This window comes from Agrobacterium sp. CFBP2214, assembly GCF_030209895.1.
In the GTDB taxonomy this organism is placed as follows: domain Bacteria; phylum Pseudomonadota; class Alphaproteobacteria; order Rhizobiales; family Rhizobiaceae; genus Agrobacterium; species Agrobacterium radiobacter.
This window is the reverse complement of the sequence record NZ_JARVRC010000011.1, coordinates 1-57,671: the sequence shown is the minus strand read 5'-3', so window position 1 is coordinate 57,671 and position 57,671 is coordinate 1. Positions and strand designations below refer to the sequence as shown.

The following is a 57,671-nucleotide window of genomic DNA, read 5'->3' as shown; positions in this document are numbered from 1 at the left end:
CGCGGGCTTCGTGCCCGGCGACCTGACTGCCGAATATTACGCCCAGCGCATCGTTTCCGAGGCCACCCAGATTTCGCAGCAGGGACAAGGCTACCAGGACACGCCAGGCATTTATACCCAGGCGCAGATCGATGGCTGGAAAAAGGTGACCGCTGCCTTGCACGAAGGTTGAACGAGCGCAAGATGAACCGTGACAAGGGGCCTACACCGCGTGCGTTCATGCGCCAGCTCAGCGCCATCAAGGCCTGGGGGTGTCGGGCACCGCAGAATCTGGGACGCATACGCATTCCCGTTCTCGTAGCCAGCGGAGACAATGATATCATGGTGTTGACATCCAACAGCCGCGATCTGGCTCAGCGTATCCCCAAGGCCGACTGTTGATCTACGCAGATGCTGGCCATGGCGGCATCTTCTAATACCATGCTGAATTCGTGCCGAAAGCCTTGGCTTTCCTGGCTGCCTGACATGATCATCGTTTCACACTGGAGACCCTCGTGAAAGCCTTCGTCGTAGACAAATACAAGAAAAAGGCCCCGCTGCGTCTGGCCGATATGCCCGATCCCGTCATCGGCGCCAATGATGTGCTGGTTCGCATTGAGGCCACCGCGATCAATCTTTTGGATTCCAAGGTGCGCGACGGCGAATTCAAGTTGTTCCTGCCCTATCGTCCACCCTTCCTTCTCGGTCACGATCTGGCCGGAACGGTCATCCACGTCGGCGCCAATGTGCGGCAGTTCAAATCCGGCGACGAAATTTACGCCCGCCCGCGCGACGGTCGCATCGGCACATTTGCGGAGATGATTGCGGTTGACGCCTCAGATCTCGCGCTGAAACCGAAAAGCCTCTCCATGGAGCAGGCTGCGTCGATCCCGCTGGTCGGGCTAACCGCCTGGCAGGCGCTCGTCGAGGTGGGCAAGGTCAAGCCCGGCCAGAAGGTGTTCATTCAGGCCGGTTCCGGCGGCGTCGGCACATTCGCCATCCAGCTCGCCAAACATCTCGGCGCGACAGTTGCCACCACGACAAGTACGGCGAATATCGAGCTTGTGAAAAGCCTGGGCGCTGATGTGGTGATCGACTACAAAAGGCAGGACTTCGAGCAGGTACTGTCTGGGTGCGATCTCGCGCTCAACAGCCAGGATGCCAAGACGCTGGCAAAGTCGGTGAACGTGCTGAAACCGGGTGGCAAGCTCATCTCGATCTCTGGTCCGCCGGACGTCCCTTTCGCGAAGTCCCTGCGGCTGAGCCTTATACTGCGCCTTGTCACGCGGATGCTGAGCCGAGGCATTCTGAAGAGGGCAAAGAGCCGGGGCGTCGACTATTCCTTCCTCTTCATGCGGGCGGAAGGCCAGCAACTGCGAGAGATTGCCAAGCTGATCGATAATGGCGCCATCCGTCCTGTCGTGGACAAGGTATTTCCCTTCGCGCGGACGGCAGACGCCTTGGCTTATGTCGAGACAGGGCGCGCCAAGGGAAAGGTTGTCGTTGCCGTTTAGCAATGACCGTCTCGTCAACAGGAGGGTTGCTTTTTTGACGTATGACGTCCGCTTCCATGGCTCATGAGACTGGAGAGGCATTCTTCTGGCGGCCCCAAAACGGTCTGATGCCCACGTGAAGAACCGCCCGACTAAATCAACAATATCCGCCAATAGCGGACATTGCCGACTTCGCCCCCTATTCTGAACGGAATTATCGTCGGCAGGGTGGCAGGGTGCTTGTCAATCAATCAAATTCAAAACCGCTCGCGATGTATTAGATGGCTTTATCGAATGCGTCTGCCTCATCTTCCGTCGTAAAGGTGAATGTGACCAGTTCACTGTCATCTTCCTGACGGATGCCTACTGCAGTCACAATCAACCGAGCAATCTCATCCTGTGCTTCACTTCCTGACCGAGACGAATTCACTGTTCTCTCGATGGCTGGGGCGAATACTTCGCTGATTACACCGAGGCGCATATTGTATTTCATGATGATATCTCGATCCTCGATGATAGCGGACTGTTCAGCTTTCGTGATTCCGGCATTGTCCATTGCGGTTATTGTGGCATTCGTCGCGAGCTTGATTGGACCCTCCTCAAGCCACCTATCAACCATCTGATGGAACTGGCGCATACGCGCAGCGGGGATTGTTTTCTGTACAGTGATCGACATCTGCGTTCCTTTGTCGGCTTCCATGCATACTAATGCGCGCTCCCTAAATAAGGGACCGGCTATCGCAATCATCATGAACTTGCGAGCAGCGTGTAAGTGGTCCAGCCACAAGCTTCAATGCATTTGTTTTGAAGGTCAGCCCGCCGAGGAACCTGGCTTGGCGTCGAAGTCGACGACTCCCTCGGAATTGCGGAGCAGATTGAGTTATAGGTTAAAGGCTCATGGCTATCGGCAATAGCCGACGGTCTCCCTCGCGCCAACAGACGACATTGCAGTGGTATGAAAATTGACTAATTTTGTAACGTCGACAGACAGGAAGTACGATGAGGTGGCAATGAATGAAACCGGCAGGGATGAGACATTTCCGACCCCGAATGACGAAGGAGCAGTCAGGCATTTACTTGGGATGGAGTTGCCTGGTATTGGTTTGGACTCGACGGATGGCACGACTGTCGATCTCCGTGGGCCGGGGTTATCTGTAGTCTATGCTTACCCTCGGACAAGCGCGCCCGAAGGCAAAGCGATTGACGGATGGGATGCATACCCGACGCAAGGGGATGTACACCTCAGTCCTGTGCCTTCCGTGATCATTTCGCTGAACTGAAGGGATTAGGAGCAAGGCGTCTGTTTGGCCTTTCTACGCAGACCACAGAGTATCAGCGACAGGCAGCAGCACGGCTTCACCGGCCGTTTCCACTGCTCGCTGACCATTAACTCCTTCTAACGTCAGCCCTTCGCCTGCCAACGTTCCAGGCTGGAGGCGTGGCATTGCTAAAGAGGCTCACGATGATTATCGAAACGGGCGTTATCAAGCATGTCTTTTATCCCGTCCATCCGCCAGAGACGCAGATGCCGTCATCGTTGGCTGAGGGCAGTTACAATTCCTGAACGGGTCGATTGCCGCAATGGGCTAACTTCAGCATTGGCGCAAAACGCCAATGGTGATCATTGTATGTGCTGGATCATCGACATACGGTCAACCGGTTCGCGCAATTGGTAGGGAAGGTGCCATGAAAACAGACTGGAATGTGATCAGGGGCATGATGAATGCGGCAATCAACGCCTGCGAGCGCATAGAGACATCAGGGTATGCTGAGACTGATCGAGATGCCACGATTAATGTTGGAGGCCAACAGGTCAGCGTCCATGATATGCTCGTCAGCGCGTGGACTTATCCTGAGAACCTTCGTTATCAGATTATACGCCAACGCCACGAAAAAGGGGTCGATCTGCCTTACGTGCCAGAAACCGCCCGTATCCTGTTGGCAATGTCCCAAGCTGCCGCTGAACTGGTGAACACGGGTGACGTCACGCCTGCACAGGAAATGATTCAGGAAATGATCGTCTGGTTCGACAACCACCTGGTTTCAGGTGTCGAGACTGCAAAGGCTACTCGCCGAAAGCCATGACAGTCCCGGATTAAGAGTCGTCCTGGCTGCTTCGCGCCTTCTTGTCGGTCATAGCGATCCTCGCCACGCCTGCCTCTGAAGCGGACACCATCGTCACCTTGCTTCAGAATAAACGCCTTCTGAGCGTCTGAAAACTGCGATGCGTTCATCGTCTTCCGTTCCTTTTCCAACCAGGAAAATGCACCGGAAAACTCTAACCCAAAATGGTCCAGTTTAAAGGATTCAGGTCAACAGTCCTCCGCAAGGCGCTCATGGGTCTACCCAAAAAAGCCGCCCGTTGCTCCGTGGGAAAATCTGATTCTCTTTCACCTTCGCGTAAAGTTACATCGGTCCATCATTCCTCACGAAACGCCTTCATTACCTGATCTGTAAATGGCTTCGTTAGGTAAGACCACGCTGAGCGCTCAGCCGTGTGGACGAAAACCTCAATTGGCATGCCCGGCATAAGCTTGAGATCTCTAATGACTTCCTGTTGGTCAATCATATCAACTGTCGCCAAATAATAGGGTTGACCGGTCGTCTTATCTATCACGGTTGCTGCTGCGACGAATTCGACAATTCCGAAAACCTCTGGAGTCGTTGCGCTGTTAAACGCGGTCAGTCTCATTCTGGCGGCCTGTCCTGGTGCTACTCGATCAATATCTGCCGGCGCGATCCGGAATTCGACCTTCATGTCATCAGTCTTGGGAACGACCGACATTATAGTTGCGCCTGCGCCTATAACGCCATTGATCGTATGTATCTGCAGGTCATAGACAAACCCATCGACGGGCGCACGAACTTCCATGCGTGAAAGGCGGTCATATGCGGCGATTTCGCGCTCCCCCAGTTCGGCGAGCTTGGATTCGATTGAGACAATCTCTTTTTGAGTTTCGGATCGTGTTGTCTGGTCTATGGAGAGAAGCTTGATGCGCAACTCGCTGATCTCTCCTTCAGCCTCGGCCACGCGGGCTACCACTTCGCCGCTGGTCCCATCGATGCGGGCTACCTGCTTCTGGAGCTCGCGAAATTCCGATAACTTGATTAATCCGCCTTTGGCGAGCCTCTCGCTGACGCCGATTTCTTCGGTAATTATCTTCTTTTCAACGTCGTTTGCTTTCCGTTGCGAAATCAGCCCGTCAATCTGGTCTTCGAGTTGGGATATTTGCATTTCCAGCTGCTGTTTCTGGTTCAGGATCATACGGCGGTTTTCCTGAAACAGCTTCGTTTCGTTACGCGCAAGCTCGGGGACGATAGAGCCGTCGGAAAATGAAATGGTGTCCTTACCGTCACGTTCCGCCTCCAGCCGGATTTTCATCGCTCGCAACTGCGATAGCTGGCTTCGGATGATGGTCAATTCTACTCGAGTCTGAGTTTCATCAAAGCGCAGAAGCACGTCACCAGCCTTCACTGTGTCTCCATTGGCCACGGGAATGTCAGCGACAATCCCGCCGTCACGGTGCTGGATGGTTTTGACCTGATCTGGCACGACAAGCTGGCCCTGCGCGACAACCGCACCGGCAAGTTTGGCCTGAACCGCCCATCCGCCGACTCCGAACACGAGTAGAGCCGCCAGAACGCCTGAGACGACGATGCGTGGCGCGATGCCGAAGGATTGTGCTTCTGGCGTCAATTGTTTGCTTGTATTTTTTTGTTCGCGCACCATGTCCCTAAGCTCCCCTTATGTGGCTTTTCGCCTTATTCCAGTTACGTCCTTGCCAGGCCTGTGTCGTCATCACGAGCCGCGAGAATGAAATCATCTTCAGTCAACGCCTGGTGGCTGTAGATCAGTAACTCGAGATCGTCCTGTTCTCCCGCAAGATCGATGACGGCGCGAACAACGGCGGTCTCGCCGTCCGCAAACTCGCTGTAGAGTCGGATGCGCCGGACATCCTGCTGGTCATTGATCTCACCCATGATCCGGTCGAACATCAGCCCACCGATTTCATCTGCGAGATCAGACAAATCAATCCGATCGCCGATCTGGAAGTCGAGAATTTTGTCCCTTCCCTGGCCATCGTTGAAGACGGCCTCCACCGAGCGGAAAATGAAGACGTCGTTGCCTGCGCCGCCGGTCAGGAAATTAATGTCCGAATTGGCTACCAGCACGTCGTCGCCGAGCCCTGCGATGGCGACTTCGAAGCCCTCCAACTGATCAGTCCCGATTTCAACGCCTGTCGCCGTACCCCCTTCGAGATCGATTATAACTGCTGTGATCGTCGCTGAGGCGTCGTAGGTATCAACGCCTTCGCCACCTGAATATTGATCGTCGCCATCGTTTGACCCGCTGGTTGTGAAGAGAACGACGATGGTGTCATCGCCAGCGCCACCACTGACTGTATCGTCGCCGTTGCCAGCGATAAGGCGATCGTCCCCATCTCTTCCAATCAGGAGATTAGACCCGTCATCGCCGTTCAACGTGTCGTTTCCACTGCCGCCAATAGCTGCTTCAAATCCGTCGAGGTGGTCTGTTCCAATCTGCGAACCCGATGCAATTCCGGCTGCGAGGTCAATTTCAACAGCGTCTGAAGCAAAGCACGCGTCATATGTGTCGAAACCGTCACCGCCTGAATATGTGTCGTTCCCGTCGTTGACACCGAGAAGCTGTACCGATGCTCGCGCCTCCTCGGTTCCAGAACCTATGACGACGGTGTCGTTGCCCGCGCCTGCGATTACCGCATCGTGACCGAGGCCGCCCGCAAACACGTCGTTGCCGTCTCCTCCATCGAGGAGGTCATCGCCGGCATCGCCGGAAAGACGATCGTCGCCGGCCTCTCCAAACAAACGATCATTTCCCGCTCCACCACTGGCAATGTCATCACCGTCACCGCCGGCGACAACGTCGTCACCTTCCTCGCCATAAATCTTGTCGTTGCCTGCGCCACCAAAAATGACGTCGTTGCCGTCGCCACCGAAAATCCGGTCGTGGCCGCCCTCGCCATAGATCGTGTCGTTTCCACTTCCCCCCATCAGGGTGTCGTCGCCGTCGCCACCGTAAATAACGTCGTTGCTCTCGCGACCGTAGACGACGTCATTTCCGTCAAGTTCCGCTATCACGTCGTCCCCGGGCGTACCCAACAAGATGTCATCGTTATCGGTTCCTTCGACCGGATGCGGCGCTGCTTTAACGAGGTCCAGCATTGCCGTCGCCGACACGGAACCGATTCCGTCGCTGACGCCATAGGTGAAGGTGACTTCGCCGATGTACCCACGGTCGGGCGTGTAAAGCCAGATACCTTCGCCATAGGTCTGTATGACGCCGGAAGAAACCTGAAGGTTTCGAATTGACAAAGTGTCGCCGTCTGTGTCGGTTGCGGCCGAAGCCAGATTGTCGAGAAGGATGAGTGCTGAAAGGTTCATCAGCCCGCTTCCAAGAAACACCCGTCCAGCCACAACCGGCAATCGATTTGGACGTGCGTTGCCTGCCGGAGGAGTGCTTTCCGCGGCGGGCGGCCCGTCATGGTTTCTCGGATTTTCATTTGGATCTGCACGAGGCGCTTCAGGCTTGTTGGTGTTTTCGCTCCGCTGATCTTTCTCGTGCCAGATGATCGGAGTCTCGTTGCCAAGCGCGCCGAGTGGTGTCAGGGGTGCGAAATATCCGTTGATCCGATGGTTGTCGTTTGCGGACAGGGACTGCAGTAGCGACCGAAAGGAGTGATTATCAAGGTTCAGGTCGGCCCTTGCATGGAAGGAGGAGGGAAACGTAGTGGTTTCAGCCAAAAACCTTACCTTGCGTTCGGCATTGCCGGCTTCCTCGGCGACCTGGCGGAGATACGCGGCGACCTCTTCAATAATGTCGATGTTCGTAGAAGACTCGTCCGAACGCGTTTCCGTTTCGGTCACTGGACCTTGAACAAGGGGGGCATTTGGTCCGTCTACTTGCGTTTCGGAACGGAGCTTTCCAAAAAAAGCGCCGATCGCGGCAAGAGCGACGGCCGGGTTCACTATGCTCCAGTAGCGCGGGACCGGTTTGTCGTGAAGTTCAAAGCGGTTTTTTGGCGCTATGGAGGCTGCCACGTCAGGCAGTCCCAGAACAAGTTTATCTTCCATTGTCTGTTCTCCTCCTGTTGCTTCTGAGCGTTGCAAAGGAACAAGTCTATTCTGCTGCCAGAGTATTGCCGGACGATGCCTGCATGCGTGTGTGTTCCGAACGAAGCAGTTGCGGTTGTGGCCCTTTCACAATTTCGTCCTTCGGACCGAACGCCACGAGTTTTCCGCTCTGAACAACGCCGACCATGTCAACGGATTGCAGGGCGCTTGGGCGGTGGGCGACAACCACCACGATCCCGCCGCGACAGCGAACTGCGGCAATCGCTTTCATCAGTGCCTCTTCACCTTCAGCGTCAAGGTTGGAGTTGGGCTCGTCCAGTACCACCAGGAACGGGCTGCCATACAATGCCCGCGCAAGGCCGATGCGCTGGCGCTGACCAGCCGAGAGCGACATGCCATTTGGTCCCAGGTCTGTTTGGTAGCCGTTCGGCAGACGAACGATCATATCGTGGATGCCTGCCGCCCTTGCAGCCTGCAGAATCGTATGTGCCTCCGGTGTTTCGGCAAAACGTGAAATATTCTCGGCGATTGTTCCGTCCATCAAGCAGACATCCTGCGGCAGGTAGCCGACATGTTCGCAGAAGAAGCTTGAAGGCCATTGCTTGAGATCCGCGCCGTCGATACGCACTGAACCGCGTAGTGTCGGCCAGATGCCGAGAATGGATCGCGCAAGGGTCGTCTTCCCGCCGCCGCTCGGACCGATCAGGGCAAGTGCTTGGCCAGCCTTCAGCTCGAAGCTTACGTCACTCAAGAGGACTGCGCCGCTGTGTGGCGCGACCGTCGTAATACCTTCAACCGTGAGAGTTTCCTTCGGCGCAGGAAGATTCAAAAGTCCGGTCTTCTCGTCCAGAACGGCCAGCGTTTCCTTAAGACGAGCATGACTGCGCCGGGCCGAAACCATTCCCTTCCATTGCGCGATCGCTTGATCCACCGGTGCGAGGGCGCGTGCGGTCACGATTGAAGAGGCAATAATGGAGCCGGCCGACAATTCCCCGTTGATTGTAAGGTAGGCGCCAAGACCGAGAATCGCTGACTGCAACATCATCCGCAGAACCTTGGACAGGCCTGAGAACGTTCCGGAGATATCGGAGGTCCTGGTTTGCGTATCCAGGTGACGTCGGTTGGCACGCTCGAAACGGCTCACAGCACGATCGGCAATGCCCATTGAGTGCATGATATCGCTGTTTCGAGCATTGGAATCGATGACTGCATTTCGCAGTACAGTTGATTTCAGCATTTCTTTGGCGTGGCGCCGTGTCAGAAGTTCCGTGCAGAGCGTCAAAAGGCCAAGCACAACGGCCCCGCCAACGGTCAACATGCCCAGCATCGGGTGCAAGAGCCAAACGAATACCAGGTAGATTGGCATCCAGGGCAAATCGAAAAGCGCAATCAGGCCGGGACTTGCCAGGAAACCGCGGATCGTATCGACATCGCGGCCGCGCTCCGTCGCTTCAGACGTGGAATAACCATAACGCGGCATATCGATGACGACTTTGTGGGCCAGCGGGGCCAGTTGCGTATCGAGTCTCGCGCCAAGCCGAACCAGGATCTGTGAGCGCAGAATATCGAACAGGCCCTGGAAAAGATAAAGGCCGATTGCCAGGCCTGACAACGCGACAAGCGTCGACACGCTTCCGCTGGTCAGCGCACGATCATAGATCTGGAGCATGTAGAAGGCGCCGGTCAGGGCCAGAATATTGATGATGCCGGACAGACCAAAGACGAACATCATCAAGCCACCCATGCCATTTATCTGGTTTTCTTTTTTGTTGCAGGTGCCACTCATCTGAAAGTCCCCTTGGAAACTTTGCCGAGATTCGGCGTTAAGTCCGCGGCATGTCCGGAGTGATCGCGTTGACCCAAGACATCCCATTTCACTTGCAACGCCGGTGCCAGTACTCACCGGCGTTGGGATTTCGAAGCTAACGGGAGGCGCTGCCTCCGTTCGTTCGCGGTTGCTCAGGAAACCCCGGAGAAGTCACTGTTGGTCAGGTGGTGCTTTCCGGAAACGGCCAGTTCGAAGTCAGCATTCCCGTCTGCATCGGTGTGACCACGAATGACCGTGAAGTCCTCTCCGTCACGAACTTCGTGTGTAATCGCAATTCCCCCTGTCGCAGTCAGCGATGCTGGACTGTTGATCGTAAAGGTCTGCTTGCCCGAAGCACCCGTGTTGGCGTCGATTGCCGCGAAGTCGATCTTGTCGCCAGGCTGGAAACCGTAGATTGAGTCGCCATTGGCTGCACTTGTCGTTGTGAACCGGAAGGTGTCGTTGCCAAGACCGCCATCCATCACGTTCGCCGCATTCGAAGCAGTGATCACATCATGGCCGGAGCCGCCGACGAAGTTCTCGAAGCTGTAGAACGTGTCGTTTCCTGTCGTTGCGCTAATCACGGTGCCGTGTCCCATAAGGCCCGTGCCTAGATTTACGGTCAGATTTGACGTGGCAACTGAGTAATCGAGCGTATCCTTGCCGCCATCGCCCCAATACCGGTCGTTGCCGTCGCCGGCTGTTGCAAGAACGATATCATCCCCGTCGCCACCCCAGGCCTGGTCGTCACTCGCACCACCTTCGATGATGTCGTTGCCGGAATCTCCGAAGAGAAGATCCGCCCCGCTATTTCCGAAGAGCACATCGTGGCCGGCGCCGCCATGCAGTTCGTCATCGCCGCTGCCACCGCTCGCAACATCGTTGTCCGCCGCTGCGACGATGACGTCGTCACCGTCTTCGCCCCTCAGGATGTCGGAACCTGCATCCCCGGAAAGGATGTCCGAACCGCCACCCGCGAGGATCGTATCGTCGCCTCCCTGGCCGGCGAGCACTTCACCAGACGCTGTACCGATCAGCGCAACAGCTGCGATCGGGATCGAGACAATCGGTCCGTCGTCATCGTCGTCTTCGTGCGAGCAGGTGTCATCACCGTCCTCCTCGCCGTTGCCATCGTCGTCTTCGCCGTCGTCTTCGTCGCCGTCGCCGTCGCCGTCGTCGTCTTCGTCGTCGTTTTCCTCCTCGTTGTCTTCGACGCGTGGCGAGAAGATATCTTCTTCAAGATTCGTCAGGCCGGTGTTCCGGGCGATGATGTCGGCAAACTCCTCACCGTCGATGAAGTTTTCATAAAAATCGAAATCGTCGAAACGCTCCGTGTAGTAGAAGCGGTCAGCTTCCTGCAGGCGATCGAACTGCTCCTGCAATACGACCCAGAATGTCTGTCCGACCATGCCGCCATTGATGTGTTTCTCGGCAAGTCCTCCGACCCACAGATCGACACGGTCGATCCCCTTGATCACACCAGTCCCATTGGACTGCATTGCAATCTCGATATCAGGATTGATTTCGCGAAAAGCTGCGATTTCGCCGGCTTCCAGAACGAGGTCCGGATAAGCCTGCCGGAACTGGGCGATCACGGTATCGGAGAGGTCGTTGCGGCTCTGGAAGTCGTCCCAGGATGTGTAGGCCGTCATTGCTCCTGCATAACCCAGCGCTTCTGCAACATAAGGGTCGGTGGATGCTGCGAGGTCCATGCGAACCTGATTGAGCGTTCCAAGTCCGACGTCCCAGCCTCGGGCAACATTGAAGGCAAACAGGTCCGCGTTGATACGGACGAGGTCGTTTCGCACGGCATCGACAATGTTGAAATCGACCGCTTCAGCGGGTTGTGTCGCGATACCACCAAGGATCGCGCTCACACCGAGCTGTTCGTAGCCTTCCTGTGGAACATATCCGTACTGCGCAAGTGTGCTCAGCGGCAGCTTGAAGGCACTTGGATCGTTTGTGGGATTCAAGAAGGCATCGAACAATGCCACCTGGGTCGGGTTCCCATCCGCGTCGAGTACCGTCATGGTCTGGCCGATCAGCGAATGACCGACCCGATAGACCGCAGCGGCGAATTCATGACTGATCGCAGCCGTAGCATTCGGATTGTACTCAGAAAAACCGTGGTCGCCGTCTCCTCTTATGCCGCCGATCAGCTTGTCCGCAAATTCGGTGAAGACAACGCGCTGATATTCGGCTTCATTGATCATCTTGGCGGCCTGGAACAGTTCCTCGGCTGTTCCATCAAAACCGGCCGCCTCAAGGCCTGCCACATGAAAATTGTGGTTTCGGGCCCAGATGGTGTGCATTGAAGTAAGGGCAAAGTTCTCGTTTGCCCGGCCATCGCCTGCCACGTAGTGATCGAGCAGGCTGATATAAGGGTTGGTGTCGAGAAGCAGTGCGTGCGTGCTACCCATGAAGTCCGAAGCAAGCCCGGAAACCATGACTTCGTTGATCACTCCTGCCGCGACGAGACCCGGGAAATAGGACCGGAAGCTAGCCTGACCGCCTGCAAGCGTCGGTGAGTGAAAAACCGTGTCGTTTTCCCAGTGATGCAGGATAAGGTCACGCAATGTCGGCATCAGCTTGAAGGTGGGGTTGGAGGGATCCGCACCGCCTTGAAGCAAATGTGCCCCCAAACCACCTGATCCATTCCCTTCGCGCAGGAACTGCCCGACAAGATCATTGGAGCCGTAAGCCTGGTTCTGATCGACGAATGGCGATGTCTTGTTTATGTGCTGTGGAACGCCATCGTCGTAGTAGGCGACGGTCGCGCGTGTCAGATCAGCAGGATTGCCGGAGCCGGGGGCTCCGTTTCCGGGAGCGCCAATCTGGATCGTGCCATTTCCGCCTTTGCCAAGAAAATCCAGGCCATGGTCGAAATATTGTCCGAACGCCATGAAGAAGATGTTGGCATCGGCTTTAGGAAGGTTTGCTTCCTGTGCACCCAGAATGTTGCTGATGTTTCGCGGATCGAGTCCATCAAAGATCGGGTTGATCGCGGAATTTCCAAAGGCATCCGGTTCTCCGTAGTGCGACTGGGTGATGCGGATGAATGGTGTGTCCACCGCACCTGCGTCGGGATCTGCAGCATTATTTCCATGACCCGACAGGGTGCGGACACCTGTTGGGACAGGATCATCACCATCGTTGGGTGGAAGACCGTTCACGAGGGCTTTGAGACCAGCCAGATCACTTGGTGTGTATTCGAAGTGACCGGAAATGTCGTCACCGTCCTCGCCTGAGGTGGCTTCCTGGAACTGAGGCACGACGCTCCCTGTAAAGGTGATTGAATGTGTCCCGTTTGAGAATGACTTCGTTCCGTCACCGTTATCCACAAGGGCGTAGCTAGAGAGTTGCTGCCCCGGCGCCAGCTCGACCACGTCCTGAGGGCGCAGGGTTCCAACGATCGTATCGTCACCGCCATTGCTGCGGAACAGGATACGATGTGCTGACATCAACCCGGAAATGTTGACAGTCTCGTCGTCCGCTTCGCCGTTGATGGTGATCGTGTTGAAGCTGAGATTGGTCGGAGAAAAGTCGCCGATTGCCAAGACTGTATCGTTTCCCGCTCCGGTGTTGATGACGATTTCCTCGATGTCGGTCAGTTCTGCAATAATCGCGCCGTTGGTGCTGCCATTGCGCGTAATGACGATTTCCGTTGCCGTGGCGATCCCTGTCATTCCTGCGCTGACTGCTGCTGCGCGGGTATAGACACGATAGGTCTCGGCAAGTGCGGAGCCGTTGACAACGAAAGAGTCTCCGTCGAGGCCCTCAGCGCCGCCGTTCACGCTGTCCCGGCCATCGGGTAACAGCCCCAGGAGGCTCGCGCTCCAGTTAATAACGTCGTCACCGCCCAAGGAGTTGATCGTGTCATTCCCGCGGTTTCCGGTAATGATATCCGCGCCTGCGGTACCAGTGATGACGGTGCCGACGTTGCTGGCGCTAATGACGTCGCCGACCACTTCGGTAGCCGGAGAAACGACTTGCTCAGCAGAGCCGAACCCATCGGTGAAGCTGACGACCACGCGTACCTGTTGGCCAACCTGAGGCTGCTGGGGAGTAAAGTTTGCCGAGTTAGCCCCAACATTTGCCCAGGTCGTGCCGTTGGTCGATGTCTGCCACTGGAAACTGAATGTTCCAAGGCCGTTTTCATCGGCGATTCCGGAGGTATCCGCAGTCAATGTCTGTGTCTCGGTGGGCGATGTGTCGCTGATAACCGGTGCACCGGTCGCCGCCCTGTTCACAAGGGCGACCTCGACGCCGTCGGAAAATCGCGCGGCTTCAATGTTCCGCAGGGTATCGACACCGTCCGACACGAGATTTCGTTCGGTCAACGGATCCACAACATTGCTGACGGTGTTATGGGTGACCGTGAAACTGCCGTCAACATTTCTGACAATCGTGTAGTTTGCACGAACATCGTTGAACTCTGCGGTATCAGTACCGGCGAGGGGTGTTGTCGATGAGACAATCTCTCGCACGATATGCAATTGGCTTGGCACGATGGTACGGGAGATCATCAATTCAAAGAGCGACTTTCCAGCCCAGGCTGGATTCTCATCTTCGGTAAAGACATGTTTCAGGCTGTCCACCGTTGCAATCTGATTACCGTCCGAGTTTTCGGCGCCGACAGGTGTGATGCGAATACGAACGTTGAGCCATGCGTCGCCATCGAGGAAGTCATCTCCACCATTGCCCCGGAGCGAGTCACTTCCTGCTCCACCGAGGAGAATGTTGCCACGGTCGAAGGCAGTGATCGTTTCGGGATCAACATCAGCCGGAGCCGCTGCGATGAGGTTGCCAAGAAGCGCGCGCAGGCCCTCAATGCGATCTACGCCTGCCTGCGTCAAACCATCTTTGAAGAAGATGCCCTCTGTCGTGGCAACCGTATCGCCAGGCGCCAAGTCACCAAAGACCCGGTCGTCGCCAAGCAACGTGTCATTGTAATTCCAGCCGGAAAGTGCTTCTGTTTTGTCGAACCGGTTGCGAAGGATATCTTCCTGTTCTGTGGTGAAAATCGGGATACGCATATCTGCGTAGGCGTTCATCTCCACGTCCTTGAATATTGCCCAGTCGAAGCCGAACATGCCCTCATTGCGCATGACGCTTTCGCCTTGAACCATAATGTCGTCGCCGGATTCCGCGTCGAAATCGTGTTCTTCATTCCCGGCAAACATGACATCGTGACCGACGATAGACGAATTGAAGAAGAGCTCGGAGTTGTCGCCGGCTGTCGTGTCGAAGCCGCCGCCCGCCTCCATCCAGTCGTCGCCTTCATTGCCCATGAGAAGATCGACGCCGTCACCGCCAAGGATGAAGTCATCACCATCACCGCCGAACACTTCCGTGTCGTCGACGCCGACAAAGACGACGTCCTTGCCAGTTCCGCCCATGACGATATCCATGCCGTTCGAATTGGCGATTACGTCATCGCCTTCATCACCCTTCACAAAGTCGCCGGTATCGCCAGAGTCGGTGATGATATCGTTGCCTGCGCCGCCATTGACGAGATCGACCCCGGCGCCGCTTTCGATGCGGTCGTCGCCTGCGTCGCCCCAGATACCGTCGTCGCCGAAATCGGTAATGATGGTATCGTTGCCTATGGTGCCGCCGACCACGGTATGTTCACCACCAGTGAAGCGAAGATAGTGTCCTGTAGCACCGCTTTGATCGACGCTGGTGTCAGCGACACTTTCGTCAACATCGGCAGTGGTCAAATCGTCACGCTGGACCTTACCGAGACCAAGAGCGGCCATGATCGGATTGTCCCCGACTGGGTCGTCGCCGACCTGGTTCGCCTTGTTGATCTCGAGGACGAAATCGTAATCGGCAAAGACGTCGACGCCTAGGTGGCGGGCGATGACATCGTCGGCGGTGCCTCTGATGCCGTCGGCGCCAGGCTGGGCGATATCGGTGTTCGCCATGATCATCTTGGCGAACGAGTTCTGCTCCAGCATGTTGAGGAAATTCTGGCCCTGTGTACGGGTCAGATAATAGAACCTGTCGCCATCCTGCAGATTTTCGAGCTGCATTTCGAAGATCGCATTGAATGTCGATCCGAGCATGCCACCAAAGGGCATCTTCTTTTCCGCAAGGCCGCCAATCCAAAGATCGATCAGGTTGAGGCCCGTTTCCACGCCCGCCCATGTCCCTGTGCTCGTGAGATAGGAAACGCGGTCCGCAGGGGCACCGTCGCCGCCCATGACGAGCGCTGTCGCAGCCGCCCGCTTGCCGGCCAACGTGGTCTCGCCAGTAATCGTTCCATGTGTGCCATAGGCCGCGATGAAGTTGATGACGGAGGCCGAGTTCTTGAGATTGGCGGCGAAATCAACCCAGTTGTCGTAGGGCTTCAGGAATGTAGATCCGCTTGCCGCATACAATTGTGCTCGGGCGTCGTTGAGTGAAGGTACGCCGGTGTCGCGGCCGCGAGCAATGTTGATCGCGCCGAGATCAAGCGGCAGCCCGAGCAGGTTATTGCGCAGGGAGCTGACGATGAATTCGTCGATTTCATTGCCGTGCTCTACGACCATGCCTCGCACGATCGCTCCAGCAGCCTGATCTGCACTGATCGTGCTGTTGAGATCAAAGGCGACCGGATTGAGGAAGGCCTCGATAAGATCGAGCTCGGGTTCGGTCGCTGCTGTTTCCGTACCATCTGCATTCAGGAAAACGCGCGGCATCCCGTCGGTCAACATGGAATGCCCGAAGCGGTACACCGTATGGGCAAACTCAGCGAAGATCGACGGATTGACGTCTGTGACCGAATTGAAAACAAAGACGTCGATCGCGGGCTGAATCTTACGCGCGAACTCTTCGAAGACAAGGTGCTGATACTGCATTTCTGTGGCGAACCGGGCTGCCTGGAACATGCGCTCGCCGTCCCAGTTCAGTCCTTGCGCATAAGCGAGCTGATCAATCGCCGGAAGGTTTTCAAAGCCGGCTGGAAGGCCGCTGATATCCGTTGCCAGCCATTCGTTGATGAAGGCGACATCGCCGCTTTGCAGGATCGTCAGTTTCTGGGAATCGACCTGACGATTGTGCTCGGAGTGGAAAATGTGATGAACAGCAGTCAGTCCGATGTTCTCGTTACCGCGTCCATCACCCGTAATGAAATGACGCTCCAGCAACTCGTTGTCATAGACACCGGATGCAAGAGGCCCACTGTTGACAACATCATCTGTGTCCGCAGTTTTCAGCGCACCCGTTTGGCTGTTGAAGGGGTTGGCGTTGTGCGCGATGTCGTCCAGGAAGGCATGGCCGGTGCGCAGCGCCAGCGACGCGAATGTGTTGACAGGTGCCGAGGGTGTACCTGAAACGACGGCATCGTCGGCAGTGTTTGGAATACCGTCTGCACCGATACCCGTTACAACCTGCGCATAGCCCGTCAAAGGATGGGGAATGAAATTGCCATATTGGTCGGTGCGGATCAAAGGCAGGTTGACGACGTCAGCATCACTTAACTGGATGCCGAGGAATTGCAGGGCGTTGGCCTTGATGTCCGCCCATGTCGGAAGGCCACCATGTGTTCCGGCGGGAGAACCGGCTGGGGGCGGGCCATCAAGCAAACGGCCTGTCGCGACAGTGATGCCTCCGATCGTTGCGTATTCACGAAGGAAAACCTGATGGGATGGATGTGAGGTGTAGGTCTGGTTTTGGTCCACGAACGGAGTCGTGGTGTTGCGGGCTTCGTGATGTGTGTCATCAGCCGTTCCAAGTACACCGTCTGCACCGGGGCCATCAACAGGGTCTGCTCTGGTGATAACCATGAAGCGCAAGCTTGGGGGCAAGTCGTCGGCTGTTCCAGGAAGCCCGTCAGTGCCGAGCACCAATGGATCGTCGCTCTGTAGCGGGATGAATACCGAGCCGTTGTTGCCCTTGCTGATCAGGTCAAGACCATGGTCGAAGAACTGGCCAAAAAATGTCATCCACGCATTGAACGGGGCCGAGAGGCCTTCGTCAGGTGCAATGTTCGGGATTGAAGCAAGGTCGTTATTGGTGAGGTACACACCGTTAGTGCCAAGAGGTTGTCCGGGTGCCACGGGCACCATGCCGGGGTTGGCCTCTTCCCATGCCGCTACCGCCAGAGGATTGTTGAACCAGGCTGATACAGCAGCCGGGTTGTTGATACTCATATCGGAAATCAGGTTCGAGATGATGCGCGGGTCTGCGTCCGCGACGTTGCCTGTATGACCGCCATTTGATGGGGAAGGCGTGCCGACGACGCTGTAATCGGTGTTCGTCACGACAGCGGGGCCTCCAAGCGACATCGTGTCGCCATCGGCATCGTTGCGGAAATTCGGGTCAAGCGCGCGGGGCATGGCCTGATCGGCAGCCCCCCAGAGCTCGCGGCCCGCCACGATATTGTTGTAGGTGCCGTCAACGGTACGAAGGCCGACCGGCACATGCGGGTCGGGGATGGCCCGAGGCGTTGCCGGGTTGCCAAGGTAGACGCCTGTAACGACATCATATTGCGACCGGTCGGAAATCACTGTTCCATCAGGGTTGAGACGGATTTCAGTGAGCGGAACGCCAGAGGCATGGACTTCCGCGACCTTGATCTGATGAAGAACAAACGCCAGGTCAGCCTGGTTCAGTGTAAAAGCAGCCATTTTCCCCTCCGAAGCGCTTAAGCGCAAAACGCCGTTACATGGATGGAGGCTTCGAGCGTTCTTGATTGGTCACCAGGCACAATCGCAATCTCCACGTTTTCGCCCGAAAGGAGATTCCCTAGCCTTCATGATCTTAGGTTGCAGGAAACGCTTGCGTAAGAACACTTCACATGGTCCAGTTGTTTAAGGATCCTTGGTCGCAGCAGTTCATCAGACCTTGGTCTGACGGTCGTCAGCCCAAGGTTGATGTGGTCTTGCGGAATTGGAATTGGCAAATTAAATTGCTGAATTAATTGTATAATTGTATAAAAATATCCGCACCTGAATCTTGGTAAATATCAAATCCGGGATGCGGTTCTGTTTCTGATAAGTGCGAATTCGACGAGGTTTGTGCATAAAACATCAGCGGGTTGGGACATGAAACATTCACCGTTTGACGACACTGGTGTTGACGCAAAATCGCGCAATGGATCGCTCGGAAAATGGAGATCGTTCTTGCGACGTTTGACAGACTGGTTCCGGGATCTGCATCTTTCGACACAATTCATGATCCTGATGTCACCGATCGTGATTGTGTTGATGTCGTGCCTTACGTTCTGGGCTGCCGATCGGGTTGAACGCGCCATGCTCGCTGGAGCTGGCGGGGTTGGAGCTCTTTATCTCGAAACCTTTGTTTCTCCCCTTATCAAGGAGGCTGATCTCCACAAGGACACGATTGACCCTGTCCTGGTCTCGCACCTCGAAAACCTGCTCGGCACAGGGCCTATCGGTCAGCACGTTCGCACGATCAAACTTTGGCGGGCCGATGGCAGTATATTCTATGCGACAAACGATCAAAAAATCGACCATCCAAGAGTGTTCGATGAGTTGAGGTCGGCCTTGTCAGGTGAGATCGTTGTATCCCGTACGGAGGTGGAGAAACATGTTTATACCGGCGAGGAAAAGCAGAACCTTCTGTTAGAGGTCTACGCGCCCCTTCTTCGTGACGGGAATGGCAAGGTCATTCTCGTTGGAGAGTTTTACGAAGAACCGAATTATTTGATCGCTGAGCTTCGCTCTGCGCGGCGCGGAACATTCCTGATTGTGGCCGGCGTGGCTTTGCCAATGCTTGGATTGTTGTATCTCATGGCACTAACAGCAAGCCGGCTGATTGCCCGGCAAAAGCGAGCGATCGAGGCGAACCTCCTGAACGCCCTTGATCTGTGGGAGCAAAACGACAAGCTGAGGAAAGCAGCAGACTATGCCAGACTCGAAGCCGGCAAGCTGAATGAGAAGATACTCGACCAGATTGGCAACGATCTGCATGATGGCCCAGTGCAGGTTCTCACCCTTATAAGTCTTCGCCTGAGCGATATGATTGCAGAGCAGCGCTTAAGCGGAAGGAAGGTCAACCCTGATCTTGAAAAGCTGCTGAATTTCGTCTCAGGCGTTCTTGCGGATCTGCGGAAAATCTCGGCCGGCCTCTCATTGCCTGAACTTGACGAACTCAGCTTAAGTGAAACAATAAAGCTCGCCGTGGCGCGCTACAGGGATCTCACAGCGTTTCCCGTTGAAATGGACGGCCTGATACCGCACGAGATGTACAAACCCCACCTGAATGTCTGCGTCTATCGCTTTATTCAGGAAGGGTTGATGAATGCATTCCGACACGCAGCCAATAACAGGCAGAGGGTCCGATACCGCATCCACGACAACAAACTCATCATCGTGGTGGCTGATGTGGGGGAGCGTGTTGTGCGTCCAGACCAAAACGCTGCAGCCCGAGTGAAGCTTGGTTTGACCAGTCAGAAGCGGCGCGTAAGGTCATTTGGCGGGAAAATGCGGATATTCAGGCGCGCGGCGGGAACCATCATCGTCGCAGTTTTGCCCATCAATCAGCTTTCGTCGGACGAGATGATCTAGCGGCCGTCTGGCGCAGAAGCTGTGGAGATTTTGGACGTCATCCTAGTTGAAGAGATCGGGTGGCCCACCAATTTTTTGTGCGGCGAGAACGGCCTCGACACGATTTCGTACGTCGAGCTTCTGCATCAGGATCGTCATGTAATGTTTGACCGTTTTTTCGCTTATGTCGAGACTTCTGGCTATTTCACGATTTGTCTGCCCTCTCATGAGGTAGGAGACAATCTGTTCTTCGCGAACGCTTAAGCGTTTCTGCTGTATAGCTCTTTGTCTCGCCTCTGCCGCCTTCATCGACATGATGACCCTCGTTGCGAAGCCTGGCGTCATATATGTCTCGCCGTTGTGCGCGGCAATAATTGCGTCGTGAAGGTCTGTCGAACTGCTTCCTTTAAGGACGTAGCCGGAAACGCCACAATTGAGAGCCTTGATCGCTGTCTCGATACTGGAGGTCGCCGTGAAGATTACGACCTTGGTTCCCGGCATTGTCTGGACAATCACCTCAATCGCCGCCATCGAGTCGCCGGGCATGCTGAGATCAACGACGATGACGTCAGGCGAAAGTTGTTCAGTGATTTTGATTGCGTCTACAGCGTTGTGGCCCTGGCCAACAATTTTGAGATCTTTTTTGTTCGAGTAAAGACTTACAAGTCCTTCAAGAAGAATAGGGTGATCGTCCACAAACGCGACGGATACAGGTACGCTGACAGGTGATGACATTGATGCCGCCTCACACTTATTTTGACTGAGAAGATACCACAATAGAATCGGTGTAAACAACTCGCTATAAGTGAATATATTTACGTAAAAGCGAGGCTAAAGTATTACAGCAGGATTAATCATTTCGTGTTATTTGGTGGCTGCGGAATTACGTGTCAGCGCGCGCGACATTTCCTGATGGTGCGGTTTGGCGTGAAGTTCGAGAACCTGCTATATGAAGATCGAAGCGGTCTTCGCTTGGGCGCCGAGAAGCGGACGGAGAAGTGTGCGTCGTTGGCCGTGGCACGCCTGATTGCCGCAGCGCCGAAGGCGGCCATTCCTTACTCGGCGTAGCATTTTCCGGGGGGCGGCCGCCAGCAGTGCGGACTGAGCCGCTGTTCGTCTAATCGTCCAGACTCTTAAGAACTTGTTGGTAGAACGCGCCTTGTGCATTCTCAGCAGTAGACCTTACGACCCATTCCCAATCCAAATTCAGTTTTCCTGCCGGGACCATTTGCTGCGCGATTTCAGCCGGTGTAGTTTCGTTACTGATTCCGTTCTCCCAGTCGTGAAAGGCTGATGAGTATCGAACGACCGCTCCGCTGATCGGCAAATCGAGCAACCCTCCCTCGGCAAAAAAAATCAACCCGTCGCCCATTTCTTCGCCGATGATTTTGAGTCGACATCCCAAACGATGTTTGAGGATGGCTACAAATACTATCGCTGCGGAAAACGTGAATTTGTCGACAAGCACAACAACCTGCCTGCTTGCGTGTAAAGAGATGGCGTCGATCAAGGGCATCGTTTGAAGGAAGTCGCCACCGGTGTTTCCGCGAACGTCAATCAAGAGTTTTTTGTTCGGGCAGGTGCTTACACGCTCGGCTGCACCGGAGATGGCTTTCGGCAGAGCACTTTCACTTGGATCGAAGAAACTTGGCAATGATATTGAAAGCCCAAGCCCCTGCCAGTCCTTGATCTCCACAAATCTCTCGGGCCTCCAGGCCGGATCAGCCTTGCCATGCTCGTTTCTCGGATAGAGCATCGGTGCAGGAACCGTATGCCCATTCTCCACTTTCAAATCGGTTATCTGCCCATTCTCGTCTTTCACGCGATATTCAGTCGTATTCTCTTTCGAAGAAAACCCGAGGTGGGCCAATGCATACGGCCATGCCAGAAGAATCGGTCCAATGACCCGTTTCCTCTGGCGCGTTCCCGCCAGAAATTTCTCTGCGGCGGCTGCAATCTGGCCCAAAGGTGTGCCGTTGACTGCTATCAGCTCTCCTCTTGGCGCAGTTGTTTCCAGTGCGGTGTCAGTTAACTGCACCACCGTTCCGACATTCACAAACCTCAGCGGGAGCACTGAGATGGAATCGTTCGGGATCAGCCGTGTGTGTCCGTTGTCGGGAAGTGCGAGCAAGCGCATCGCGGAAAACAGAAAGGCCTCTTTGGAGCCCTCCAAAGCGTATCGTCGAGTGTCACGAATGCAGCTGTCTATCGTCGCCTGTTCGATCCGCCGAAAGCTGGGATCGGTTGGCAGGACAGTTTCCAGAATTTTCTCGAGGTCTTGCGTCAGGGACATGATTTACGGTGCGCATAGTTGCTCGTCGATGTCCAGATTGGGCCGCGAGGTGCCATCCGCTTAGCGCAAATTCAGTCCGTATTCCCGACCGTCAAAACAGTCGGCAGCCATCGAGGCATGGTTCTTCGGTCCCGTAATTATTTAGACAAGGCAGGTATTATGGTTCACGATTGACGGTTTACAATGTTCTGTCATTGCGGCTAAATCCCCCTATGAGTACGCGACACAACACCACTGTCAATAATAACGGCCCCTCCGGGGTCGTGGATGGTGCGCGCGCGGTTTAGCGTAGCTCATTAATCACCACAGCCCTGCCGGTTTCGGAAGGGCTGTAGGTTTGGCTTCTCCGTATCGGTTTTCCTGGAGAAAGTCATGTCTCACTCCTTCGTTTCGCACGAGTGCCCGATTTCAGAACTGCCCCTTAGCATTGGGCAGCGTGTCAAGCTGCACGGATTCGTCGACACAATTCGCGATCAAAAACACATGCGTTTCATCATCCTGCGTGATGGAACAGGCAAGGTTCAGCTTACTCAGAACAAGGACAATAAAGCTCTCGCCTCAGCACTCGATACTCTGACACCCGAAAGTGCACTCATGGCCACCGGCACGGTCGTTGCTGCCCCGGCAGTAAAACTCGGTGGCCTGGAAGTCATACTCGACGGCGCTGAGGTGTGCGGGCTGGCCGACAGCCTTATACCCATAGCGCGCGATTCCGGCCTCGAAAAATGGCTGGACCACCGGCAGGTAAGTTTGCGCTATCCGGAGCAACAACTGGTCTTTGCTGTACAGACGACCTTGGAAGAGGCGATGCGCGAGTTCTGGAAGCAGTACGGTTTCCGTGAGATTCACTCGCCCAAGCTGATGGGGACTGCAAGCGAGTCAGGAGCTGAAGTTTTCTCTGTCAAATACTTCGACATTACGGCCTTCCTCGCGCAGTCGCCGCAATTCTACAAGCAATTGGCTATCGCCGGCGGCATGGAGAAGGTATTTGAGATCGGTCCGGTCTTCCGTGCCGAACCCTCCTTCACATCGCGGCACGAAACCGAGTTCACCTCCATCGACATGGAGATCAGCTGGATTAAAGACCACCATGAACTGATGGACTTTGAACAACAATGGCTGGCTCATTCCATCCGGGCGGTCGCGGAGGTTCATGGGCCTGCTATCGAGGCTCATTTCGGCGTGAAGGTCGCTCCACCTACGTTACCGTTTCCACAGGTGACTTTTGCCCAAGCCCGCGAAATCCTCAGCCAGCTCGGTCACGTGCTGACGCGACAGGACGACCTTGATACTGAAGGTGAGCGAATCCTCTGCGAACATATTGCGGCACAAACGGGGCATGAGTTCTTGTTTATAACCGACTACCCGGCGAGCAGCCGGGCCTTCTATCATATGCGCCATGAGGGTTGCCCTGACATTACGAAGGGCTTCGATCTCCTCTGGCGTGGCCTTGAAATCACGACTGGTGCGCAACGGGAGCATCGCCGCGAGCGCCTTGTTGCGCAGGCAGAGCAACGCGGATTGAAGCTGGACGGCCTATCCGACTATTTTGATTTCTTTCGGTTTGGCTGCCCGCCCCACGGAGGTATGGGGGTGGGGCTTGGTCGCATCATGATGCGCCTTCTCAACGCCGCCAGCATAAGGGAGGTCAAATTGCTCAGCCGGACACCGAAGCGGCTGCGGCCCTGAGTGACCGCTACATGTACCAGACGGCGCGCGCTGATCGCGCGTCGTCTTCCGCTGCTTTACAACCCATAAGTCCGTTTTATGCAAATTACCGCCATCCGCTTCGCGCCCACAGGGGGCGTTCGCTTTAGCGGCCACGTCCGATACGGGGCCGGAAGCGGATTGTCCGGTTTATAGGCGCCATGTGGGAATAGCCGCCACAGTTTGGCGGCTCGCCTCGTCTAACAATTGACATTGGTTCTAACGTAGCAATCCCGAAACTTGCGGCCCTCCATCCAGAAAAACGAGCACTCGCTTCCCAGGTCATGAAGATGATGAACCATTGTCCCGCACGCGACTTCCATCACAGCGCTAACGGCAAGCCCGCGCTGTGATGAAAGACAGTGTCTCAAACCGCCGAGAACTTCTGAACGGCGGTGACGTCGAAATAGTCCCGCCACTCGACGATCTTGTCCCCTTCAAGCTCAAAAATTCCCATAATCATCACGCGCCCAATTTCACTGCCATCGGCACGCTCGAACCGGTCGAGCCTTTCCGTGAGAACGCGGGATCCATCGGCAGCAATCGCGAGCATATCGATATGGACCGTGGAGATTCCGATCGACGTCTCCAGCTCATCTATCATCGCAATGGCCTCGTCAGCGCCCGTCGTGACTGAAACGCCTTCATTGATCCAGCGCGTACTGGGTGTGAACCAGCGGCGGACGGCTGGCCTTCCGCCGTCTTCAACGAAAGCGGCGCAAAAAGTAGAAACGGTTTCGATTGGGGTGGGCATGCAAGTTTCTCCTGGACCATCAGACGCCTCAATGGCTCTGTCTTGGGACCGATGATAGGACTTGAACCCTAAGGCCACGATGCCGGAACTTCGGTCACTCTTGCCTGATCTTCCGGAATTCTTGATAGAACTGGGCAATCGGGTTAGGGTGGTTTGATGAGCGAACTCGACACAATCCGCGCCGTCGCAATGCGCCATGCTGGCCGTCCTAATCTTAAATTGACTGTTCGTTTACACTCTTGATCATACGACCGAGGTCGATCCGCTGATCTACGATCCTGCGGCATCGTTGGTGATCCAGGGCACGCAGCGCATGTTTATCGGCGACAAGATGTTCGAGTATGGACCCGGCCAAAGCTTGATTGTCGCGGCCGAGATTGCCGCGTTGGGTCAAGTTTGCGAAGCGTCGCCAGACAGACCGTTTGTCGCAATCGGCTTGTATCTGGACGCGCCATTGCTGTCTGACCTCGTTCTTGAGATGGCAGCGATACCAGAGCTGCCGATCGAATCGGGGTATGGCCTCAGCACCGCAAGTACGTCGCTTCTCGGTGCTTGGGGAAGATTGGTGGAGCTCCTTGATCGACCGACCGAAATTCCGGTCATGGCGCAGCCATTGGAGCACGCACTGATGTTTCGGCTGTTAATGGGGCCGCATGGCGGCCTGCTTCGGCAGATTGCCGGGGCTGACTCGCGCCTGATGCACATTCGAAAGGCCATGGCCTGGATACGCGACCATCACACCGAGCGTCTCGATTTCAGGGCGGTCGCGGCGCTTGGAGGCATGAGCGTATCCGTCTTTTACGACCGTTTCAAAGCCGTCGCAGCGGTCAGTCCGTTACAGTATCAAAAGTATATCCGGCTCCACGAAGCCCGGAGGCGCATGATCGCAGGGCAGATGCGTGCATCAGAGGTGGGATTTGCGGTCGGCTATGAAAGCGCTTCGCAATTCAGCCGTGAGTACAAGCGTCTCTTTGGAGCGCCGCCGGGTCAAGACAGCAATAGAGTGAAAGCGAGCCTCGCGAACAACCATCAGCCACAATCGTTTGGTGCTCGACCAGGTGTTTTGTGAGTATTGTGTATGAACACGAGGTCACCACCGACCGTTACGGCCATGCTCGTTCGCTCGCGAACGGACTTCTTCACAACCCTGGTGCATCAGGGCCACCCGTTCGCTTAGTGCTGGTCTCAGCGTGACGGCAAAAATTTACAAAATCCAGGAGGGTTCCGCTGACCGTCTGCTCCTCGCTGGCGCCTCGGCATCCCTGTCCGACAATGTCGTCAGGACCCGTTAATTGTGGACTTTGACAGAAATGCACATTTAGCATTCACGTCACCTGATCTGCGCAAGACAAACCTAACCAGCGATATCTTGGCCGATCGATTGTCTTAAATTACGGATATCGCGGACGGGCGGCGCTCCGAACTGACGCAAATACTCACGGCTGAATTGCGAAGCGCTTTCATAGCCGACCGCATAGGCGACGTCGGAGGCAGTACGGTCGCCGGCGAGTAGCAAATGACGCGCTTCCTGAAGCCGCAGTTGCTTGTGATACTGGATAGGGCTTAGCCCTGTCAGCGCGACAAAGTGGCGGTGCAAGCTGGCGCGGCTCATGCCAGCGGCTTCACACAGCGCCTCAATCCGGAACTGCGTATTGACGTGGTCGCGTATCCATTCAACTGCGCGGCGGATACGACCGAGCGCACCTTCTGGGCGGGCAATGCTACGCAACAGTCGTCCCTGCGGACCTTGCAAGAGACGATACAGCAATTCGCGCTCCGCCATCGGTGCTAGCGCGGGAATGTCTGCTGGTGTGTCGAGTAGCGCCAGCAGCCGATTAAGCGTGTCGCGCAGCGCAGGCGTCATTGGATTGATCGCGATGCCACTACCTGGCATTTCCGCTTCACGCGTGACCGGCATCGTCGAGGCGACCTCGGCGAGAAGCGCCGGATCAAGGACCAGTGAGATCGCCACATAAGGATTGCCGTCGTCAGCGTTATGGATCTGCCCGCTCAAGGGAAGATCAAGTGCACTGACCAGGTACCGAGATGAGTCGTAGCGGAGCAGGTCGTCGTGGATCGCGACGTCCTTCGAACCCTGCAAGATGAAGCAGATCATCGAGCGGTATAGGCACGGCGACGTACCGGAAGTCACCTGTCCAACACTGATTTCCAGGCGCGGGATTGGTGTCTGGGTGATGCCGACCCGCCCGTGGCGGAGTGCGAGATCGCGATGCGGCTGAAGATTATCGGTCATGCCCATGAGTATGACACGTCTCCTCACCTCTGCAAGAGCCTGAGACAATCAGGCAAGACTCTGAGAGCATCAGGCGGCGTTTGGACTGCAAAGTTCCGCTAGATGGTCTGCAGCGGAGGGTCCCTCACAGGCCAACCCTTCAGAAGATTAGGCCATAAGGAGCCAGAGCTATGTCTCAGAAGATCGTACTCATTACTGGAGCCAGCCGCGGTCTCGGCCGCAGCATGGCGCTGCATGTAGCTAAGCGTGGTGTGGGCGTGATCGGCACCTACAGGAACAGCACCGCCGAGGCTCATGCACTCGTCAGCGAGATCGAAGCAATGGGCGGCAACGCTGCAATGCTGGCGCTCGACATCACCGATGCCGCAAGCTTCGCGGCCTTTGCCGAGAACGTCGCCGACACCCTGAAGACGACGTTCGGAGCTGCGCGTTTGGACTACCTGGTGAACAACGCAGGCGAAGGCGTCTATACCATGGTTGCCGACGCGACCGAGGTGCAGTTCGACCAGATGGTCGACATGCACCTAAGGGGTCCAGTGTTCCTGACGCAGAAGCTGCTGCCGCTACTCAATGACGGCGGGCGCGTACTGAACGTCTCAACCGCATTTGTTCGCACGACGATGGCGGGTTATGGCCTCTATGCGGCTGCCAAGTCGGCGATGCAGACACTCACCAAATTCATGGCAGTTGAACTCGGCGCGCGCCAGATCCGCGTCAACGCCATCGCTCCCGGCGCAATCGCAACGGATTTCGGCGGAGGTGGGGTGCGTGATGACGCGTACATCAACGCCCATGTTGCTGGCACCATTGCACTAGGCCGCGTCGGCGAGTCCGGTGACATTGGCGCCGCGGTAGCTGCAATCCTGTCCGACGATCTGGGCTGGGCAAACGGCACGACGTTCGATGTGTCGGGCGGGCAATCGATCTGACGCAGCACTGAGCGGAGACCTGTCATGACAGACACAAACCTCACCCTTATCAGCCATCCCCTTTGCCCATTCGTCCAGCGCGCGGTGATCCTGCTGCTGGAGAAGGGGGTCGCCTTCGAGCGGATCGATGTTGCCCTGTCGGCAAAACCGCACTGGTTCCTGGCCCTATCGCCGACCGGCAAGGTGCCGGTACTGAAGATTAGACAGCGCAACGGCGAGGATGCAATCCTCTTCGAAAGCGTAGCGATCTGCGAATATCTAAACGAGACCCAAGGTGGCGCAGCTATGTATCCCGGCGGGGCGCTGTTGCGGGCGCGACACCGCGCATGGATCGAATTTGCCACGCAGGCCATGACGGAGGGCTGGCAGTTCCTACATGCCAAAGATGCGGCGACCGCAGATGCCAAACGCGTGGCATTCAGTGATCGCCTGGCAAAGCTTGAGGCGGAATTGGCTGACGGCCCCTATTTCGCTGGGGCAGACTTCGGGCTGGTAGATGCCGTTTACGCGCCACTATTCCGCTATTTCGAGATCATCGACCCGGCCGTATCAGATCCCATCTTCGACGGCTTGCCGCGGTTAACGGCGTGGCGTTCCGCACTCGCTGAACGACCAAGCGTCAGGAATGCCGTCGTCGAAACCTATCCCGAACTCTTCCGCGAACATTTGCGCCTGCAGGGCGCGATCATTGCGGCTTAATCCACATGCGACCGACAGGACCGATCTCATGACAGAACCATCCAAGAGGGCGCTCATTCTCATCGAATATGTCAACGACTGGCTGTCGCCGACCGGCGGCATCTATCCCTCATTCCAGGATCGCGAACAGGTCGATACAGCGATTGCCAATTCGAAGATCATCCTGGCGAAAGCCCGCAGTCGCGGCATGCATGTGATTCACGCCTCACTAAAATTCGAGCCGACCTTCAAAGTGCTCGGCGAAGGCAAGTACGGCCTGCGCAAGATGATGCGCGATTACGGCTCATTCCTGGGCGAGCAGGCAGAGTTCTTCCCGGGCTTCGAACCCGCCGAAGAGGAATTCGTCGTACGCGAGCGCGGCGGTGGCAGCAGCGTTTTCGTGGGCACAACGCTCGACAGCTATCTTCGCAACAACAGGATCTTCGAAATCTACCTCGCCGGCTTCTCGCAACGCCAATGTGTCGAATCCTCGATGCGCAACGCGCACGATCTTGGCTATCACACGAACGTCGTCTACGACGCTTCGGCTGGCTACACCTACACCCGCAAGCAGCAGGACGATTTTGTGACTGAGATTGCGCCCTTCTACGCCAATGCCATCACCACGCAGGACTTCGTGGCACAGGCGTAGCAGCCGAACAAACTTCGGAAGTTCAGCCAATTTCTCGACGTCAGCAATATCCCGCAAGTCGCGTGTCAGGATCGAGGTGAGATAAGATCGCGCCCAATCCTGGCACCGGCGCTCACTCTCGCGGCTAAGGGCTTCGGGGAACCCGCCGAGCAAAACCAACTGAACCAGATCGTCGCCAACAACTGCATTCGGCTGATTTTTCAGCTTTCCTTCAAACAATCCTTCAAGAAAGCTCGGGGAACTCCCGGCGATCTCGGCCCTCGCCAAAGGAAGCATTTGGATAGTTTCCATGCGTCCTGCCAAGCTATCAGCGACTTTCGGCAGCGTCAGCACATTGGCCGACCCGGTCAGGAGAAACCGACCGGGACGGTAGTCTTCATCAACAGACTTCTTGATAGCCAATAGAAGGTCCGGCGCTCGCTGCACCTCATCGATGATGGCTTGATCGAGACCTTGGATAAAACCGACTGGATCATTCCTGGCGGCATCCAGTACCGTCTGATTGTCGAGCGTTATGTAGGTGCGTTCCGAAGTGCCCATCTTCTTGACAAGCGTTGTTTGCCTGCCCGGCGTGGTCCAATTATCAAAACGACGGGCGTATCGGACAGCGCCTCATCTGCCCGCCGCTCTACAAACCGCCCAAACATTCAGCACTCCGAATCTCCGCTGATCGGGACCATCGTATTCGGCTATTTGGAAGTCAATATCCGGCAGATTGGAAGTTAAGTGGCCGATATTTGCGACGAGAAATGCAGGGGAGGACGGATCCACGATACGGAAATTCCGGAAAACATGCCGACAATACCCGTAGACGGCTTAGGCCGGCGCTTTTGCGCCGCCGGCCACTGTCCGCAATGCTCTTAAGCGTAAAAATTGGCACCGCCCGATGCGATCGCTTTTCGCACCGTATCCAAAACTTTATCTGCAGTGCAATCCGGGCTCAGCGTGCGACCTCGTGCCAGGTCCGCGATGGCGAGTTGACAAGTCTCTTTATCAATTCTCAATGTATGGAATGTCTCTTTCCATTCACCATAAACTTTCTCTGCCACATCCATTGCTGTAAGAATTCTTGTCATCAATATTTCTCGTAGGTTTAAAACTGCACAAGGTCTCATCTCGTCACCGCCTTGCGACCAAAGTGGCAACTTACAGTGAGTATACATCGGAGAACTATAAGATTTTCCCACGCGCGCCATTAGACTTTTAGCTTCAGGCGTCCGATCTCCAGAGCCTTCAAACCTGTTGCCCTACACCATAGGATTCCGATCCAGCTTCGCCCGATATACCGGATGACGGTGCGACACGATCGCGTCAACCAGTGCCGGCGGCTTCGAACCTGTCAGCAGCAGCATCTTGCCGGTCTTCATTTCCAGGATCTGATCGGCGGTCATGAGCTTCTGGCGCTGCTCAGCGGTTGAGGTCTTACGGGCCTCGCCGAACTTCGCGGTCGACTGCCTGGTGCGGGTCAGCACTGTCTGATCACCAAGAGCGTTCGCGGCCCAATTGGCGGTTTCGAACTCCGCTCTGCCGAGGCCGAAAATGCGGGTGGTGACGCAGGAGCCGAGAATGCTGGCGGTGTCGCCCTTGCCGTAGACGCTTTCGATCTGGCCCTTGTCCTGGGTAATGAACAGTGCCTCGATGCCGCAGCCGGCGGCGACGTTGGCGATGTTGATCAGCTTTTCCATTCTGCCGAGACGAACAAACTCGTCCAAGACCAGCAGCACGTTCCTTTTCGGCTTCTTCGCGCCTTCGAGGCGTACGGCCATGCCGAGAATGATGTTTGTCAGCAATCGGAGAAAGACGGCCTGGGCTTCTACCTGGTCGAGTGGCACGACCATGAAGAGGTCGGCGCGGCCCTCGAACAGGTTTCCAAGCGAGCATGTCGAGGTGCTGAGAAAGGCGCGCAATTCGTCGGAACGCGCCCAATCGAAAGCCTTCTTGATCGTCGTTTTGATCGCGCCGCGCTCGTTCTCGCCGGCTGCGAGGAAGGTGGCAGCGGCGGCAGCAGGGCGGGTGCCGAATGTCTCCGGCGCACTGGCCCATTCCGTCAGTGTCTTTTCAAAGCCGGCGGAAAACAGCAGGTCCATGACGGTGATGAGGTTGCGATCGGCCTCGGCGCGCCCGGTCATGACGACCTCGATCACGGCGGCAATCATCGATTTCGCCATTTCGGCAAAGTGTGCGCCGTTACCGCCTTCCGGTCGAACAAGCCCCTCGGCAATGACCTCGATGTCGCGGACCAGGTGCGCTTGCCTAATATAATCGAGCGGATTGAAGTGGTCTTTCGACGGCTCGATGACGCCGAAGGGATTGAGAACCACGACCTGACGGCCGAGCGACTGCCGATATCGGCGCGTCACGGCGAAGTTCTCGCCCTTGATGTCGAGGACCGCGACCGGCCCGTCATGGTCGATGATGGCGGGGATGACGACGGATACGCCCTTTCCGGCGCGGGTGCCGGCAATGGCGACATGGTGGCCGGCGCGCCATCCGGTTTTCGGGTTGGGACGGTAGCGCAGCATTGCGCCGCCGGATAGACCGAGTGGCAAGCCGCTGTTGTTGTGCCGGAGCTGGCGCAACTCCTGGCGGTTCATCCAACGGGCGCGCCATGGGCCTTGTTTTGAAATGCGGCTTGACGAAGCTGGGGCGGCAATCGAGATCGCTCGCAGAATGAGGAACAGCGGCACAGGCAGGCCAATGGCGAGGCTGGTTTGCACGCCAAGCTTTTGCGCCTCTGTGAAGCGATCCCAGGTCGAAACCACCCCTCGGACACTTTCGATTCCGGAATAGCCGGCATTTCGCCAAGCCTTGAAGCTGTCGAGCAGGACGCCGGCCGCAATGGTCGGGTCGGTAAGGGCGAGAGCAGACGCGGCAAGGAGGGCAGCCCCCACAGCCAAGCCCGACGCGCTGCGGACGCGGCCCTGGGTGTCTCCTGCCAAGGTCAGCAGCGCAAACCCAAGAAACATGACGAGGATCGCGGCGCGCGCGTTCTGGTAGATGGGTGGCCAGAACAAGGGCGTTGTTTCCATCAGCAGGAAACCTGCCGCAACCACGGCAATGGAAAGGGCATAGCGATAGGGCTGAATGATCAAATTCATGAATCGAAACTCCAGAAGGAAATAAGGGTCAGTTGCGACCGTGACCGGGCGCGATCGGTCGGCCTGTCACGTCTGCTGCGCGACCGCCTCCAGCATCGCTTCGGCTTGCTCCAGCAGGGCGAATGCTTCCATCAGCCCGGTTGAGGCCGTGCCGCTGGAAGGATTGCCGGAGGCGAGCCAGGCGTTCATGAAGGTAGCCTGTGACGCGATGAGCGATTTCAGCGATCCTTCCAAAGCCGCTTGCCGATTTTCGATCATGTCGGTCGAGCGTTTCTCCAGCGCCTCGAACTGCGCGGTTCCGTTCTGCAAGGCGTTCATCAACGTCTCGACGTAACCCAGCAATTCGCGTTCCAGCGGCGACAGGGTCTCGGGCATCGGTGGTCTGGTGGTTTCGGTCATCGGTCAATCTCCCTGGGCGATCTTCAGGCATGGGGTTTTGTCGGTCCCTGCCTGGCAGGTGATCAGTTGAAGGCGGTTGACGTCCCAGGTGAGGACTTTGCCGCTGCCGGTCTGGTTGATCTGCAAGCCCAATTGCCAAAGGCTGGCGCTCTGGGCGCGGTCGATCATCAGACCCGCCCAAAACCAGCTCGCGGTGAAGCTCAACAGGATGATCAGAAAGGCCACCGCGCCCATGGTCAGGAAGAACGGCTGCACCATCGACCGAAGCCGGTTCACGTCCGCCTCGGTCGTCGCCAGTGCCTCGCTCAAGTGCTGTCGGTTCGCGTCCGTGAAGCTGCGGATATCGGTCTCGATTGTAGCTTGCGCGCGCCTCAAGGCTTCGCTCCAGTCGGTCTCGAAGCTCATCGGGAGCGATGGCGTCGAGCCGGCTTCCGGAGCGGCTGGGCTCGCCAGACGATCTTTCAAGCGCTCGCTCAAGGGTATTCTCTCGGGTCCAGTCTTCACGGAACAGGTCTCCTTTCAGGCGCCAGCGCTCGTCCGTCTCCGGATCGCGCACGGTGATGTAGTTTTTTCCGGTGCGCGGCAGGTCGAACCCCGCCGCCGTCAAAGCCTCGGTCATGTTCGGGCGGTCACGGATGTCGCCGGTCTCGATGCGCTGGACGATCCAGTCATGGATCAACTCGCGGGCATCGCCGCGCCTGACGCTTTCGATGAGGCTGACGGTCTCGCGGGCGCGCTCTGGCGCCATCGGATCGTTCCAGCCGTGTTCCTTATTCAGAACATCGCGCAGGGCGTCGTAGTGCTTCTGGTAGCCGGGCGGCGCGATATTGAGGCTGCGCCCGCTCACCAGCTCCATGCGCGGCGTCACGAAATGCAACTCGACGCGGCCCTCATGGGTGTGGCGCACCCACAGCATATCGCGCTGGTCGGCTTCGAGGCCGGCAAAGGCAAGGTTCTCGAAGGTGTCCATCACCTGCCGTTGCTGGGCAGGGTTCGGCGCGTCCTCAGCCGTGAACGCGATGACTCCGGCCCGATAGGTCCACTGGTGCGGGCAGGTGTCGATCAGCGCGCGCATGCGGTCGGCATCGCCGCGCAGCACTTCGGGCAGAGGCTTGCGGGCGAACAGCATGACCCCGCCGCGCTCGTCGCGGATCGCGTTGCGGTTCTGATCGTAAGCGACGACGTCGCGCTCGACCAGATAGTCAACCGGTCCCGATCCGCCGCCCTGACCGTTTCGGAAGAACTTGATCAGCACGGCGCGCCATCCTTGGCGGTGAACTGCTCAAGCGTTTCCGATAGCGCCCGCTCGATGGCGACCAGGCGCGTGGCAACCGTGATTGCGTCGATGGCGGACACCTGGCCCTGAACCTGGGCCGCGTTCAGCCATCGCGCGATCTGGTTGAGGTTGCCGCCGATCCGGGCGACGGCGCGCACCAGCTCCGGGTCCACCTTCGGAACCGGACGGCGGCGGCGCGCCTCGGTGAGGCCGAGCGCTTCCCGCATCAGCGTGGCGAAGGGCAGACCGGCCCGCGCTGCGCGGGCGGTCAGCGCCTGCTTTTCCGATGCGGTGCAGCGGAAAACCACGACGGCATTGAGTTCGCCTTTGGGCGATCGCCGCGTGCTCTTGGTGGGGTTTGAAGGGGAGGTCTGCCTCCCCTCACAAGGCTCCCTGTCAGAAGGCTCGCCGTATGACAGGGGTTGCCTTGCTCCCTTCAAATCGCCGTCCGTCATGACGCCCTCCGAAGGTCGGTTTGTCGGGGAGTTTCGGTGGCAATGTGGTCAGGGCGGCGGCTGAAGAAAGCGATCCAGTCCAGCGCACCTGGGCTCGTCTCGTCCGGTGGCCAATATCCCGGCAAGGCATAACCTGGCTTGCCGGTTTTCACGGTTGGCAAGCCCAGGGTTTCGATAGATGGAAGCCCGTGACGGCGTAGCCAGGCGCACCACTGCTCGACCTGATCCGCCTTGGTCTCAGCCACGAAAACGAGCGGGACGGCTCGCCGGGTCTCGACGCGCAGCGGGGCGTCCTCGCGCGGGTTAGGTCTATTTATTTTTTCTTTCTCTGGGTTTGGTGGACATATTTGTCCCTCTTCGCCAGACACATCTGACCGCCTTTCCGGACGAATTTTACCGCCTTTGTCAGGGTAAAGGGTGACAACTTTGTCCGTCTTTTCGCGGGCGTCCGATGCGCGTAAAATCGATGCTGCTGGGGGACGATATTCTGTGTTGTGCCCGACGCCATTTCCGCGCTCGACCTCGAACCATCCTTTCACCTCAGGTTCATGGACGGCGCGCTGAATGGTCTTGACGCTCTTGCCGGTCGCGTCGGCAATCGTTTGACAGGACAGCCATGGGGCATCGATACCATCGGGAAGAATGATTTCCGTGTGGACGACACCCTGCTTTGCGGTAAAGTCATGGGTAATGCCGTCACGCTGGTTGAGGATTTTGCTGGCGGTGCGATAGGCGATGGCGGCGACGGCACTTTTGCCGGCACTGCGGCCGACCGGTTTTACACTGCAATGATAGATCGCCATGCCGGTCTCCCGATAAAACGCGCCGGCAGAAAAACCCGATTCCGGCCCGGTCCCGCCCGCGGGTGAGCGGAAACAACCGGACGTCAGCCCTTCGATGTCTGGCCTGTCGCCAGGGTGCCAACTCGTAAGTGCGCCCTTGTCGAATTCAGTCTAGCGGGACGGGGGATGGCTGGCTCTATGGTGAATTCACCAGAATGCGCTGCAAATCGATCCTCGTTACCCTTGCCTCGATAACGAAGAGAGCAATGGAGACGGTGATGGATGCAGGCAGGTTCGGGGAAACGAAACGGCGGTCAGGGACAAGGGGTGTCCGGCAAAACACCGGCATCGGAACGGACCGGGAAAGCCCAAGGCTGGCCGTGCTGATCGACGCTGACAATGTCTCGTCAAAAATCGTGGACGGGCTGTTCGGTGTGGTCGCAACGCTCGGCGACGCGACGGTCCGGCGTCTCTATGGCGACTGGACGCAGGCAAACATGAGGGGCTGGAAAAGCCGGCTTGCGGATCATGCCATCCGGCCGGTGCAGCAGTTTGCCAGCTGTCCGGGAAAGAACGCCACCGATGGCGCCATGATCATCGATGCGATGGATCTTTTGCACCGGAACCGCCTTGACGGTTTCTGCATCGTCTCGAGTGATGGCGACTTTACCCGGCTGGCGGTACGCATCCGCGAAGAGGGGATCGCCGTGCACGGATTTGGTGGCCGGCAGACACCGTCTTCCTTCATTGCCGCCTGCAGCAGCTTTACCCGTTTCGACAGGCTGCGGCCGTCCAAAGAGATGCGGTGGCTCTCCGCCACAACAGCAGACGCAACACAGACCGCCGGCAGGGAAACAGATCTCTCCGCCCATGTCGAGCAGCAGATGCTGGCGATGATCGAAGAGGCCGTGTCTGCCAGCAGGGAAGAAGATGGCTGGTCACCACTGGCAAAGGTCGGTCTGTGGCTTGCCCTGCATGAGCCGTCCTTCAATCCGCGCCACTTCGGTTTTGCCGGGCTTGGCGGTTTCGTTGAGGCCTGCCCTGCCATAAACGTCCGGCGCTGTGGCGAGGGCGGTCATCTGGTGAGGGTGAGGCTGGTGGAGAACAAGGTCCCCACAGCTTGCGAGGTAACCCGTGATGGTGCGTAAACCGGTTGCCCGTCGCATCGAGGAACTGGAGGCACGCAAGCGCTCGCTGATGGCACGGCTTGCCGCACGGGAACGGCGGCTTGAGGTACGGCGGAAAATGCTGCTGGGCACATGGATGGTCAGCGAACTTCGACAATCGGCAGAGGGGCCGGACGTGCGGATGTTGCGCGACTTGCTGCGGCGCCAGCTGCCGCAGATGACGCTGCGGGATGCCGATCGTCAACTGCTTGAGGATTTGCTCAATGGGGAAAACGCGGACGGGAACGGTTGACGTTTGCTGGCGGTCAGCCGAGCTGGCGTTCAATCGCGGCCTTGTCGATCACCGACCAGACCCTGCGGATTTTGTTGTGCCCGAACTCGTAGAAAACGTGCTCGCAGAACTGAACCTTCCTGCCATTGACCGGGAGACCCATGAAGGTGGCCTTGGGCGTGCAATCGAACGAAAGCCGGGCAGCAATCCTGTTCGCGTCGCTGACAAGGATATCTGCTTCAAACCGCAGGTCGGGAATGTCCGCAAAATCCTGGACCAGCATGTCGCGATAGCCCGACAGGCCGAATGGTCGGCCGTTGTGTTCGACTGTATCGTCGACGAAGGTGCCGAGTTCATCGAAGGCCTGACGGTTGAGGCAGTCGAGGTAAGCCAGATAGATGTCCTGAAGTTTCGGCATGGGTTTCTCCGTGTCGATCAAAGGTCAAACCGGTTTCGGCGTCAGCGCCGCGGCAGCCGTTTTGTGCGAGGTTCGCAGTCCGTTTTGCCGGCGGAATAACGGTCCGCTACTGAACAGGTGCAGTTTTGGATGGTCAACCGGTGACGAGTTTGCAACTGCCGCTATGAAGTCGATAGAACCCGTCCTGCGGAACGGGAAGTTCGGGCATCTGCACCGGGGTTGCCATCATCTTTTGCCCAGATCAGCGGCGGAAACGCCGAGCGCGACGGCCAAGGGCAACCTGGCTTTCTCAGGCATTATGGCGAGTCCTGAAGTGATCGCTTCCTGCCATGCGGGACCGCGTTCCCACGCCTCGTTCCAGGCGTCGGCCAGTGAATATCCTTGCCGGGTTTCCACCAGTGCCTCTGACAACAGGAATGCCTGTTGAAGATCCTTGTCACGCTTTGCCCTGCCCAGGGCATCGTTGCGCCTGCGGGACGCGACAATCAACTTGTGAATGGCATAGCGCTCGGGAGCGGGAACATTGACGCTCACGCCCTCTCTATACAGCAGCACCGTTCTCACGGGTTCGTAGATCAGATAGTCCAGGAAGCGAAGGTTTTCCGCCGACGCACCGCCGAGAGCAGGCATGGGTGACGGCTTGCCCGTATGGTCGTTCGACCCGCGGTTCCCCGTCAGGAACTCCACGCGATAGTTGTCCGAGTTCACGAAGGCGACCACACGCGCCTTGTCCGCCTGATGTGGTACCGCTCTGAAGGACGGATCGACGGTATGCAAGACGTCCAGGATTGGTGGCAGGCTGTCCCCAATCTCTGAGCTTATTGCAAAATCCTGGGCGTAGTCGGCGTCGCCCGTCTGGAGCGCGGCATTTGGAAGGCGAACCCCGAGCAGCCCTGAATAGCAGCTGAACGCAACCGAGCCTATGATAAGCGCTCGAAGGCGAAACAATCCGGCATCTGCAAGAGCTTTCGTTACTTCGCCGGCAAAACGTTCAGGCGCCGCCATGCCACCAGTTCGTGTAAGGGCGTTAACGAGCCGACGCCGCTCTCTGAGGTCGTCTTTGACTTCCCTGTGGGCGTGTACCCTCGCGGTTATTTCCGCGTCTGCTTCCGGCCCTACATAGCGCCGCTTGTCACCATCGGGGGTCGGATACTCGAAGTACCAGTAACCCTTGCCTTTAACGGGGACGTTCACGAACCGTCCATTATGAGGGAAGTCGGTGGAGAACTGCCCATCGAACGATCGCTGCGCCAGTTCCGCGAACATTGTCCTGTATGCGAGGTCAATCTGTTTCAAGACATGCGATCCTTGCGGCGACGTGTGTCATTATAAGGTTTTGTTTTTTTCCTTATAACCGGGATCGCGATAAATCGGCACAGTCGTTATAAGGAAATTCAAAAATCCTTATAACCGCTTCCATTTGCCATGGCAACCGGTCGTCAGGGCACTGCCCCTGAAACCGGCCAAGGCAGTTCCGGACAGTTTCGCCGTGACGGAGGAGGTAGATTGTCGGTGCAGACACGCGTGTTTCACCCATTTCTGCGTTATCGGTCGCCATCGATCGATGCATCCAGACGGAAACGCGTCGATTGCAGCGCATTGATGACCGAGTGCAGGGCAGCCTGTTTGTCCTCGTTCGATACTGACAGGACGTGATGTTCAAAGACGCCCAGATCGGCAAACTGCGCATGAAGATCGGCGACGACAAGCGGATCGCCGAGGCTGTCGCCACCGCGTGCCTGACAGCGTTCGATCGCCTCTGTCACTGTCGTGCGCAGCACGATGTAATGCAGCGGGCGCGAAAGCGCCATGAAGGCCGGCAGCCAGTCCGGTCGCACGACGCCATCGAGGATGACGAAATAACCTCCGTCGGCGTAGCGACCGGCAACGTCGGCGGCGATCTGCATGATCATCCGGTTCTGATGATCGGACTCCGGAAGCCAGGGATCGATGCGGCCATGCTTGATGTAACCCCACAGATCATCGCTGTGGAAATGCACCTTTGGCAGGCCGGGCAGGCGTGCAAGCGTTTCGGCGATTGTGGACTTGCCGGAGCCGGGATGGCCGGAGAGAAGGAGTATGTGGCCGGAAAGGTTGTTATGAATGGTCATTGCGCAATCCTTCATTCCACCGGATCGATCGTCAACCGCCTGCTGCCGATCTCGCTGTTCGCGTGATAAAGAGCTGCGCTCGAAAGTCTGATATGGCGCAATTTTTGGGAAAGGATCAGGTGCAATTTCGCTCTTTAGCGAAGATGCTCGCTCGGTACCGTAACTCGCCGTTATATGTGTAGGCGATTTACGGCAACGGAATGTAATTGTCTTTGTTGACGAGAACACCAAACGTGACGTCGTTGTCTACGAACTTCACGCCGGCTTGTTCTAAAACAAAGCGTATATTCTCGATCGTTGATTCCTTGAGGTCCTCACCTTTTTCTAGGCGGACCAGGGTGTTTGTCGATATTCCCGCATGTTCCGCAAGTTCGACAATTCCCCATCCTAAAGCGGCACGCGCCATCCTCACTTGAACAGAAAACATGAAAATCGCCATAATTTAGCGAAAAATATTGCTTCGCTACCAATTCCAGTTACTATCAGATGTCTGCGTTATGCAGGCGGCCGAATCAGGCGTCCTACCGCCTGACTCGACCTGACCACAATCTAGCTATCAGGAGCTTGGATCATGGCTGATTCTGAGAATAGCAGAACTTTACCTAAAATTTCGTGCGCAAATGCATTCCCCAACGAGACGTTTGTCGACAACCTGCCAAGCGTGATCAACCGGCGCAATCTTTTGCCGCTGGCCGCACGGATCCTGCCGATGCTGCTCAACGATCTTCCCTCGCGCACGATTGCCGGACCGGTCCATGCCAAGGAGCTGTGGCCGGACTGGTATGACATGTATCAGCAGCGGCTTGCCGCCGAGCGGGAATGCCGGGAACTTGAGGCGCGACTGCTCGAAGAGACCGGCGGTCGTCCTGCTGTCGTGATTGCAGTTGACGATGGTGGTCCATCGGCAGGGACGGTGTCCTCTTTCGAGGAGATCAGGGAACTTGCGCCGCGGATTGGTGCTGAAGCCGCAGAGAGCGCGCGTCTGGAGTTGCTGAGACTGAGACGGGCATGGAATGCGGCTGACCGTCGCATCGGTTACAGCGCCAGTCTTGCGAAGGCGCAGGACCTTGCCCGGTTCGAGGGTATTGCCGGGCGTGTGCTGATTTCGCTGCAACCCTATTACATCCACGACATTGCCGCCAAGCTTCACTGCATGCTGGTGATGTATGATCCGGAGCTTCGCAACGAAGAGACCCCATGGCCGGAACTGCGCAAGATGCTGCGTGAGCTGATCCAGCCGCACTGGTCTGTGATCGAGCCGCAGTCGCGTATCCGCCTGCTGCGGCCGAAGACGCGCGAGAGGCGGTTTCAGGAGGAAAGGGACAGGATTGCCGTGTGAGCGGCGTGACGCAGGCCCGGCAGGCGCGGCAGCGGTCTGTGGTGACACAGTATCGTCGCCGGGCCTTCAGCGCCCTGTGATGGTCAGCCAGCGAAGCACGCCACGCCCTGCCTATGCGGCAAGGCTTGTCACCAGACAGGCGGATGCCAGAAGCAGGGTGACGACGGTGAAGAATATCAGAGCTGCCGCCAGTTCATCCAACCTGCCGTCGCGTTCATTGCGATTCCAGTCGTAAGCCATAGCCAACCTCCATCGTTGCTGAGACGGAAGGGTGGCTCCGCATGGTTAATAAAATCCTAATATTTGCGGGCTGAATGTTGCCGGTATGATCTGGCATTTGGCCGTCCGACGATGGCGCCGCCCCTCAACCGGCAGGTTTGACGAGGCTGATTTCGGTTTTGCTGTCGAGGACGATATGCAGGTCGCGTATCATGGCGGCTGCCTGCAGCAGGGCGTTCCGGATCTCTTCATCGCTGCGCCATCCGCGTTCGATTGACAGGGCGACGGTGTGGATGTCGAGGAGACTGTCACGGCCGGGGCCGGATGGGATGCCGATTGTTTCGCGCATGTCGCGGATTGTTGTGACGGCCCGTTCGAGCATACACCGCTTCTGCCAGCCGTCGAGGCGATCAAGCCTGTTGGCGTCGCGGATGAGCTCGGCAATGAAACTGTTGGTCAGGGTCATGGGACGAGGGTGCCGGGTCGGCTGACGGGCGTCAATGGAAGACCTTCGAGGTAAGCTTCAGGCCCCGAAGTTGACGCCAGGCTGTGATGCCGATGCATCACGGCGCGTGGATACAGACGTGAGGTTTTTTATCGTTATCTCTTAATTATTCCTATTTCTATCATAGCTTTGGTTGGTTTTCCGGAAGTAAAATATGAGGCGTGCATCATGCTGGCCCTTTTTTTGGACGGTCGATGGCTGAGTGCTGAGTGCAGAAATCCGGGGTTGCGTTCCGCTTGTGCAAAATGAGATTATCGGCGCGGAGATTGCCGGAAAGCGAACGTCGATCAGTCTGCGACCTCCCGGGGGATCGTTTGGCGTGGAGGTTGTCTACCGTAACAAAATGGCGGTGAGACCAAAACGGAGTGACGATATGAAAAACGGAGCGTGCACGTTCCGACGTCGGTACCTCAAGGTATCGACAATCAGCTGCTTTGCCGCATTTTTGAGCTTCGGGGAAGCCGCGGCCACGCCGGCGGATACGATGGTCGACCGCCTTCTCGACATCTGTGAAGCGTCCACTGTGCAAGAAGCGATGGTGAACGGCGACAAACTCGACTGGCAGCGTCTGTCCAATGCCGACGTTGAGGAGTGGCGTCGCAACTTCGTCGGTTTTAATGGCGGTTCTGTTGATCTCGTGGGTTGGCGACATAAGAGGGAGGGCGGAGTGGAGTTATTGTCGTTCTGGATTGCCGCTGGTCCTGATGGACACAAGGCATGCGCGTTTACCACGCCAAGGCCTGCCGGTTTCATGGATGCATTATCGGAGCGGCTTGGAGCACCAGACAATCTCGACAAGAATGATGCGATAAATAGCGTAACCGCACTGTGGAAGCGGGGCGCGGTGGATTATTCCTTTGTTCAGGTCGGCACGTCCGTCGTCATTAATATCAGCTCAAGTCGATGAGATGCACTATTCCCGGGGCACGATAACAAGCACGTTGAAACCCTCATCAATGTTGAATGTCTGCGGATTGAGCAGTTTGTTGCCATAGGTGGAACTGAACCAGCACGCGGTCTTCTCATCATGAATTGCCGTTACGGTTTCCCGGACGCTTCTGTTGATCGCGTCTATGATTTCGGTCCCTGTCTTGCCCCGCCTGTTGAGATGCATGAGTTTTTTCCGCGCGGGGCTTTCTGCATCGGAAACCGCGATGGATACCCTGTCCGTTGAATAGCTTTTTACCCGAACCCGCAGTCGCTTCGGCCGCGCTGCATCAAACCGGTCGTTAATTTCCTTGATACGCGCCTTGATGTCAGCATCGGCCCGGCGCTCCCCGGGCAAAACATCATCCGCCGGCGCAAGCTCGTCGGCGAACTGCGCGCGCGCCACTTCCGCAGCGTGATGCGCATAGGCAAGATGTGTCACCGGCAGGGCCCTCAGCCATTTGCGCCGTTGCGTGATCGCCATCGACTTTGCCGCCTCTTCGCCCAGTTTGGCGACGGAGAAGTTCTCGCGTTTCTGCCCCTCCCTGGTCATTAAGGTTGCCTGCCACACATCGCCTTCGGCTGTCTCAACACGCCTGACGCCGGAGATGCCGCTTCGGTTGTTCTTGCGCAGAAGCACGGCCTGCTCGATGTTGGTGGCGGGCGGAATGGCAAGAATGATGGCGTCGCGGTAGGCGCGTGCCTGACGGTAGGCGGCATCGCCGGAACCGTAGATGCTGTCCTTGAACAGCCTGACAATCCGGTGGCCCCGCCGCCTGATACTGACCCACCAGCCGGAGCCGTGGCGAGCCCCGGCTGCTTCTTCGCGGCTAAGGCCGTAGGTACCGGCATCGTGTTTTGTATGTCTCGGATTTCTTTCGATGGTCACTCCGTGCCCCGGCCTGTCAGATTTCATAGATGGATATTTGGCGTATCCAGGTTGTAGAATTCATGTTGAATCCTTGGTTTCGCCACAATGTTTGATTGCATTCTGTCGAGATTTTGACAGCTGATTGATTTTTTGAGCTCTGCTATCGAGGTTCGCAATGAATGACCAGCCCTCATCCTCTGACTTCATTCAGGCGAGTCGTGTGCTCAAGGTCAAGTCGCCTTTGGGCGAGGATCAGCTTCTTCCGGAGCGTCTGACGGTCGAGGAAGGCGTATCGCAACTCTTCGATATTCGCCTGACGGTGCGGGCCAAGAAGGAAGCGGTCAAGCCAGAGGAACTGATCGGGCGGCTGGTCGATGTTTCGGTCGAGGTGCAACAGGGCGATGGCGAAGAGGGCAGCGGCATCCGTCGCCCGTTCAACGGCCTGGTGACGGAGCTGCATGAGGGTCCGCCGATCACACGCGGGATGCGCTCTTATGCGCTGACCATCCGCCCGCAAATGTGGCTTCTGTCGCGCCGGTCGGATTGCCGTATCTGGATGGACAAGACGGCGGTCGAGGTCGTCGAGACGCTGTTTTCCGAACACGGCATTCCCGCACCAGATACGTCGGGCATCATTTCGCCGCCGCCTGCACAGCACTACAGCGTCCAGTTTAACGAGACCGACCTCGACTATCTTTTGCGCCGCTTTGAAGAGGACGGCCTGTTCTACTGGTTCAGCCATGAGGATGGTTCCCACAAGCTGCATGTGGCCGATAGCGCCAGTGGCTGGCTTGGGCCGTCGCCGGCCGCCCAGGGGGAGGGGACGGTGCGTCTGGCGCAGGGGTCTTCGGATCGCAACCACATCAACGACTGGGCACGGCGTTTCTCCTATGTCCCGGGCCAGCGCGCTGGCGCGGACTGGAATTTCGAGACGCCGGGCATGGTGCCGGGTACGATGACGCCGTCGCTGGTGCAGATGCCGGATGCGACGAAGCGCGAGCTCTACGAATACCCGGCCCGCATCAGGACAGTCGAAGAAGCGGAGCGGGCGCAGAAACTGCGCACCCAGGCGATCGAGGCCGACCACGACCGGGTATTCGGTTCGTCGACCTCGCGCATTCTGGAGGCCGGCCGCCGCTTCACGCCTTACGAGGTCGCCCACCCTGAACACGCCTATGAAGAGCATGTGATCATCAGGGCAAGCCACAATATCGTCGATCTCTCCTATGAGACCAATGGCAACGAGCCGGAATATCGCAATCACTTTGAGGCAATTCCGGCCCGTGTGCCGCTGACGCCGCACCGGTCAACAAAACGCCCGCGCATCGAAGGCACGCAGGTGGCGATCGTCGCCGGCCCTGAAGGCGAAGAAATCCATCCTGACCAGTATGGCCGTATCAAGCTGTGGTTCCCGTGGGATCGCAAGGCGAAGAAGGATGGCACGGATACGTGCTGGGTGCGGGTGGCGCAGAACTGGGCGGGCTCCACGTGGGGCGGGCAGATTATTCCGCGCATCGGCATGGAAGTGATGGTGGCCTTCGTGGATGGCGATCCCGACCGGCCGCTGGTGACGGGGGTGGTGCCGAATGCACGTCAGACGGTGCCGTATGAACTGCCGGCCAACAAGACGAAGAGCGTGTTCCGAACCAACACGCATAAAGGACAGGGCTTTAATGAGTTGCGTTTTGAAGACGAGGCTTTTCAGGAAGAAATAAGAATAACCGCACAACGGGATATGAATACAATAATACATAATAACGAATCAAAAATATCGATGAATAATTCTTCTTCCGCTGTTCTCAACAATAAGCTTTCGGAGGTGCTGGGCGACTCCGTGACTTCAGTTTCTGGAACTTTTACTATCTATACAGGTCCATCGGGAATTAGCGCTATGATGGATCGGCAAATCGGATATTCTTCCAACCTCTTATCGGGTGTCGCTGCATCGATGCGACCTGACCTTTTTGAGAGTAGCGGTAGTCCAGGCGACTTTACGATCATCTCGGATGGAAGCCACAATGTGACGGTTCGACAGAGCGCTCAGTATCACATCGGTTCCAACTACAATACAAGTGTCGTTGAGAGCCAGTTTGCTCAGGTTGGAAAAAACTATTCGTTAAGTGTTGCTGGCTCGGCCTCATCATTTGTCGGCAAATACCGCACTGAGCAGGTGGGTGAAAAATTTGTAATTTTCTGCGGGAAAACGCGTCTGTCGTTTGACAAAGAGGGCAACATCGAGATCACCGGCGTGGACATCGTGATCTCTGGTGAGAACTCAATAAAGCTCAAGTCGAAACGCATTGATTTGAATTGAGGCTTCTAGATGGATCAGGGATCAAAACAAAGGCTGAACAATCTTTGCGCCATCTTCAAGATACGGCCGCAGGCCACAGAGATCAATCCGGAGTTGGCATTGGCACTTTTAAGTCACCTTTACGCGATGCCCGCGATCGCCGATAAGAGTGCGCGAAGGAACTATGGCAACCAAATTCTCGGCAACACGAGCGGGGTTTTCGACCCATATTCAGAATTCGTAGGCGGGTTGGGAAGTAACGTCATCATGATGCAGGAGTTTCCGCAATGGTACGCCAATCTCGGAAAATCCACCGCGCAACTCGTGGAAATTTACGCCGATCTGGAGCGCACTGTTTATTGGCTTAATAAGGCCGGATGGGGCGCCGGCATGGCAGCGGGCGGCGCCGGGATTGCGGAGGCGATTGACAAGGGTTCTGTCAAGGCTGGGGCTAAACGTGGTGTGGACCGACTCGTTGGCCGAAGCGCCATTATTGAGGCCTTGCAAAAGCGTTTTGGGGCAAGATTAGGAGCCACGGCCGGGGTGGCAGGCGTCGTGGTGATTGTTGGCGGTACAATTGCCTATCACAGTGCCTTGCAGCAAATGGAAGAAATACGAAATATTCTGCTTGATCGATTTCATAGCGGTCAGATGACTGACGAGCAGTACAAACAGGTTTTCGGAACTCAAGTTGATCCAGCGCTCGTCAAGAAATATTGGGAAATGTAATCATATGCAACGCATCAGGATGCGAAAAAAAACAGCTTACTTCGTTTTCGTAGCATTATTTGCAGCGCTTTTTTCGATCGCGTGGATTGTATTCGGCCCGTTTTCATTAGGTGCTTTCGTTGCGTTTATCGCCCTGCTGTTCGGCATGAGGCTGATTTTGCGAAGGTGCTTTGAATTTTACGAGGGTTGAAGGGACTCGTGAAGTGATTGGTTGAATCAGTATGGGGGTTGTGAGGGGCGCGCCTGAAAATTATGTTAAAGCAATTACTTAGAAGAATGGAAGCGAATCCTTCCAGGTTTCTGGCTCGGTCGCGGGTGGCTCGGCAACTCGGCGTTTCCTGCTTGAACAGACTGACTTCCAGTTGGGGATTGTAGATATGCCACCAGCCCATCGCCGTTCCGACATAGGCTCAGGCCATTCTTGCCATTTCCCGCCTACGCTTGCGACGGGCGGTAGCCCGAATATATTCGTCAACAACAAGCCGTTAATGCGGGTAGGTGATGCGTATGTTCCCCATGGATGCCCGGTTTGTCCGGAACCCTCACATGGTCGCAAGCTCGCTGCTGGCTCGGCAACAGTCTTCATCAATGGCAAGCCCGCTGGCCGCATGGGGGATGCGATCGATTGTGGTGGGCAGGCGCAAACGGGCTCCTCCAATGTTTTTATCGGTGATGGTTCCGGCTCGAGTAAAATCGGAGACGCTGGCGGCACCGATTGCCAGAAAGATATGGCAGCGAGATCGATGCCGATGGTGCGGGGATAGTTTTAATGCTCCGTAACCCCAGTGACGAGAGACGGCAGGACACGGCATCTCAAGCTTTGCTGAAAGCAGTTTGCGAACTCGCGGCCAATCCGCAAAAGCGTGTTTACGCCGCGATGGATGGCTCGCAATACAGCGATCTGCCGCAACTGCTGAAAGAGGCGAACATTGCCCACCGACCGCTCTACCGTTATGCGGACGGTGATTACGACGTAGTCCTCGGCGGGCCTTGGCTGGTCGACCCTTACCAAGCCGCCATATCCTATTCTACGGGAGCTCCGTCATGGGTGGATGAAGTCGAGGATGATCTGTCCGAAGAGGTTCTGCACGCGCGCTCGGCCGCGCTTTCCGCGCATATGGTGTCATCCCTGCGGGGAGGTGATCCGACAGGTGATGGAATGTTGCCAGTGCCCGAAGGTGACAAAATAACGGTCGAGGAGCGCCTTCGGAAAATAATCGTATTGAGCCAGCGGAAATCTGCTGTGGTGTTCTGGTCCGGTGGAGACGGTTTCGCTCCTGAGCGGCTTTATCGGCATCTGCGCCGTCTCAACCGCATATTTGTGCCGAAGACCTGGGAGGACCCTGAGGTTTCGAGTGAGTTGCCGCGCGGGGGAAAGGCCTCACCTGCAGCTGAAGCCGATCTCTCAGCCTCTGACAGCGTGACGTCCGCTGGGTATGAGCCGCTCATTTTCCGGCACGCGGATGCGAATGTCATGATGCAGATTATTCCTGCACTCGATGAAACCCAGCTCGATAATCTTTTTGGTCCTGCCACCCAGCTATTATTCGCACCCGGTGGCGAATGGGGTGGCGGAGTGAAACGCGCGAGGAGGGCGTTTTCGTTTGATCGGGCGCGCCGTGGGCCGCTGATCCTGTCGAAAGATATGATGGCATCCATTTCTGACGTGCGGGAGCAGGCCTCGCGCCGCAGGATATCCGATTATCTCGAGCGTCACGCTGCAGATCACCTTAAAGATATGGACGAGAAAGAGCGTGACATCTGGATAAGGGCTCACATTCGCGAGGCAAGTTCGCTTGGCGTGCGTTCCGAGGCGGATCTGGGACGCTGGTGCTATCTTCAGGCGATAACGGGTGGTCGGTTGATGCGACAACGGGGCGTCTCCGACTATATGATGAGTAAGGGAGAAGTGACACCGGATGAGAAAGTGCGGTTGTTGCTACGGTCCGTTAGCGTAGCTTCGCAGCGCGGGGTGACCGCATGACAACGCTTGTTGCCGGCGCGCCGCTTCTGGCGGGAGGGCCGCCTGGCTGGGTGGCGTATGGTGTTCTTGCGGCGGTAACAATCATCGGCGGCGCCTACATCGTCAGTCAACAGATGTCCAAGGCGGATGAAGACGCGGACAACGCGTTGCAAAACGATGATGCGTCTGACTGTACGGGTGACTGCGCGGAGGCGAAGGAGAAAAAAGAGGAGGAAAAGATCGGGGAGATGGATGCGGATTCCACCCAGAAACCCGGTGACAAGGATTTCAACAGAGACAGGCCTGGGACCGTCAACGATGCGAACAAGGATTTTGACGACCTTGTGGGAGACAACGCGATCGATAAAGGAAATGGTATTAGGATAGGCAAGCTGTCTGACGGCCGGACCGTAACGGTGCGACCTGAAAGTAAAAGCAATGGGCCAACACTCGATATTATCAAGCCGAACGGACGGCCTTTCCGAAAATACAGATATCCCGGGGGCCCGTCGACATGAGGCGAAGATGAAATCCCATCGATATGGAATAGATAAGGAATTCTGCCGCAGGAACGGTTGCAGGATTTTCTTTGGCGTAGACTGGCTGGATGATACCGAATTTGAAGCCTTTGAGGCATTTTTCGGCTCGCGTCAATTGTTCGTCTCAAGCGGGGATAAACCGCTCGAGGGCGCATCCGCCTCCTCGTTTTCCGAAGCTGTGAAACTGGAGAGTGGATTTGTCGATGAAGACAAGTATATTCTGTCGCCGAATGACGCGCTCATTTATGTGAGCGATGATCGAGATGTTTTCCTCGTCGCCGCATCAAGCGAGCGTCTTGCAACGTTGATTGCCGAAATTTCGGCCCGCGGCGGGAGAACATATTCTTCCCTTGTGCGCACAGGCACAATCGAACCCAAGAAACAGGTCAGGGCGTATTTCGATTATTGGGCAGATCTGAACTTCGAGATCGACTGACATCTAGGCAGAATGTCCGTACAACCCCACTCCTTGCGAAGGCGGATATCGTTTCGCCTGCGATTATGCAGCGCTCGACGGCCTTTTGCACAAAGTTCGCCGCCCAGAATGAAGCTACAAGTCGCTTGAGATTATTGACCAGATCGACCAGCAGGAACTCTGTTGTTACTATAGCCGGGAAATCCGGTTTCATCCGGAAATCAAAGATGCGGTTGCCGAGTTTGATGGGGTCGTGGCGTTTTCTGTTATAGACAACGGTTTCGTTGTAAAGCCGCGTAGCCCCGACACCGAGCGCATATAGACGTTTGGCGTGAGCAACAGGAAAGGGTTGTCCTTGAGAAACGTTTCAACCAGGTCATGGTCACGGGCCGGGGCGTTGCCGAAGCTTGTTGTTTTCGGGCGGATGTAGACGCCCGAGAGTTTGGTCAGCTCTCCGGCGTCCATCAGCTTTCGAAGATCCCGATCCACCGGCGTGATCCATCGCGCCAGGTCCGATCTGCGATATACCTTGCCTGGGATCAGGTGCTGTTTCAGTTGGCCCAGTCTGGTCAAAATGTTCACCCGTCCTCAGAACAGGAGGTCGAGCGAATGATGCAAATATTTTCATTAAATTCATGCAGCATTGCGTTGTGTTTGCGAGCCACGGTTATTTGGCAAAACCGTGTGGGCGGTAATCCGGATATATTGACCCATTTCAATGAAGCGATATCGACTGTTTTCCAATTAATTGGCCCATTGTAATGGGTCATTTCAGACGCCTCTTGCCGGCTGCGGAGATTGCAACGCCGGCTTCGGGGCGTGCGGGCCTCATGTTAACGAGGAAGGTCGAGGCGCCCGAGGCATACCGCCACCTGTGATCAGCCTTCCGGATTTTGCTTCATCACCGGCGACGGCTTTCCGTGTGTATTCGGCCATCCAAATGCAACGAGGATGGCAACGACCATCATGGCGCATGACAGCAGGAAGGTGAGGCGCATTCCGGTGGCGATGGCGGATGTTGTCGCCCTGGTAAAATCCTCCGTCCCGACGGCGATGGAAAATACGGCGCCCATGGCAGAAGCGCCGGCGATCAGCCCCATATTGCGCGACAGGCCGAGTAATCCCGAGACCGTTCCGCGCCGGTTACCGGGCACGTCCGAAAGGGCCGCTGTGTTGTTGGCGGCCTGGAAGAGCTGATAGCCGGGCGTCAGTACGATGAGGGACAGTACATAGCCTGTAACTCCGATCATGTTTGGCATGAACGCGAGAAGCGATGTGCCTGTGGTCAGGAGCAGGAGACCGATCACGAGCACACGGTGGCTTCCCCAGGTATCCACCAGCCGGCCGGAGGGTACGCCGCTGACGACGGAGATGACCGGGCCGATCATCATGACGAGGCCGACCTTGGTCGCCGTCATCGCGAGGCCGAGACCGAGGTAGAAGGGACCGACGACCAGTGTCGTCATCATAACGGCAGCGACGAGGATGTTGACGATGAGATTTGGTACCAGAGAGCGGTTCATCACCGACCACAGGCTTGCTGATATGGTTCTGCCCTTGCCGGTGTCGGCGGGAAGTACCGATATGGCCATGATCAGTGCCAGGGCCGCCAGCGGCACCTGCACCCAGAATATGGCGCGCCAGCCTGCCAGCGGGATCAGGAGCCCGCCGAGCGATGGGCCAAGCGCCGTTCCCAGCGCCGAAACAGTGCCGAGCAGGCCCATTGCCCGCCCGACACGGTCCTCGTTTGCGGTCTGGCGCATCAGTGCCATCGGGAGCGTCATCAGGAAAGCCGCGCCGACACCTTGAACAGCGCGAGCGCCGATCAGCAGCCACAGCGTGGGGGCGATCGCGCAAAGCAGCGAGGAGAGGGCGAAAATGACCATCCCGGTGACGAGCATGGGCTTCAGCCCGAAACGGTCGCCGAGCCGGCCAGCGATCAGCACCGAGCAGGTCAATGCGACGAGATAGCCGACGACCACTGCCTGAACCTGCGAGAAAGGCGCGAAAAATGCCTCTGCGAGCGACGGCAGTGCGATGTTGGCGATACTGGTGCCAAGCGAGGCGAGCAACATTGCCAATGCAAGCGTCGCCGTAATGCCTGTTTGCGGCGTCCCCGACGGAATTGATTTTACCTGTTCCAATGCCTTGTCCTCTTGTTTCGAGTTCCGTACGGGAGCATGCTGCCACTTCAAGTCAACTTGAGGTCAAGTATGAAATTGCTGGATATTGGGGAGGTCGCGGCGCAAAGCGGAATCAAGCCTTCGGCGCTGCGTTATTATGAGGAGGCCGGGCTGATTTCCTCGGTCTCGCGGCATGGTATGCGCCGGCAGTTTCCGCCGGAAGTGTTGTTACAGCTCAAACTGGTTGCGATGGGCAAATCGGCGGGGTTCTCGCTGGACGAGATTGCCGGCATGTTTGGCGTGAATGGTTTGCCGGACCTTCCGCGCGACGTGCTTCATCAGAAAGCCGATGCGATCGACCGGCAGATCCACGAGCTGACCGCGCTGCGCGACACGCTTCGTCACGTGGCCGATTGCCCTGCGCCTTCGCATATGGAGTGCCCGACATTCCGGCGGTTGGTCAACGTTGCGGGAAAGCGTGAAAAGATCGAGAGACCGAAAAGAGGCCGTAGTTTCCGTAATGTTTCCTGAGGTGACCAGACGCAGGGCACGGAAAGAACCACGACTGAATCTGGATTGGTAAAAGCTCATCCACCCTTGAGACAGGCCGATGTCGTCTGCTTCCCTGCGATGTGGTGTGATCTGGCAGGTGGAGGCAAAAATCAACCGGGAGGTTTTTTACGAAAGTGATCCCGGCATACTGTCGAGGATGCTTCGCGTCCGCGCCAGAGGTGTTTTGCCGTCGACAATTTGATCCGCTATTCTCACTTTATCAATCATTTGCATATTTTTTTGGAAGTGGAATATGAGGGTGGGTGGACCACGTCCGGTTCAATTCATTTGTCAAACCCGGTCACACAAAGGCGGGTCCGTCGCTCCCTTTGGATGGCGAGGCGGTTTTGAGATATCCCGGTTTACTCAATTGGGTTGAGTCTTCTGATGAACATCCAAACCGGGATACGGGTTGCCGGGCCATACATGTCGGAGACTCCAAAGGATGCTTCCCTGGGCGCGAGATTTCCCGATCAGGATGATTTAATACCGCAGGGAGTCAAGCTTACCGATCAGGAAGCGGCTACTGATCTCCTGGAAATCTTCCTGTACGGTAAGTAATCCGATGGAGGTTGACGATGTTCAGGTCTGCGCGCTTTCGGCGCTGCTATCAGGGAAAGACGCAAAGCGCTTGGCTGGACGCAAACCGGGCTTGCTGCCCGTTCGGGAACGGGTGAACGCTTCATCGTCGAGCTTGAATCCGGCAAACCGAGCTGCCAGCCCGAAAAGGCACTGATCGTCGCGCGCACCGTCGGCATCGAGATCGGCGATCTCAGGACCGCTCGGGCTGCTCCATCCACGCTGGACGATGACCTCAGCGGACATTTCTGCCCGATCACGACAACTCCACCAGTGTGTCGAGGAAGGCGCGCACGGCCGGGTTGGACCGTCGGCTCCCGGGCCACAGCGCCGTGATATTGTGCCGATCCACCGCGTAATCGGCCAGAACCGGCACGAGCGCTCCACGCCTCACCCAGGCGCTGGCCATAAAACTGGTTGCCATTCCGATGCCGGCACCCGCTGCGATCGTCGCAAGCACGGCTTCGCTCGCGTCAACGATAATGCCGGAGGTCGGCACGATCTCCACCTCCCTGTCCCGGATGCGGAAAGGCCAGCGAAATAGCTGGCCGCTACTCTGGTAGCGCAGGCTGACGGTGTTGTGCGCTTCCAATTGGTCCGGATGGTTTGGCGGGCTGCGCCCGGCAAGATATTCGGGCGAGGCGTAGCAGCATAACCTATACGGTAAGAGCCGGCGTGAAAGCAGGCGCGAGTCTGACAGATCGCCGATGCGGACTGCCATATCGAAGCCGCCATCGATCAGATCCACCATGTGGTCGCTCAAACGCAGATCTATATCAACCTTCGGATGGAGCCTGCGAAACCGGGGGAGCACTGGTGCTATTACGTGCAGGCCGATCGGCAACGATGCCGCAATCCGTAATGTACCAGCGGGCTCAGTGCGCGCCGCTTTCGCCGCCTGCGCGATTTCCTCGGCGTCGTGGAGAAGCCGAAGCGCTCGCTCATGCAGGTCGCGCCCTTCGGCGGTCAGGGTCAGGGACCGTGTCGTGCGCGTGAACAGCGAAACGCCGAGCTGCTTTTCCAACCGCTGAATGCTTTTGCTGACTGCCGAGGGCGAGATAGATAGCGATCGCGCAGCGGCAGTGTAGCTTCCGAGCGAGCCGGCGCGCGCGAAGGCAATAAGTCCCGTCAGTCTGTCAAATCCAATTTGTTCCGTCATGGCACTATTAAAGAGAATTACGCCGATATTATCAACTCAAGACATTGGTCATATCTTCGGTCATGGAAACCAGATATCCAGGCGAGGCAATATGACTGAGATGATGAAAGCCGTGCGATTGCACGAATTCGGAGGCCCCGGGGTTCTGCTGTATGAGGATGCGCCCCGACCGGCAATATCAGCGGATGAGGTGCTCGTCCGCGTTTATGCCGCAAGCCTCAACCCGCCGGATCTTTATCTGCGGGACGGTTATCGGGCTCTGCCGCCCGAGTGGCAGCCCAGTCCCGCGTTCCCACTGATTCCGGGCACCGACGTATCCGGCGTGGTGGCGGCCGTCGGCGATGACGTGTCTGGATTTGGCATTGGCGACGAGGTCTATGCGATGGTCCGGTTTCCGCAAGACCTGATGACGGGCAGCAGCGCCTATGCCGAATATGTTCGTGTTCCGGCATCGGAGCTGGCGCTGAAGCCTGCCGCGATCGACCATATCCAGGCGGCCGGTGCACCGATGTCGCTTCTGACGGCGTGGCAATTCCTGGTCGATCCGGGTCACGATGTGCCGAACCCTTTCCAGAACTTCCCGCACGCACCGGTGTCGCTGGACGGCAAGACCGTGCTGGTGAACGGTGCCGGAGGTGGGGTCGGTCATCTGGCCGTCCAGATCGCAAAATGGAAAGGTGCAAGGGTGATCGCCGTTGCTTCCGGCAAGCATGAAGCGCTTCTCAAGGAACTCCGCGCCGATATTTTCATCGACTACAGGAAAGCGGCTGCGGAAACAGTGGCGAAGGATGTTGATCTGGTGCTCGATGCCGTCGGCGGCACGAATATGGAACGCTTTCTTCCCGGCATCAAGCCGAATGGCGCCCTGTTTCTCGTCAACCCGCTGGGCTTCTCAGGCCATGACGAAGCCGCCCGGCGAAAGATCACCGTCTCAACGACGCAGGTGCGTTCGAACGGCGCACAACTGGCAGAGGCTGGCCGTCTGCTTAATGCCGGCTCCCTTCGGGTGGTGATCGACAGTACCTATCCGCTAGCCGAGGCATCGGCAGCGCATCGTCGTGCTTCTGAAGGGAGCATCCAGGGCAAGGTCGTGCTGGTCGCCGCCTGATCACCTGTTGGCCAGTCAAGGCCCGACCGCCGCGAACAGGCGGCCGGGGCGCTGATGGAGGGAATATCCGATGCTCATTATAACGGGCTATATGCACGTCGATCCGGCCGATCTGGCGCAATTCATGACAGAACTGGATGTGCTGGCATCCGCAACACGGAAGCGTCCGGGAAGCATCACCTATGATGCCGCCGCGGTCGATCCACTATCAGGGCGATTGCTGATATCGGAACGTTGGGTCGATCAGGCGGCGCTCAGTGCTCATCTGCAGGCAGCCGACACTGTCGCGTTTGTCGGCCGCTGGAGCGGCAAAATGCGAGGCGAAATCCGGAAATACGATGCGTTGAACGAACGCGACATCATGGATTGCTGATGCGCCTTCCTGGTTGAAGGTCTACCTCTGCCTGGAGCCGACAGCAGGCGGGACTGCCCTCTGCGGCCGAACTGTCGTGATCTTCTCCAGGGTTTCCGGTCATCGGATAACCGGTTCGCCGTGGTAGCGGCGTCTCGAAGGCTTGGATACACCAAATCCAACTTCCATCATCAGGCGTGGGGTTTCTTTTGCCAAAGTACCCATATGGAAGCCGAAAAGGATCCTCGACAAAACCCGTTCCCGCACCCCCCGTCACATTCAAGGGACTGTCAGCACCGTAGTATTCGACGACCTCCTCCGACGGATGGCCAACCAGCATGGTCAACTGATGTTTCAGACGCCGACGTCGATGACGTACAGCGAGTTCGAGTGCCCTACCGGAAAGCGCCGCAATGAGGCCGATGCCTCGGTGATTGGCGCCGTCCGGTTGCCTTTACTTTCTGGCGCCGCAATGTTGTTGCCGCAGTTCATATTGCTTGAGCGGTCGTGCAGTCGGTATCATCCTTTCTTTGACGCTTTCTGGCTGCATTGACACCAAAGATTCCGGGCCTGTGATCCTTGGGTAGAAAGCAAGCGCGATGATGGCGATGCGCAGAAAGGCATAACGCCCATGTTCCTTGGGCACGCGCGGAACTTGCTATTTGTTTAAGTGCTATTATATTGGCATTAATGAGTCAAAATGGCGCATGGGTGATAATATGTTGGCATTTAAAATGTCTTCCCCTGTAGAGGTTATTCGGGACCTGGCGGATAGAATGAAGCGCCGACGGATCCAGCAAGGATTGACCCAACGCGAATTGGCTGCGAGATCGAGTGTTTCCTACGGATCGCTGAGGCTATTTGAAGAAACCGGCAAAATTTCTCTCGAGAGTCTCGTGAAAATTGCCTTTGCTCTTGAGGCGGAGGCGGAATTTGAACGGCTGTTCCCGGGTCGGCCGCCACAGAATATCGATGATGTCATTGATCGTCCTCTCAAGCAGCGTGTGCGCCGGAAATGAAGTTCACGTCAATCCAGAAGATGAGCGTTTATCTGGAGCTCGAAGGGAATGAGAGAAAGCTCGGGACGCTTGCCTGGAGCAGCGGCGAACGGAGGGCGTATTTCGAGTACGCGGCGGAGTTTCTGGCGGCGCCCCTTTTGGTTTCACCATTCCATATGATGGCCTCCACTGGATTGATTGCGGCGCCTCGCGATCCATTTGACGGGCTTCACGGGCTGTTCAACGACAGCCTGCCGGATGGTTGGGGTCGGCTGTTGCTGGACCGCCGGCTTCAGCGGGCGGGCATCGACTATACCCGGCTTACCCCGATCGACCGTCTGTCGGCAGTGGGCAGAACGGGAATGGGCGCGCTCTCATATGTTCCTGAATTGCCAGATGACCAGGAGCCTCAGGCCGTCACCGATCTCGACTGGTTCGCTGATCAGGTCGAGTTGGTGCAGGCTGAAATGGACGTGGCTGATATTGACAGCTTGCAGGGCGCGCAGGGTGGATCTGCGGGCGCGCGGCCGAAGATTATGATCGGCTTCAACCAGGCGGAAAACAGGTGCGTTCTGGATTATGGCCAACGGTTGGACCCGGGGTTTGAGAGGTGGATGGTCAAGGCACCGAGTTTCGATGATCCGCGGGAGATCGGTGCGGAAGAAAAAGCCTATTCGCTTATGGCCGTCGCTGCAGGACTGACGATGGCCGACACCCTGCTGCTGGAGACCAGGAAAGGACGACGGCTTTTTGCGACGAAACGTTTTGACAGGACCCCTGCCGGCAGGCTCCACATGCACACGGCAAGCGGCCTGCTGAATGCCAGCCATCGTGAAGCGAGTGTGAACTATGAGCAACTGCACAAGCTTACTCACATAATGACCCGCGACGCTACTGAAGTCCTGAAGATGTTCCGAAACATGGTGTTCAATGTCTATGCCAGAAATCGCGACGACCATGCGAAGAACCACGCCCTTCTTATGGACGGGAATAGTCGCTGGTCTCTGGCACCCGCATACGATCTTACTTTTTCCTCGGGACCAGGTGGAGAGCACAGCGCCGCAATAGCCGGGGAAGGCAGGAATCCCGGCATATCTCACCTTCTGGCGGTCTCCAGAGGGGCCTCGATTTCAGATCAGGATGCGCGGGAAGTTATAGAGCAGGTTAGAGCGGCCGTAGACCGTTGGCCTGAGTTTGCTGGGGAAGTTCAGTTATCCAGATCCCGGACCGCTGAACTCGACAAGTTCTTGAATGGTAATCGGCTGGCTTAAAGGCCCATGTTTCGATGGATCGGATTTCCGCAGGCCGGATGCCACAAACGTGGAAAATTCCTGAAACTTTTAGAAATTGGAAGTTTCAGGAATTATGTCTTCGTTGGTGGACCATGCCGAGATGCAGGAAGGCGGTGACATGTCATCAGCGGCAGCATTCCAGGTTGTCGTATTCGAAGACCGGAAGGGTGGGTGTGGTGGCCCTAGAATATTTTACTGACACAAATCCAACAAATACATATATTATTATTTTTATACTTTGATGACGGAATTAATTACTACTTATAGACTTGAGCGAACGATTGATCACAGCGCGCCATTGATCTGAGACACGGAAGAGTCATCATTAAACATATAATTTATGCTGAAGTGATATGAAAACATATAAAATATTGCAAACGAACCATTGCTGACAGAGGGAGGGAGTTTAATTGGCGGATTTTGCTTGTTTTATGGACAGGCAATTGGAGCCGCTTGTAACTGGATGATTTTATATAGGTTTTTATATGGGGTGTGATTATTTATTGGTGAGAACGAGAAGGAATCTGATTGAGAAATGACTGAAAAAGCGATGAAAATTGATGGCGATCGATTATAATAACAATATCATGATATTGTTATTATAATCGATCGCCA

The 57,671-nt window shown here is 56.7% G+C and carries 49 protein-coding genes and 6 pseudogenes (1 of these 55 running past the window's edge); 28 read left to right on the top strand and 27 right to left on the bottom strand.

The window, feature by feature from the left end:
- The 3 genes and pseudogenes from QRN60_RS23065 to QRN60_RS23055 form a co-directional block, all read left to right on the top strand.
- Positions 1–163: pseudogene (locus QRN60_RS23065) on the top strand (oxidoreductase) (its annotated part extends 95 nt beyond the left edge of the window); the annotation flags it as partial.
- 2 nt (positions 164–165) lie between these two features.
- Positions 166–416: pseudogene (locus QRN60_RS23060) on the top strand (alpha/beta fold hydrolase); the annotation flags it as partial.
- Between the two features lie 78 nt (positions 417–494).
- Positions 495–1,493 (top strand): NADP-dependent oxidoreductase, encoded by a 999-nt coding sequence (locus QRN60_RS23055; protein ID WP_111834006.1) that lies wholly within the window; start codon positions 495–497, stop codon positions 1,491–1,493.
- Positions 1,494–1,749: 256 nt separating this feature from the next.
- On the opposite strand, the gene QRN60_RS23050 is transcribed toward QRN60_RS23055, so the two are convergent.
- A complete protein-coding gene (locus QRN60_RS23050) occupies positions 1,750–2,148 on the bottom strand; it encodes a hypothetical protein (RefSeq protein WP_060727316.1) in 399 nt (132 codons plus the stop codon).
- A gap of 334 nt (positions 2,149–2,482) precedes the next feature.
- On the opposite strand from QRN60_RS23050, the pseudogene QRN60_RS23045 reads away from it, so the two are divergent.
- Both QRN60_RS23045 and QRN60_RS23040 read left to right on the top strand, forming a co-directional pair.
- A pseudogene (locus QRN60_RS23045) lies at positions 2,483–3,036 on the top strand (peroxiredoxin).
- 122 nt (positions 3,037–3,158) lie between these two features.
- Positions 3,159–3,557, top strand: coding sequence for a hypothetical protein (locus QRN60_RS23040; protein ID WP_111834007.1), 399 nt, complete (start codon positions 3,159–3,161; stop codon positions 3,555–3,557).
- A 334-nt stretch (positions 3,558–3,891) separates the two neighbouring features.
- On the opposite strand, the gene QRN60_RS23035 is transcribed toward QRN60_RS23040, so the two are convergent.
- From QRN60_RS23035 to QRN60_RS23020, 4 genes are all read right to left on the bottom strand, one after another.
- Entirely contained in the window at positions 3,892–5,202 is a 1,311-nt protein-coding gene (locus tag QRN60_RS23035) for an HlyD family type I secretion periplasmic adaptor subunit (RefSeq protein ID WP_111834009.1), read from the bottom strand.
- 41 nt (positions 5,203–5,243) lie between these two features.
- Positions 5,244–7,586: a calcium-binding protein gene (locus QRN60_RS23030; protein WP_165001872.1), complete on the bottom strand. Its 2,343-nt coding sequence runs from the start codon at positions 7,584–7,586 to the stop codon at positions 5,244–5,246.
- 46 nt (positions 7,587–7,632) lie between these two features.
- Positions 7,633–9,372 (bottom strand): type I secretion system permease/ATPase, encoded by a 1,740-nt coding sequence (locus tag QRN60_RS23025; protein ID WP_129566946.1) that lies wholly within the window; start codon positions 9,370–9,372, stop codon positions 7,633–7,635.
- 173 nt (positions 9,373–9,545) lie between these two features.
- A complete protein-coding gene (locus QRN60_RS23020; RefSeq protein ID WP_129566947.1) occupies positions 9,546–18,008 on the bottom strand; it encodes a peroxidase family protein in 8,463 nt (2,820 codons plus the stop codon).
- Between the two features lie 417 nt (positions 18,009–18,425).
- Between QRN60_RS23020 and QRN60_RS23015 the strand changes: the two genes are divergently transcribed.
- Entirely contained in the window at positions 18,426–19,910 is a 1,485-nt protein-coding gene (locus QRN60_RS23015; RefSeq protein WP_111834012.1) for a sensor histidine kinase, read from the top strand.
- A gap of 42 nt (positions 19,911–19,952) precedes the next feature.
- Here QRN60_RS23015 and QRN60_RS23010 read toward each other — a convergent pair whose 3' ends face one another.
- Complete coding sequence (locus tag QRN60_RS23010; protein WP_060727162.1) at positions 19,953–20,624, bottom strand: response regulator; 672 nt, start codon at positions 20,622–20,624, stop codon at positions 19,953–19,955.
- 382 nt (positions 20,625–21,006) lie between these two features.
- On the bottom strand, positions 21,007–22,182 hold the full coding sequence (locus tag QRN60_RS23005; protein WP_111834013.1) for a S41 family peptidase: 1,176 nt from the start codon (positions 22,180–22,182) through the stop codon (positions 21,007–21,009).
- A gap of 372 nt (positions 22,183–22,554) precedes the next feature.
- Between QRN60_RS23005 and aspS the strand changes: the two genes are divergently transcribed.
- Positions 22,555–23,871, top strand: coding sequence for an aspartate--tRNA(Asn) ligase (gene aspS / locus QRN60_RS23000; RefSeq protein WP_284766922.1), 1,317 nt, complete (start codon positions 22,555–22,557; stop codon positions 23,869–23,871).
- Between the two features lie 385 nt (positions 23,872–24,256).
- On the opposite strand, the gene QRN60_RS22995 is transcribed toward aspS, so the two are convergent.
- The gene (locus tag QRN60_RS22995) at positions 24,257–24,643 is read right to left on the bottom strand and encodes a limonene-1,2-epoxide hydrolase (RefSeq protein WP_111834015.1); all 387 of its coding nucleotides are present in this window, start codon (positions 24,641–24,643) and stop codon (positions 24,257–24,259) included.
- Positions 24,644–24,866: 223 nt separating this feature from the next.
- Here QRN60_RS22995 and QRN60_RS22990 point away from each other — a divergent pair, with 223 nt between their 5' ends.
- Entirely contained in the window at positions 24,867–25,712 is an 846-nt protein-coding gene (locus QRN60_RS22990; protein ID WP_129567240.1) for an AraC family transcriptional regulator, read from the top strand.
- A 285-nt stretch (positions 25,713–25,997) separates the two neighbouring features.
- Here QRN60_RS22990 and QRN60_RS22985 read toward each other — a convergent pair whose 3' ends face one another.
- Positions 25,998–26,897, bottom strand: coding sequence for an AraC family transcriptional regulator (locus tag QRN60_RS22985; protein WP_111834036.1), 900 nt, complete (start codon positions 26,895–26,897; stop codon positions 25,998–26,000).
- Between the two features lie 170 nt (positions 26,898–27,067).
- Here QRN60_RS22985 and QRN60_RS22980 point away from each other — a divergent pair, with 170 nt between their 5' ends.
- From QRN60_RS22980 to QRN60_RS22970, 3 genes are read left to right on the top strand one after another with little or no spacing between them, the layout of a single operon-like run.
- On the top strand, positions 27,068–27,826 hold the full coding sequence (locus QRN60_RS22980; protein WP_111834017.1) for an SDR family NAD(P)-dependent oxidoreductase: 759 nt from the start codon (positions 27,068–27,070) through the stop codon (positions 27,824–27,826).
- A 24-nt stretch (positions 27,827–27,850) separates the two neighbouring features.
- Positions 27,851–28,525, top strand: a complete 675-nt coding sequence (locus QRN60_RS22975; protein WP_129566950.1) for a glutathione S-transferase family protein — start codon at positions 27,851–27,853, stop codon at positions 28,523–28,525.
- A gap of 28 nt (positions 28,526–28,553) precedes the next feature.
- Entirely contained in the window at positions 28,554–29,156 is a 603-nt protein-coding gene (locus QRN60_RS22970) for a cysteine hydrolase family protein (RefSeq protein ID WP_129565369.1), read from the top strand.
- Here QRN60_RS22970 and QRN60_RS22965 read toward each other — a convergent pair.
- The 5 genes and pseudogenes from QRN60_RS22965 to QRN60_RS22945 all read right to left on the bottom strand — a co-directional run.
- A pseudogene (locus tag QRN60_RS22965) lies at positions 29,154–29,803 on the bottom strand (ATP-binding protein); the annotation flags it as partial. The gene QRN60_RS22970 and the pseudogene QRN60_RS22965 sit on opposite strands and share 3 nt — an antisense overlap.
- A 213-nt stretch (positions 29,804–30,016) precedes the next feature.
- Positions 30,017–30,232: a hypothetical protein gene (locus QRN60_RS22960; RefSeq protein ID WP_112951178.1), complete on the bottom strand. Its 216-nt coding sequence runs from the start codon at positions 30,230–30,232 to the stop codon at positions 30,017–30,019.
- A gap of 171 nt (positions 30,233–30,403) precedes the next feature.
- Positions 30,404–32,254: a type IV secretory system conjugative DNA transfer family protein gene (locus QRN60_RS22955; RefSeq protein ID WP_129566951.1), complete on the bottom strand. Its 1,851-nt coding sequence runs from the start codon at positions 32,252–32,254 to the stop codon at positions 30,404–30,406.
- Positions 32,255–32,320: 66 nt separating this feature from the next.
- The gene (locus QRN60_RS22950; protein ID WP_129565371.1) at positions 32,321–32,653 is read right to left on the bottom strand and encodes a hypothetical protein; all 333 of its coding nucleotides are present in this window, start codon (positions 32,651–32,653) and stop codon (positions 32,321–32,323) included.
- Between the two features lie 3 nt (positions 32,654–32,656).
- Entirely contained in the window at positions 32,657–33,130 is a 474-nt protein-coding gene (locus QRN60_RS22945; protein WP_236762505.1) for a hypothetical protein, read from the bottom strand.
- 193 nt (positions 33,131–33,323) lie between these two features.
- Between QRN60_RS22945 and QRN60_RS26615 the strand changes: the two genes are divergently transcribed.
- Positions 33,324–34,019 (top strand): hypothetical protein, encoded by a 696-nt coding sequence (locus QRN60_RS26615; protein WP_502871957.1) that lies wholly within the window; start codon positions 33,324–33,326, stop codon positions 34,017–34,019.
- On the opposite strand, the gene QRN60_RS22935 is transcribed toward QRN60_RS26615, so the two are convergent.
- Together QRN60_RS22935 and QRN60_RS26565 are read right to left on the bottom strand one after the other, a co-directional pair.
- Complete coding sequence (locus tag QRN60_RS22935; protein WP_209689482.1) at positions 33,902–34,384, bottom strand: MobC family plasmid mobilization relaxosome protein; 483 nt, start codon at positions 34,382–34,384, stop codon at positions 33,902–33,904. The genes QRN60_RS26615 and QRN60_RS22935 overlap by 118 nt on opposite strands.
- Positions 34,381–35,187, bottom strand: coding sequence for a MobA/MobL family protein (locus QRN60_RS26565; RefSeq protein ID WP_350225284.1), 807 nt, complete (start codon positions 35,185–35,187; stop codon positions 34,381–34,383). The genes QRN60_RS22935 and QRN60_RS26565 overlap by 4 nt, the downstream gene beginning before the upstream one ends.
- A gap of 257 nt (positions 35,188–35,444) precedes the next feature.
- On the opposite strand from QRN60_RS26565, the gene QRN60_RS22925 reads away from it, so the two are divergent.
- Both QRN60_RS22925 and QRN60_RS22920 read left to right on the top strand, forming a co-directional pair.
- Positions 35,445–36,314: an NYN domain-containing protein gene (locus tag QRN60_RS22925; protein WP_129566953.1), complete on the top strand. Its 870-nt coding sequence runs from the start codon at positions 35,445–35,447 to the stop codon at positions 36,312–36,314.
- Positions 36,304–36,585: a mobilization protein gene (locus QRN60_RS22920; protein WP_129566954.1), complete on the top strand. Its 282-nt coding sequence runs from the start codon at positions 36,304–36,306 to the stop codon at positions 36,583–36,585. Before QRN60_RS22925 ends, QRN60_RS22920 begins: the two co-directional genes overlap by 11 nt.
- 13 nt (positions 36,586–36,598) lie before the next feature.
- Here QRN60_RS22920 and QRN60_RS22915 read toward each other — a convergent pair whose 3' ends face one another.
- The 4 genes from QRN60_RS22915 to QRN60_RS22900 all read right to left on the bottom strand — a co-directional run bounded on the left by QRN60_RS22915 (position 36,599) and on the right by QRN60_RS22900 (position 39,520).
- Positions 36,599–36,982, bottom strand: coding sequence for an ester cyclase (locus QRN60_RS22915; protein WP_129566955.1), 384 nt, complete (start codon positions 36,980–36,982; stop codon positions 36,599–36,601).
- A 225-nt stretch (positions 36,983–37,207) separates the two neighbouring features.
- A complete protein-coding gene (locus QRN60_RS22910; protein ID WP_129565151.1) occupies positions 37,208–38,278 on the bottom strand; it encodes a nucleotidyltransferase family protein in 1,071 nt (356 codons plus the stop codon).
- Positions 38,279–38,526: 248 nt separating this feature from the next.
- The gene (locus QRN60_RS22905; RefSeq protein ID WP_129565152.1) at positions 38,527–39,093 is read right to left on the bottom strand and encodes a P-loop nucleotide/nucleoside kinase family protein; all 567 of its coding nucleotides are present in this window, start codon (positions 39,091–39,093) and stop codon (positions 38,527–38,529) included.
- A 187-nt stretch (positions 39,094–39,280) separates the two neighbouring features.
- Positions 39,281–39,520: a helix-turn-helix domain-containing protein gene (locus QRN60_RS22900; protein ID WP_165000616.1), complete on the bottom strand. Its 240-nt coding sequence runs from the start codon at positions 39,518–39,520 to the stop codon at positions 39,281–39,283.
- Positions 39,521–39,664: 144 nt separating this feature from the next.
- Between QRN60_RS22900 and QRN60_RS22895 the strand changes: the two genes are divergently transcribed.
- Positions 39,665–40,432, top strand: a complete 768-nt coding sequence (locus QRN60_RS22895) for a hypothetical protein (RefSeq protein WP_129565153.1) — start codon at positions 39,665–39,667, stop codon at positions 40,430–40,432.
- A 111-nt stretch (positions 40,433–40,543) separates the two neighbouring features.
- On the opposite strand, the gene QRN60_RS22890 is transcribed toward QRN60_RS22895, so the two are convergent.
- Positions 40,544–40,672 (bottom strand): hypothetical protein, encoded by a 129-nt coding sequence (locus tag QRN60_RS22890; RefSeq protein WP_272872469.1) that lies wholly within the window; start codon positions 40,670–40,672, stop codon positions 40,544–40,546.
- Positions 40,673–40,796: 124 nt separating this feature from the next.
- On the bottom strand, positions 40,797–41,117 hold the full coding sequence (locus QRN60_RS22885) for a hypothetical protein (RefSeq protein WP_112208277.1): 321 nt from the start codon (positions 41,115–41,117) through the stop codon (positions 40,797–40,799).
- A 412-nt stretch (positions 41,118–41,529) separates the two neighbouring features.
- On the opposite strand from QRN60_RS22885, the gene QRN60_RS22880 reads away from it, so the two are divergent.
- Positions 41,530–42,063, top strand: a complete 534-nt coding sequence (locus QRN60_RS22880; RefSeq protein WP_129565154.1) for a hypothetical protein — start codon at positions 41,530–41,532, stop codon at positions 42,061–42,063.
- A 6-nt stretch (positions 42,064–42,069) separates the two neighbouring features.
- Here the strand turns inward: QRN60_RS22880 and QRN60_RS22875 are convergent, their stop codons facing one another.
- Positions 42,070–42,972 (bottom strand): hypothetical protein, encoded by a 903-nt coding sequence (locus QRN60_RS22875; RefSeq protein ID WP_244555392.1) that lies wholly within the window; start codon positions 42,970–42,972, stop codon positions 42,070–42,072.
- A 157-nt stretch (positions 42,973–43,129) separates the two neighbouring features.
- Between QRN60_RS22875 and tssI the strand changes: the two genes are divergently transcribed.
- From tssI to QRN60_RS22845, 6 genes are all read left to right on the top strand, one after another.
- Positions 43,130–45,268 (top strand): type VI secretion system tip protein TssI/VgrG, encoded by a 2,139-nt coding sequence (gene tssI, locus QRN60_RS22870; RefSeq protein ID WP_129565270.1) that lies wholly within the window; start codon positions 43,130–43,132, stop codon positions 45,266–45,268.
- Positions 45,269–45,277: 9 nt separating this feature from the next.
- Complete coding sequence (locus QRN60_RS22865; RefSeq protein WP_112495162.1) at positions 45,278–45,976, top strand: hypothetical protein; 699 nt, start codon at positions 45,278–45,280, stop codon at positions 45,974–45,976.
- A 377-nt stretch (positions 45,977–46,353) separates the two neighbouring features.
- On the top strand, positions 46,354–46,740 hold the full coding sequence (locus tag QRN60_RS22860; protein ID WP_112207611.1) for a PAAR domain-containing protein: 387 nt from the start codon (positions 46,354–46,356) through the stop codon (positions 46,738–46,740).
- Positions 46,692–47,960 (top strand): hypothetical protein, encoded by a 1,269-nt coding sequence (locus tag QRN60_RS22855; RefSeq protein ID WP_129565267.1) that lies wholly within the window; start codon positions 46,692–46,694, stop codon positions 47,958–47,960. The genes QRN60_RS22860 and QRN60_RS22855 overlap by 49 nt, the downstream gene beginning before the upstream one ends.
- Positions 47,957–48,457, top strand: coding sequence for a hypothetical protein (locus QRN60_RS22850; protein ID WP_112346410.1), 501 nt, complete (start codon positions 47,957–47,959; stop codon positions 48,455–48,457). Before QRN60_RS22855 ends, QRN60_RS22850 begins: the two co-directional genes overlap by 4 nt.
- A 7-nt stretch (positions 48,458–48,464) precedes the next feature.
- Positions 48,465–48,914 carry a hypothetical protein gene (locus tag QRN60_RS22845; RefSeq protein WP_112207605.1) on the top strand — a complete coding sequence of 150 codons (450 nt, stop codon included), beginning with the start codon at positions 48,465–48,467 and terminating at the stop codon, positions 48,912–48,914.
- Positions 48,915–49,103: 189 nt separating this feature from the next.
- On the opposite strand, the gene QRN60_RS22840 is transcribed toward QRN60_RS22845, so the two are convergent.
- Entirely contained in the window at positions 49,104–49,475 is a 372-nt protein-coding gene (locus QRN60_RS22840) for a hypothetical protein (RefSeq protein ID WP_217003796.1), read from the bottom strand.
- A 296-nt stretch (positions 49,476–49,771) separates the two neighbouring features.
- Complete coding sequence (locus tag QRN60_RS22835; RefSeq protein ID WP_502871956.1) at positions 49,772–51,037, bottom strand: MFS transporter; 1,266 nt, start codon at positions 51,035–51,037, stop codon at positions 49,772–49,774.
- 69 nt (positions 51,038–51,106) lie between these two features.
- Between QRN60_RS22835 and QRN60_RS22830 the strand changes: the two genes are divergently transcribed.
- Positions 51,107–51,547, top strand: a complete 441-nt coding sequence (locus tag QRN60_RS22830; protein WP_129565264.1) for a helix-turn-helix domain-containing protein — start codon at positions 51,107–51,109, stop codon at positions 51,545–51,547.
- A 599-nt stretch (positions 51,548–52,146) separates the two neighbouring features.
- Positions 52,147–52,384 (top strand): annotated as a pseudogene (locus QRN60_RS22825) (helix-turn-helix domain-containing protein); the annotation flags it as partial.
- Between the two features lie 19 nt (positions 52,385–52,403).
- Here the strand turns inward: QRN60_RS22825 and QRN60_RS22820 are convergent.
- Complete coding sequence (locus QRN60_RS22820) at positions 52,404–53,306, bottom strand: LysR family transcriptional regulator (RefSeq protein WP_129565263.1); 903 nt, start codon at positions 53,304–53,306, stop codon at positions 52,404–52,406.
- A 91-nt stretch (positions 53,307–53,397) separates the two neighbouring features.
- On the opposite strand from QRN60_RS22820, the gene QRN60_RS22815 reads away from it, so the two are divergent.
- Together QRN60_RS22815 and QRN60_RS22810 are read left to right on the top strand one after the other, a co-directional pair.
- Complete coding sequence (locus QRN60_RS22815) at positions 53,398–54,414, top strand: NADP-dependent oxidoreductase (protein WP_129565262.1); 1,017 nt, start codon at positions 53,398–53,400, stop codon at positions 54,412–54,414.
- Between the two features lie 70 nt (positions 54,415–54,484).
- Positions 54,485–54,787: a putative quinol monooxygenase gene (locus QRN60_RS22810; RefSeq protein WP_129565261.1), complete on the top strand. Its 303-nt coding sequence runs from the start codon at positions 54,485–54,487 to the stop codon at positions 54,785–54,787.
- A 99-nt stretch (positions 54,788–54,886) separates the two neighbouring features.
- Here the strand turns inward: QRN60_RS22810 and QRN60_RS22805 are convergent.
- Positions 54,887–55,139 (bottom strand): annotated as a pseudogene (locus tag QRN60_RS22805) (hypothetical protein); the annotation flags it as partial.
- 334 nt (positions 55,140–55,473) lie between these two features.
- Here QRN60_RS22805 and QRN60_RS22800 point away from each other — a divergent pair.
- Positions 55,474–55,785, top strand: a complete 312-nt coding sequence (locus tag QRN60_RS22800) for a helix-turn-helix domain-containing protein (protein ID WP_245369122.1) — start codon at positions 55,474–55,476, stop codon at positions 55,783–55,785.
- Positions 55,782–57,035 (top strand): type II toxin-antitoxin system HipA family toxin, encoded by a 1,254-nt coding sequence (locus QRN60_RS22795; protein ID WP_112951263.1) that lies wholly within the window; start codon positions 55,782–55,784, stop codon positions 57,033–57,035. Before QRN60_RS22800 ends, QRN60_RS22795 begins: the two co-directional genes overlap by 4 nt.
- Positions 57,036–57,671: the final 636 nt, after the last annotated feature.

Excerpts from the sequence above, each read along its gene's own strand:
- QRN60_RS23050 (WP_060727316.1), bottom strand. The coding sequence starts at position 2,148 with ATGTCGATCACTGTACAGAAAACAATCCCCGCTGCGCGTATGCGCCAG.
- QRN60_RS23040 (WP_111834007.1), top strand. The coding sequence starts at position 3,159 with ATGAAAACAGACTGGAATGTGATCAGGGGCATGATGAATGCGGCAATC.
- QRN60_RS23035 (WP_111834009.1), bottom strand. The coding sequence starts at position 5,202 with ATGGTGCGCGAACAAAAAAATACAAGCAAACAATTGACGCCAGAAGCA.
- QRN60_RS23030 (WP_165001872.1), bottom strand. The coding sequence starts at position 7,586 with ATGGAAGATAAACTTGTTCTGGGACTGCCTGACGTGGCAGCCTCCATA.
- QRN60_RS23025 (WP_129566946.1), bottom strand. The coding sequence starts at position 9,372 with ATGAGTGGCACCTGCAACAAAAAAGAAAACCAGATAAATGGCATGGGT.
- QRN60_RS23020 (WP_129566947.1), bottom strand. The coding sequence starts at position 18,008 with ATGGCTGCTTTTACACTGAACCAGGCTGACCTGGCGTTTGTTCTTCAT.
- QRN60_RS23015 (WP_111834012.1), top strand. The coding sequence starts at position 18,426 with ATGAAACATTCACCGTTTGACGACACTGGTGTTGACGCAAAATCGCGC.
- QRN60_RS23010 (WP_060727162.1), bottom strand. The coding sequence starts at position 20,624 with ATGTCATCACCTGTCAGCGTACCTGTATCCGTCGCGTTTGTGGACGAT.
- QRN60_RS23005 (WP_111834013.1), bottom strand. The coding sequence starts at position 22,182 with ATGTCCCTGACGCAAGACCTCGAGAAAATTCTGGAAACTGTCCTGCCA.
- aspS (WP_284766922.1), top strand. The coding sequence starts at position 22,555 with ATGTCTCACTCCTTCGTTTCGCACGAGTGCCCGATTTCAGAACTGCCC.
- QRN60_RS22995 (WP_111834015.1), bottom strand. The coding sequence starts at position 24,643 with ATGCCCACCCCAATCGAAACCGTTTCTACTTTTTGCGCCGCTTTCGTT.
- QRN60_RS22985 (WP_111834036.1), bottom strand. The coding sequence starts at position 26,897 with ATGACCGATAATCTTCAGCCGCATCGCGATCTCGCACTCCGCCACGGG.
- QRN60_RS22980 (WP_111834017.1), top strand. The coding sequence starts at position 27,068 with ATGTCTCAGAAGATCGTACTCATTACTGGAGCCAGCCGCGGTCTCGGC.
- QRN60_RS22975 (WP_129566950.1), top strand. The coding sequence starts at position 27,851 with ATGACAGACACAAACCTCACCCTTATCAGCCATCCCCTTTGCCCATTC.
- QRN60_RS22970 (WP_129565369.1), top strand. The coding sequence starts at position 28,554 with ATGACAGAACCATCCAAGAGGGCGCTCATTCTCATCGAATATGTCAAC.
- QRN60_RS22960 (WP_112951178.1), bottom strand. The coding sequence starts at position 30,232 with ATGACAAGAATTCTTACAGCAATGGATGTGGCAGAGAAAGTTTATGGT.
- QRN60_RS22955 (WP_129566951.1), bottom strand. The coding sequence starts at position 32,254 with ATGAATTTGATCATTCAGCCCTATCGCTATGCCCTTTCCATTGCCGTG.
- QRN60_RS22950 (WP_129565371.1), bottom strand. The coding sequence starts at position 32,653 with ATGACCGAAACCACCAGACCACCGATGCCCGAGACCCTGTCGCCGCTG.
- QRN60_RS26615 (WP_502871957.1), top strand. The coding sequence starts at position 33,324 with ATGGATCAACTCGCGGGCATCGCCGCGCCTGACGCTTTCGATGAGGCT.
- QRN60_RS22935 (WP_209689482.1), bottom strand. The coding sequence starts at position 34,384 with ATGACGGACGGCGATTTGAAGGGAGCAAGGCAACCCCTGTCATACGGC.
- QRN60_RS26565 (WP_350225284.1), bottom strand. The coding sequence starts at position 35,187 with ATGGCGATCTATCATTGCAGTGTAAAACCGGTCGGCCGCAGTGCCGGC.
- QRN60_RS22925 (WP_129566953.1), top strand. The coding sequence starts at position 35,445 with ATGGATGCAGGCAGGTTCGGGGAAACGAAACGGCGGTCAGGGACAAGG.
- QRN60_RS22920 (WP_129566954.1), top strand. The coding sequence starts at position 36,304 with ATGGTGCGTAAACCGGTTGCCCGTCGCATCGAGGAACTGGAGGCACGC.
- QRN60_RS22915 (WP_129566955.1), bottom strand. The coding sequence starts at position 36,982 with ATGCCGAAACTTCAGGACATCTATCTGGCTTACCTCGACTGCCTCAAC.
- QRN60_RS22905 (WP_129565152.1), bottom strand. The coding sequence starts at position 39,093 with ATGACCATTCATAACAACCTTTCCGGCCACATACTCCTTCTCTCCGGC.
- QRN60_RS22900 (WP_165000616.1), bottom strand. The coding sequence starts at position 39,520 with ATGTTTTCTGTTCAAGTGAGGATGGCGCGTGCCGCTTTAGGATGGGGA.
- QRN60_RS22895 (WP_129565153.1), top strand. The coding sequence starts at position 39,665 with ATGGCTGATTCTGAGAATAGCAGAACTTTACCTAAAATTTCGTGCGCA.
- QRN60_RS22890 (WP_272872469.1), bottom strand. The coding sequence starts at position 40,672 with ATGGCTTACGACTGGAATCGCAATGAACGCGACGGCAGGTTGGATGAA.
- QRN60_RS22885 (WP_112208277.1), bottom strand. The coding sequence starts at position 41,117 with ATGACCCTGACCAACAGTTTCATTGCCGAGCTCATCCGCGACGCCAAC.
- QRN60_RS22880 (WP_129565154.1), top strand. The coding sequence starts at position 41,530 with ATGAAAAACGGAGCGTGCACGTTCCGACGTCGGTACCTCAAGGTATCG.
- tssI (WP_129565270.1), top strand. The coding sequence starts at position 43,130 with ATGAATGACCAGCCCTCATCCTCTGACTTCATTCAGGCGAGTCGTGTG.
- QRN60_RS22865 (WP_112495162.1), top strand. The coding sequence starts at position 45,278 with ATGGATCAGGGATCAAAACAAAGGCTGAACAATCTTTGCGCCATCTTC.
- QRN60_RS22860 (WP_112207611.1), top strand. The coding sequence starts at position 46,354 with ATGCCACCAGCCCATCGCCGTTCCGACATAGGCTCAGGCCATTCTTGC.
- QRN60_RS22850 (WP_112346410.1), top strand. The coding sequence starts at position 47,957 with ATGACAACGCTTGTTGCCGGCGCGCCGCTTCTGGCGGGAGGGCCGCCT.
- QRN60_RS22845 (WP_112207605.1), top strand. The coding sequence starts at position 48,465 with ATGAAATCCCATCGATATGGAATAGATAAGGAATTCTGCCGCAGGAAC.
- QRN60_RS22830 (WP_129565264.1), top strand. The coding sequence starts at position 51,107 with ATGAAATTGCTGGATATTGGGGAGGTCGCGGCGCAAAGCGGAATCAAG.
- QRN60_RS22820 (WP_129565263.1), bottom strand. The coding sequence starts at position 53,306 with ATGACGGAACAAATTGGATTTGACAGACTGACGGGACTTATTGCCTTC.
- QRN60_RS22815 (WP_129565262.1), top strand. The coding sequence starts at position 53,398 with ATGACTGAGATGATGAAAGCCGTGCGATTGCACGAATTCGGAGGCCCC.
- QRN60_RS22810 (WP_129565261.1), top strand. The coding sequence starts at position 54,485 with ATGCTCATTATAACGGGCTATATGCACGTCGATCCGGCCGATCTGGCG.
- QRN60_RS22800 (WP_245369122.1), top strand. The coding sequence starts at position 55,474 with ATGGGTGATAATATGTTGGCATTTAAAATGTCTTCCCCTGTAGAGGTT.
- QRN60_RS22795 (WP_112951263.1), top strand. The coding sequence starts at position 55,782 with ATGAAGTTCACGTCAATCCAGAAGATGAGCGTTTATCTGGAGCTCGAA.